This window comes from Bradyrhizobium lupini (assembly GCF_040939785.1).
Classification (GTDB): domain Bacteria; phylum Pseudomonadota; class Alphaproteobacteria; order Rhizobiales; family Xanthobacteraceae; genus Bradyrhizobium; species Bradyrhizobium canariense_D.
In genome coordinates this window covers 4,035,586-4,092,316 of sequence record NZ_CP162553.1, presented here as the reverse complement: position 1 = coordinate 4,092,316, position 56,731 = coordinate 4,035,586, and the positions used below count along the sequence as shown (strand labels likewise).

Sequence of the window (56,731 nt, the reverse complement as noted above, 5' to 3'; positions counted from 1 at the left end):
GGCCCGCGCCGGCCGGCCGGCCAGTTGCGCGGATCGGGCATGCGCGAGGCATCGCCGGACTGCGGTGTCGCCCGCTGCCCGCTCACCTCTTCCGGCCACGCCGCCTCCTGCCGCTCCGCATCTTGCGGCCACGACCGTCGCTTTCGGGTACCCGCCACTGTCGTCTGCCGCGCCATTTCTCTCGCCGAACCCACCAGCCTCGTACTCACAAAGGCTAATATATATCGTGATGCGATATGTTTTCACGAGATAATTTTCGGCGTTCGACCAAAGACGAAATTGACAGAAGGTGTTCACAAGCAATGCTTACGTCCAAGAGCTACACGCGGATGTGACGTGCCCGGCGCGGACAGGCCTTCGAGGCCGGCTGCCGTCGGACAGGTCGTGCTTTGCCTGCAAACAAGAACGACGTTCGGAGGAAACGATCATGACTGACAATCTCATCCGCCGCGGCCTTTCGCGCCGTGGCCTGCTTCAGACCACCGCGGGCCTCATCGGTGGCGCGGTTCTGCCGGGGATGCCGGCGTTTGCCGAGGACAAGCCGGCGATCGGCTCCTACCCCGCAGGGGTCTCGGGCTCCACCGCCTTCATCGGCATCTCGGTGCCGCGCACCGGCACCTATGCCGTGCAGGGTGAAGACGAGCTCAAGGGCTACCAGCTCGCGATCGAGCACATCAATGAAGGCCACGAGCTGATCAAGAAGATCTCGCCCAAGACCAGCAAGGGCGTGCTCGGCAAGGAGCTGAAGTTCGGCGTCGCCGATTCCGCGGCCAAGCCGAACGAGGCGGTGCAGGCGCAGCAGCGCTTCATCAGCGAGAACAAGGCGATCATGATCACCGGCGGCACGTCGAGCGCCGTTGCGGTGGCGCTGAACAAGCTCGCCCAGCGCGAACATGTGATTTTCGTGTGCGGCATTTCCGGCTCGAACGATACCACTGGCAAGGATTGCGTCCGCTACGGCTTTCGCCAGAACTTCTACGGCCAGACTGCGGCCGCAGCGATCGGCCCGGTGATGGTACGTGAGTTCGGCAAGGGCAAGAAGGCGGCGTATCTGACTCCCGACTACACCTACGGCCACACCGTTACCAAATCGATGCAGGACTTCCTGGCGACCGCCGGCTGGACCACCGTGACCAACCAGGTCGCCCCGCTCGGCGCCCCCGACTATTCCTCATACCTGCTGAACGTCGCCAACTCCGGCGCCGACGTGCTGATCAACGTCAATTGGGGCCACGACGCGGTACTGTCGACACAACAGGCCAAGCAGTTTGGCGTGCTCGACAAGATGAAGCTGGTCGTGCCGTACCAGGTGCCTTTCATCGCGCGCGAGACCGGGGGCCTGATGCAGGGCGTCTACGCCGCCACCGACTATTGGTGGACCATCGAGGACAAGTTCCCGCTGGCGAAAATGTTCAACGAAGCGTTCGAGAAGAAGTACGGCTACAAGCCCGAATGGGGCGCCGAGAACGCCTATGTCAGCTTCGCGCATTGGGCGCACATGTGCGAGCAGGCCGGCAGCTTCAGTCCGCCTGACGTGATCAAGACCTACGAGAAGGGCGAGACGATCCCCTCCCTGGTCGGCGACGTCCATTACCGCCCGGAGGATCACCAATGCGTCCGCCCGGTGATCATCGTCAAGGGCAAGCAGCAGAAGGACATGAAGAACAAGGAAGACTGGTACGACGTCGTCGAGATCGTCCCGGGTGAGGGCCTGATGCAGAAGCCCGACGCCTTCGGCTGCCATCTCGGCGACTACAGCTGAGACCTCGCCAACCCCTGTGACGCCGCGGACTGCACTCCGGTCCCGCGGCGTCGCCTTTTTCTGACGCGCAACAGCGCGCGCCACAACAGCGATTGTCCCATGATAAGTTGGCCCAACCTCGTTTCACAGCTTTTCAACGGGCTCGCGCTCGGCGCCCTGCTCGCGCTGATCAGCTCCGGCCTGACCATCATCTACGGCACGCTCGGCGTGCTCAACCTCGCACACGGCGCGATGTTCATGATCGGCGGCTATGCCGGCTTCGTCGCCTATCAGTACACGGAGTCGTTCATCCTTGCCGTGATCGCGGGCTCCCTATTCGTGATGCTGCTCGGCGTTCTCATGGAACGCGTCATCATCCGTCATTTCTATCATCGTCCGCACGAGGATCAGCTGCTCGTGACCTTCGGGCTCGGCATCTGTTTCGTCGAGCTCGTGCGCCTGATCTTCTCGAGCCAGTCGCAGCTGGTGCCGCCGCCGGCGCTATTCCAGGGCATCACCAATCTCGGCTTCATGTTCTATCCGACCTACCGCCTCGCCGTCGTCGGCATCGTCGCGATCGCCCTCGGCGCATTGTTCATCGTGCTCTACCGGACCCGGCTGGGCATGATTGTGCGCGCCGGCATCGAGGATTCGGTGATGGTGGATTCGCTTGGCATCAATGTCTATCGCGTCTTCATGGCGGTCTTCGGCATCGGCGCAATGGCCGCCGGCTTTGCCGGCATCGTCAACGCGCCGGTGGTGTCGCTGACACCGGGCATCGGTGACGACATCCTGGTCCAGACTTTCGTGGTGGTGGTGATCGGTGGCGTCGGTTCGTTCCCCGGCGCAATTCTCGGCGGCCTGATCGCCGGCGAGATCATCAGCGTCACCTCCATGTTCAACCCCGGCTATGCCTATGTGATGCTGTTTGCGGCGATGACGCTCGTACTCGTGGTACGACCGCATGGCCTGCTCGGCGTCCAGGGCCGCGAGTAAGCGATCACCTGATGCTCAAGCAACGCCCCTTCCTGATCGAAGCCCTGACTGCGATCGGCTTGATCGCAGCCCCCTTCGTGCTGCCTCATCTCGGCTTCGCGCCGAACACCGTGAACAGGATCCTGGTCTGGGGCCTGTTCGGGCTCGGCTTCGACATCCTGTTCGGCTTCACCGGCCTGCTCTCGTTCGGCCAGTCCGCCTTCTACGGCACCGGCGGCTTCGTCGCCGCCTACCTGCTGACCCGCGCGGGCTTCGGCAACGTGCTGGGCGCGCTGCTCATCGGCATGATCGCGGCCGCAGCGACCGGCTACCTGATCGGCCTGATCGCATTGCGCCGCACCGGCATCTATTTCGCGATGATCACCGTGGCAATCGCGGAAGTGTTCTTCTTCGTCGAATTCAATCCACTTTCCGATTTCACCGGCGGCGAAAACGGCCTGCCCGGCGTGCCGACGCCGAGCTTCAATCTCGGCTTCACCTCCATCCACTTCACCAATGGCTGGTCGCTCTATCAGTTCATCGCGCTGTGCTATTTCGTCGGCGTCGTCATCGCCCTCAGGGTCGTGCGCTCGCCGGTCGGCGCGGTTCTGAGTGCGATCCGCGACAATCCGCTGCGCGCCACGGCGGTCGGCCACAACATCCATGGCTACAAGCTGACCGCCTTCGTGATCGCAGCCGCTTACGCGGGCTTCGCCGGCGGACTGCTCGGCGTGCTCCAGGCCTTCATGCCGCCCGACGCCTTCACCTTCGACACCTCGGGCCAGCTCGTGATGCAGACGGCCATCGGCGGCAGGGGCACGCTGTTCGGACCGCTGGTCGGCGCAACCGTTTGGCTGTTCCTTCAGGACTTCCTGCAGTCCGCACTGGGCCTCGGCGCAGCCTGGAAGTTGGTGCTGGGTGTCGTGTTCGTGCTGCTGGTCTGCTTCCTGCGCGGCGGCATCATCGGCGGCCTTGCCGATCTCTACCGCCTCGTCTTGGGAAAGCGAAAGCAGGCGGATGCGGAGATGGAGCAGGACGCCGCTGACACCGAGGCCAGGCTGCAACCTCCGCCGGCGCCGATGCAGGCCAAGGAGGTCGAGCACCCCGCCTATTCCGGGCCGATCCTGAAAGCCACCGGCCTGACCAAGCGCTATGGCGGCCTCGTTGCCAACAGCGACATCGATTTCAGCGTCAATCGGGGCGAGCTGCGCGGGATCATCGGCCCCAACGGCGCCGGCAAATCAACCTTTTTCAAGATGCTGACCTGCGAGATCGCGCCGAGCTCCGGCCAGATCGTGTTCGAGAGCCGCGACATCACGGGATTGAAGGTCACCGAGGTTTGCCAGCTCGGACTGACCAAAAGCTACCAGGTCAACCAGCTCTTCACCGGGTTGACGGTGCGGGAGAACCTGACGATCGCAGCCCTTGCCGAACTGCGCGGAAAATTCCGGCTCGACCTGTTCCGCACGCTCGGCGGCGTCAAGGGCCTGACGGAGCAGGTGGCGCACACGCTCGCTTTGGTGAACCTGACCCGTCGTGCCGACACGCCCGTGTCCGAGCTCGCCTATGGCGAGAAGCGCAGGCTGGAAATCGGGCTTGCGCTCGCCACGTCGCCGCGCCTGTTGCTGCTTGACGAGCCGCTCGCCGGCATGAGCCCGCGAGAGCGTCTCGAGACCGTCAAGCTGCTCAAGTCGATCGCGCGCGGCCGTACCATGATCATCATCGACCACGACATGGATTCGCTGTTTGAGTTGGTCGAGCGCGTCACCGTGCTCCAGGAAGGCCGGGTGCTGGTCTCCGGCACGCCGGAGGAAATCAAGGCCAACGCCGCCGTCCAGGAAGCCTATCTCGGTGGCGTGCACGGAGAGATCGCGGCATGAGCCTGATCGAGGTCAACGGCCTGAACAGCTATTACGGGGACTCCCACATCCTGTTCGACGTCGCCATGCATGTCGAGCGTCACGAGGTGGTGGCGCTGCTCGGACGCAACGGCGCCGGCAAGAGCACCACGCTGAAGAGCCTTATGGGCGTCGTGACGCCGCGTAGCGGCAGCGTGAAATTCGACGGCATCGATATCGCCGGGCGCAAGAGCCACAGAATCGCGCAGGCCGGCATGCAGCTCGTGCACGAGGAACGCCGCATTTTCGGCAGCCTGTCGGTGGAGGAAAACATCGTCCTCGCCGGCATCACCGCGCCGAAACGCTGGCCGCTCGATCGCATCTACGAGATGTTTCCGCGGCTGAAGCAGCGGCGCAACAACCGCGGCACCGAGCTATCCGGGGGCGAACAGCAGATGCTCGCGATCGCACGGGCGCTCGTGCGTGATCCCAAGATCGTGCTGCTGGACGAGCCGTTCGAGGGACTCGCGCCCGTCATCGTCCACGATCTGGTCAAGGCCTGCCGCGAGCTCGCCGCCGCCGGCCAGACCATCGTGCTGGTCGAGCAGAACCTGGCGGCGACGCTGGCGCTGGCGACACGGATCTACATCATCAACAACGGACATATCGTGCACGAAGGGCCGGCGCGGGAGCTCAAGGCCCAGCCGGAGCTGCTCCAGCGCTATCTCGGCGTCTAGAGAGCGGCGATCATTCGCCTGGCGTGAGCGGCGAGCACCGCCGTGTCCTCCTTGCGCGTCTGCGCCGGCAGCAGCTCGATTCCGGCCCTGACCGGCATGACGTGCATGTGCAGGTGAAAGACCACCTGGCCGCTGGCCGGCTCGCTGAACTGCTGAAGGATGATGCCCTCGGTGTCGAACGCCTTCATCGCGGCAATCGCGATCCGCTTGGCGGTTCGGGCGACCGCGGCGAGGTCGTCATCCGCGATGTCGAGGATGCCGCGTGCCGGCGCCCGGGGAACGACCAGCGTGTGCCCGGGCGAACGCGGCATGATGTCGAGGAAGGCGAGGCTACGGTCGTCCCTGAAAACCTCGAAACAGGGGATCTCGCCACGCAGGATCTTTGCGAAGACGTTCTGATCGTCGTAGGGCGTCATGGACCCTCCTTGGTTGCGAGGCGCGATCTGACGCGCTCCTTTTCATTGACGCAAGCAAGCCAGCCGATCTATCCACGATGCTAGGCAGGATGGTTCCATTGGCGACAGATTTCGATCCCGGACACAGCATCGAGAGTGCGCGGCGCGTGCTTGCGGCACGGCTGCAATCGGCCGGCATCGAGCAGCCCGCCCTCGATGCGCGCCTGCTCGTCGGAGCTGCGCTGAGGCTTGATCTGACCGGGATGGTGACGCAGGCGGGCCGACAACTCGCGCCTGAAGAGGCTGCGCGGCTGGAAGCGTATGCGCAGCGCCGGCTCGCGCATGAGCCCGTCGCCCGCATTCTCGGCGCTCGGGAATTCTGGGGCCTGCCGTTCCAGCTATCCGAGGCGACGCTGGTCCCGCGGCCGGATACCGAGACCGTGGTCGAACTGGCGCTCGAGATCTTTCATGGGCTTACGAATTCGGGACGGCGCCCGTGCATCGCCGATATCGGCACCGGATCCGGCGCCATCCTGCTCGCGCTGCTGCACGAAATTCCCGGCGCCGTCGGCGTCGGCACCGATCTCAGTCTGACCGCGCTCAAGACCGCCAGAGACAACGCCGCGGCTCTTGGCCTCGCCGACCGCGCCAGCTTCGTCGGCTGCTCCTACGCAGCGGCGCTCCGCGGCCCGTTCGACCTCGTCGTGTCGAATCCGCCCTATATCCCGTCGGCCGAAATTCCGAAATTGAGCATCGAGGTGCGCGAGCACGATCCGCACCTGGCGCTCGACGGCGGCAATGACGGTTACGACGCCTATCGCGCCCTGATCCCGCAGGCGACTGAACGTCTCGCTCCCGGCGGAGCACTGATCGTCGAGGCCGGACAGGGCCAGGCCCGCAATATTGAAACCTTGATGACGGCTGCCGCGTTGGTCGTGGACAGGCCGCCCAAGGCCGATCTGGCGGGCATCCCACGGGCGGTTTCGGCCCGGAAAATGCCCCCATAAAAGCCGGATTGGGCTGCAAAAAACCTCTTGGAATATCCCTTGGGAACGACTACCTTCCTATCAACACATCGGTGCCGGCCCCGTAGACCTACGGGCGAAAGCCGGGCTCTCGGGCGAGAGCTTACTGATAATGGTTCCAAGCCGCAGGTCCTGTTGAGCGCGATGGCCATTTGAGCTGCGCTGCTTACCGACCGCAACGTGAACGAAAGCCTGATATTGCGCTTGAAGACTTACGCAACAAAGCAGGGCTTGTTTCGGCAGGCGATATGAATGGGTTCGCTGGCGATGGATGCTGGCGGTGGGGAACGCGTCTTTTGTTGAACGCGACGGTCGACGAACATCGGCAGGGATCAATCCGCTCTTGCGTGCGGTTGCGCGCAAGCGATGTGAACCGCTGTCATCAGGTCACTCTCGGCAATCAGTAATGCGTGCAACCTTTAGGGCTGGAATTAAAGGCAGGACATGAGAAACGGTCAGAACAAGCAGCGGATGCGCAACCGCAACAATAATAATAACAATAACAACAATAATAACCGGCGCGGCCAGAACCCGATGACCCGGGTCTACGAGTCCAACGGACCTGACATCAAGATCCGCGGCACGGCTTCGCATATTGCTGAAAAGTATCTCCAGCTCGCGCGCGACGCGCGCTCCTCCGGAGACCCCGTTGCGGCCGAGAACTACTACCAGCATGCCGAGCATTATTTTCGTCTGATCGCGACGGCTCAGGAACAGTTCCGGCAGAACCAGCAACCGCGCGGCGACGAGCCCATCAGCAACAACAGCGGTGACGACGGCGAGGACGACGGCGAGAATTTCTCGAATTTCGGCCAGGAACCGGGTTTTGTCCCACAGCCGCCACCGCCGCCCTTCACCCGCGACCGCGACGGCCCGCGCGATCATCAGCCGCGTGATCATCAGCCCCGCGACAACCATGCTTATCAGCGCGACAACCAGCAGCCGCGCGAGCATCGCGAACGCGACCATCGTCCGCAGCCGCAATATCAGCCCCAGCCGCAACCGCTACCGCTGAACCAGCCTCAGCCCGTCGTCGCCGACGCCGTCAGCGTCGATCGTTTGCCTTCCTTCATCACCGGCCCGCAGCCGCAGGTGAGCGGTGGCGCGCCCGGCCAGGCCGGCTTCGAAGGTGGTGGTGGCGAGCGCTTTCCGCGGCGGCGCCGCCGCCCGAATGGCCCGCGCCCCGAGCGCGAAGCCGCTCCGGCCGCCTCAAGCGACGAAGTGGCTCCCGGCGAGTAAGCCTTTCGCCGGACATCTTGCGCCAGATGTCCTGACCCGAATCGTCCCGGCATGTCCGGGACGATTTGTTTTTAGCCGCGCGTCGCCGTCGTCGAGGATGGTACCAGCACCGGCTTCGCCAGTGATGGAATGAGCCGCGCCCGCTCGCGCTTGGCGGGGATCGCGCGGTAGACCTGCTTGGTCGCCTCGACGATGTGCACGCCGGCGAAGGGCAGCGACAGCGCCGCGCCGGCCCGCTCCCACATCTGTGCGGATTTCAGCACCCAGCCCCCGGCATAGGGCGGCATGAACAGCGCCTCGCCCCAGGCGGTCGGGGTGAACCAGGTCTGGCGCAACAGGTCCGTGATCTGCGAACGCGAATAGGGCCGGCCGTGACCGAACGGCGTGCTGTCGGTGCGGGTCCACACCCCGCGCCGGTTCGGGATGACCGCAATCACGCGACCGGACGGCGACAGCACGCGCCATGCCTCGCGCAGCAGCGCGGCCGGATCGTCCGACATTTCCAGTGCGTGGACCAGCAGGATGCGATCGACCGCGGCGTCGGGAAGCGGCAGCGAGAACTCGTCCACCAGCGAGGCAAGCGCCGGCCGTCCGGTGGGCCATTTCAGGACGCCCTGGGCCGAGGGCATGAAGGCGATGCAGCGCTCCGCGTCCTCGCGGAACAACCCGAGATAGGGCGTGGGATAGCCGAAGCCGAGCACCCGCTGGCCATCGACGCGCGGCCAGCGCTCCCGAATGCCGCGATTGATCATTTGCCGCGCCACAATCCCGAGGCGACGGGAGTAGAACTCGCGGAGGTCGACGACATCAATGGTCATGATCGCAATGTAACATGCACGAGGCGGCCCCCGCGCGCGGAATATTGCATTGCCTGCGCAACGTTAACGCCATATTTGTCTGACGGAGCTGAGCGCGATCGGAGATGACATGGCCGCCGAAATTCGTACTTTCACCTGTTTAAACGACAATTTCGGTTACCTCATCCACGATGTGGAAACCAAGGCGACGGCGTCGATCGACGCGCCGGAGGCCGGCCCCATCGTGAGGGCGCTCGAGCGCGAGGGGTGGCAGCTCACCGACATTCTGATCACCCATCATCATAGCGATCATGTCGGCGGGGTCGCCGAACTCAAGCAGAAATACAATTGCCGCGTCGTCGCGCCGCATGACAAGACGACGGAGATCGCAGACGTCGACCTGCGCGTCGCCAATGCCGAAATCGTCAGGGTCGGCAGCTTGCTGGGGCGCGTACTGGAGACGCCCGGCCACACGCTCGACCACATCTCCTATGTGTTCGACACCGACAAAGCGCTGTTCGCCGCCGACACGCTGTTCTCGATCGGCTGCGGCCGCGTGTTCGAGGGCACCTATCCGATGATGTGGGATTCGCTTCTGAAGCTGCGTGCCCTGCCCGACGACTTCAAGCTCTATTGCGGCCATGAATACACGGCCTCCAACGTCAAGTTCGCGCTGACCGTCGACCCCGACAACGCGGCGCTGCAGGCGCGCGCGGCGGAGGTGGCGAGGCTGCGGGCCGAGAACAAGCCGACCATTCCCGCGCTGCTTGGTGACGAGAAGCGGACAAACGTGTTCCTGCGCGCCGACGAACCCTCGATCGCAGCCAGGCTGCACATGAAGGGCGCGGATGCCACCGCGGTGTTCGGCGAGCTGCGCGAGCGCAAGAACAAGTCTTGAAGAACAGATCCTGACGGGAATCGATGCCGACCGCAGCCGAGATCATCGCGCGCCTCGAACTCCGCCCGCATCCCGAAGGCGGGCATTACCGAGAGACGTTTCGCGACCAGACCACCGACGCCAACGGCCGCGCGCGCTCGACCCTGATCTATTTTCTGCTGGCGCGCGGCGAGCGTTCGCACTGGCATCGCATCGATGCTGTCGAGAGCTGGCACTATTACGCCGGCAGCCCGCTGACCCTGCGGATAGCGCACGAAGGCTGCTCCCAGCACGAGGTACGGCTCGGTACGGACCTGTTGAACGGCGAGCGGCCACAGGCGATCGTGCCGGCCGATGCGTGGCAGACGGCAGAGACCACCGGCGAGTGGACCCTGGTCGGCTGCACCGTGGCGCCCGCCTTCGAGTTCGCGAAGTTCGAGCTCGCGCCGAAGGGCTGGGAGCCCTAAGGCCCTGTCGCTTCGGCTTGCGCCGGCAATGATGCTACCGCTTCCGCAGCAACATGTCCTTCGCCGCAATCAGGCCGCCGCCGGCGATCAGGATCGCGGCGATGGTGATGTTGGCGCTGGCATTGGCAAAGCCAGCGGCGATGAGGAAGCCGGTCGAGAGCAGCGGCGTCGCATAGGAGGCGGCGCCGAGCACGCGGATGTCGCCACGCTTCATGCCGATGTCCCAGGCGTAGAACGCAGCACCGACGGGACCGATGCCGAGCGCGATGACAGAGAGCCATTGCAGCGTCGTGTCCGGCCATACCGTGGTTTCGAGCAGACCATGCATCAGCGCGGCGAGCGCCGCGGTGGCGAGGCAGAATCCCGCGACCGCATCGGTCGGCACCGCCTTCAATCGCCGCGACAACACCGAATAGATCGCCCACACGAACGCTGCGATGAAGGCCGCGGCCAATCCCGGCAATTGCCCCTGCGTGAAGCCGGAGGTGTTCCCGGCGAACAGCAGCACGGTGCCGACGAGGCCGAGCACGGCGCCGACGACGTGATGCACGGCAAGCCGCTCGCCCGGCAGAAACGACGAGAACAGCACGATCAGGAGCGGCCACAGATAATTCAGCAGGCCGGCTTCAGCCGGTGGCGCAAAGCGCAGCGCGAGGAAATACAGCGCGTGATAGCCGAACAGTCCGCCGACACCGACGATCCACACGACCAGCGGCTGACGCAGGCTTTTGGCCGCTGCGCCGCGGCCGATCCAGGTGAGCAGGCCGACGAGCCCGCCGATCGCGAACGTCATCGCGGCCAGCTGGAATGCCGGGATCTTTCCGGTCGCCACCGTCATCACTGACAGCAGCGACCACATCAGGATCGCGGTCAATCCGATCAGCGTTGCGGTGCGGGGAGTCATCGATCAGAGGCTCTGAGGACGTTTATGCCCGGCACAAGGCCGGGCATTTTCGTCTTCACTATCGCCTTGTCGCGACTGAAGCTACATATTTTGCCTCAGCGACGTTGCGCCAAGAGAATGGGCGCCATCAGGCCTGATATTGGCCGCCATTGATGGTCAGCGTCGAGCCGGTCATGAAGCCGGCCTCGTCCGCCGCCAGGAACACGACCGCACGTGCGATCTCTTCCGGTTCGCCGAGCCGGTTAACCGGGATCTGCGGGATCACGTTCTTTTCCAGGACGTCCTTTGGCACTGCCTGCACCATTTCGGTGTTGATGTAGCCGGGGCAGATCGCGTTGACGGTGATGCCGCCCTTGGCGTTCTCGAGCGCGAGTGCCTTGGTGAAGCCGATGTCACCGGCCTTCGCCGCGGAATAGTTGACCTGGCCAAACTGTCCCTTTTGACCGTTGATCGACGAGATCGAAATGATGCGGCCGAACTTGCGCGCACGCATGCCTTCAATGATGGGACGCGTCATGTTGAACAGCGAACCGAGATTGGTATTGATGACGGCGTTCCACTGATCGAGCGTCATCTTGTGGAAGGCGGTGTCGCGGGTGATGCCGGCATTGTTGACGAGCACGTCGATCGGGCCGACCTCGGCCTCGACCTTCTTCACACCCTCGGCGCAGGCATCGAAACTGCTGACGTCCCATTTGTAGACGGCGATGCCGGTCTCGGCCTTGAACTTCTCCGCCGCCGCGTCGTTGCCGGCATAACTCGCCGCAACCTTGTAGCCGGCCGCCTTCAGCGCTTTGCTGATCGCAGCTCCGATGCCCCGCGTACCACCCGTCACCAATGCAACACGTGCCATATCGTATTTCCTTCCCTTGGACTCTTCGGACGTTTCTGAGTGATCGTTTTTAAGTGCGGATTATGGGGGACGTTTGACGGACATCAAGAACAAAACGCCCGGCGTCGAGCCGGGCGTTTCTCTTTAGTCGAGGCTTGTACGGTTGCGAAGAATATTTGATTTGCAACCGCTGCCTTTTTAATCGCGTGCAACGCACTCAGTCACGTGTGCAGCGCACGCGCAAATGACGCGTCAACTATCTCAGTCGCGCGCCACACACATCGCGATACCCATGCCGCCACCGATGCACAGCGTGGCGAGGCCCTTCTTCGAATCGCGCTTCTGCATCTCGTGGAGCAGCGTCACCAGCACGCGGGCGCCGGAGGCACCGACCGGATGGCCGATCGCGATCGCGCCGCCGTTGACGTTGACCTTGGAAGTATCCCAGCCGAGATCCTTGTTGACGGCACAGGCCTGCGCCGCGAAGGCTTCGTTGGCCTCGATCAGGTCGAGATCGCCGACATTCCAGCCGGCCTTCTTCAGCGCGGCACGCGAGGCCGGGATCGGGCCCGAGCCCATGATCTTCGGATCGACGCCCGCCTGCGCCCAGGACACGATGCGCGCGAGCGGCTTCTTGCCTTCCTTGGCGGCCTGCTTGGCGGTCATCAGCACCACGGCAGCAGCGCCGTCGTTGATGCCGGACGCCGAGCCCGCGGTGACCGTGCCGTCCTTCTCGAAGGCGGGACGAAGCTTCGCCATCGCGTCGACCGTTGCGCCATGGCGCGGATATTCGTCGGCGCTGACGACGACATCGCCCTTGCGTCCCTTGATGGTGACGGGAACGATTTCGTCGTTGAATTTACCGGCCTTCTGCGCGGCCTCGGCCTTCTGCTGCGAGGCCACCGCAAACTCGTCCTGCTGGGCGCGGGTGATCTGCCACTGCCGCGCGACGTTCTCGGCGGTGTTGCCCATGTGATAACCGTTGAAGGCGTCCCACAGGCCGTCCTTGATCATGGTGTCGATGAATTCGACTGCCCCCATCTTGACGCCGCCGCGCAGATACTGGGCGTGCGGAGCCATGCTCATGGATTCCTGGCCGCCGGCGACTACGATCTCGGAATCGCCGTTGAGCAGCGCCTGATAGCCGAGCGCAACGGTGCGCAGGCCCGAGCCGCAGAGCTGGTTGACGCCCCAGGCCGGGCTCTCGACCGGAATGCCGGCATTGATCGAAGCCTGGCGGGCGGGGTTCTGGCCCTGGGCGGCGGTCAGGATCTGGCCCATGATGACTTCGGAGACCCGGCCGGGCTCGATGCCGCCGCGCTCCAGCGCGGCCTTGATGGCAATGGCGCCAAGATCATGGGCGGGAAGGGTTGCGAACGCTCCGTTGAAGCTTCCGACCGGGGTGCGGGCGGCGCTGACGATGACGACATCGTCTGACATGGGCATCTCCTGGGTTGAATGGGGGCAGACGGGGCTGGGGAAACGGCTCGCCAGTCTCGGACGGCATCCTGTTAACGTCGTTGAGGCATGTCAATCGGCCGGTGGCCGAATTCATCCCGCAGCGCATTCAAAATAGCGTTCTTGGCGCTTTCGCAAGCACGTTTTTGCTGCCCGATTAACCGTGGCGCACAAAACGGTAGCGTGACCCCTTTGAAAATGCTTATTTTGTTGCGTTGCGTACTCTTCCCGCCCTGCGGCATAGCCCGTCAGGTTCCCGTTCTCCGCGTCTTGCAAGTGAGAGCCCATGGCGAAATCAGACCAACCCACCACCATCAAGAAATACGCGAACCGCCGGCTCTATAACACCGGGACGAGCACTTACGTGACGCTGGAAGACCTCGCCGCCATGGTCAAGGACGGCGAAGATTTCCTAGTTTACGACGCCAAGACCGGCGACGACATCACCCGCTCCGTGCTTGCCCAGATCATCTTCGAGCAGGAGAACAAGGCCGGCCAGAACCTGCTCCCGACCACCTTCCTGCGCCAGCTCATCCGCTTCTACGGCGACAGCATGCAGATGGTGGTGCCGAAATATCTGGAGCAGGCCATCGCCTCGCTCACTCAGGAGCAGGAGAAGTTCCGCAAGCAGATCGCCACCTCGCTGTCGGGAACCCCGTTTGCGCCGCTGGAGGAACAGGTCCGCCGCAACATGGAGCTGTTCCAGCAGACCTTCTCGATGTTCAAGCCTTTCGCGCCCGGCGCAGCCCGCCCCGCGGGCTCCGCGGAGCCGGCGCCCGAGCCGGCCGCCGAAGCCCCAAAGGACAGCAATATCGACGATCTGCGCCAGCAGATGAAGGACATGCAGGAACGCCTCGAGCGGATGTCGAAGAAGGACGAGTAGGGGTTCCTGCCACGCGCTAACGCGCCTTGCTGCCACAACTCCGCCGTCGTACCGGCGAAGGTGGGGAAGCTACGCCGCCAGCTTCACTGCGTGGGCAAAGTCCCAATAGAGCTTGCGCGCGCGGTGTAGAGCGGGCCCGGCTGCAGCTCGCGATCGTCGATGCGGATCACCGGCGCGACTTTTGCGAAATTGCCGGTCGAAAAGATCTCGTCGGCGGCGAGGAAGTCGGCGTAACGCAGCGTCTTCTCGACCACGGTGACGCCGTCGGCGCGAAGCAGGCTGACGACGCGCTGGCGGGTGATGCCGTTGAGGAAGGTGCCGTTCGGCACCGGCGTGTAGACCACGCCGTCCTTGGCCATGAACACGTTGGAATTGCCGAACTCCGCGACGTTGCCGAGCATGTCGAGCATCAGCGCGTTCTGGAAGCCGCGCGAGGCGGCCTCGGCAAGCGCGCGCGAATTGTTCGGATAGAGACAGGCGGCCTTGGCCTCAACCGGGGCGCATTCGGCGGTGGGCCTGCGGAACGGCGACAGCGTGATCGCGTTGCCGACCGGCTTTGGCATCGGCGCCTCGTAGATGCACAGGCACCAATCGGTGGTCTCGGGGTCGAACAGCACGCCGCCGCCCGCGCCGTTCCGCGCCCAGTACATCGGACGAACGTAGAGCTCGGCATTCGGCGCGAAGCGTGCGATGCCCTCGTTTGCGAGTGTCATCCAGGTTCCGGAATCGACCACCGGCTTCAGGCCAAAGTTGATCGCGGATTGATTGGCGCGGGCGACGTGGCGGTCGAGATCAGGCGCGACGCCTTCGAACGCCCGCGCGCCGTCAAACACGACCGAGCCGAGCCAGGCCGCATGCGTGCGCGGGCCCATGATCGGCACATTGCCGTCGTGCCATTTGCCCTCGAAGAAGGTCCAGCTCGGCGAATATTCGATGGGCTTTTTGATCTCGGCCATGACCGGCCTCTCCCTTGGCGTGGTGCCGCATTATAGCGCCACTATTGGGCGCAATTTCTAAATGATTCCCTGCGGGAAAATGGTGAGTTACCCTCCCGCGAGGGGAAAGGAAGCACCATGCCGCTCGATCCGCTCGCAAAGCGCTTGTTGACCATGATGGCTGCGGCTGCGCCGCAGGCACGGAGCCGGCCGAGCGTGGAAGCACGGCGGCAATCATTGGCAAAGCTGATGCAGTTTGCGCGCGCCGATGCGCCTGACGTGACGACGTCCGACGGCGTGCTGCCTGGTCCCGGCGGCGCGCTGCCCTATCGTCTCTATTCACCCGCAGGCGCCGATGATCGCGCGCCCGGCTTCGTGTTCTTTCACGGCGGCGGGCTCGTTGCCGGCAGCATCGCCACGCATGACCGCATCGCGGCGGCGTTGGCACATGCGACCGGTTGCCGCCTCGTCTCGGTCGATTACCGGCTGGCGCCAGAGCACAAATTCCCCGCCGCCGTGGACGATGCGATTGCTGCCACCGAATGGGTGGCGCGCGAGGCCGCATCGCTCGGCATCGACGCCGGGCGTCTGGTGCTCGGCGGCGATTCCGCCGGTGCAACGCTCGCTGCGATCGTGTGTCAGGAGGCGGCGCAGACAGCTGGTCTTTCCATCGTCGCGCAATGCCTGATCTGCCCGGTGCTGGATTTCGAGGAGGCCTCGCCTTCGCGCGAGGCGTTCGCCGAGGGCCACCTGATCGACCGCGTCACGATCGAAGCCGATCTCGCCGACTATCTGCCCGAAGCCTTGGACGCTGCCGATCCCCGCATCTCGCCCTTGCGCGCGACACGGCTTGCGGGCTTGCCGACCGCCGTCATTCACACCGCGGAGTTCGACCCGATGCGCGACGAGGGCAATGCCTATGCCCGCAAGCTGCTCGCCGCGGGCGTCACGGTCGAGCACGTCTGCCACGAGGGCATGGTCCACAATTTCCACGCCATGGGCGCAATTCTGCCGCAGGCGCAGCTCGTGCTGTCGCAGATCGGTGAGCAGGTCAGGCGGGCGGTGGGGACGTGAAGCACCTGGTGTTGCCGCCTCCCGCAACGGGAGAGGAAAGAGAATGCCTCACGCTCTCGCCTCGATGACCGAACGCGCCGCCGCAACGTAGTTCGGCCAATGCGCATCCGCGTAACGCTCGGCCTGTCGCGCGCAGGTGATTTCGGGCGCATGCGCAGCCGCGATCATGCGCGCAAAGCGCTCTTCGGCGACCGTCACGTCATCGGCAGCGGCCGAGGGCGCGGCTCCCGCAGCGGTCGGCGCAACGGCGAGTCCCGCCAGTCCGGCGAGCAGGATGCGGCGTGACGTGTCCATGGCTGTCGTTCCCTCTTCATTGCACTTCGATCGTGACCGGCGAATGCATCGCCATGGCGGCGGCAGGGTACCGTGACGCTTCCGTCCAGTCCAGCAGCTGGGGCAGTGTGGTCAGTCCGGCACCGGCACGTCGAACGTGTTCAGCGTGACCGACACCATGCAGTAAACGCCGACGAGATAGGACAGTTCGGCCGCACCGTGCTCGCCGAATTCCTTGACCGCGGCCCGATAAGTCAGTTCCGGCAGCACGCCGCCGCTGACCAATGCGGACGCCACGTCGTAGGCGACGGCTTCCTGCTTGGTGAGATCGACCGGCCGCTGTCCGGCGACGATGGTCGCGAGCTTCTCGTCGGAGAGGCCGCGCTGCTCGGCGACCAGCACATGCGCATAGAGCTCGTAGCCGGAGCGGAAATGCGAACCGGTGACGAGGATCGCGACCTCACGCACCGGAGCCGGCAGCAGCGGGTTCGCCGCGATCGCCTTGACCAGCTCCCACACAGGCTTGCCGAAGCGCGGCTCGCGGATCCATGGATTCCAGGGCCCGAGCAGCGCGCCGTCGTCGCGCATGTTCACAAAGCCCTTGAAGTGGTCCTTGATGCCCGCTCGCATGTCGTCATAGAGCGGCTTCTGTTCGGCACTCAGGTCTTTCGGATCGAGAATGGGAAGGCGCACGGCAGGTCTCCTCGTTAAGAAGCCGCGAAGCTCGCCCGCACGCACGCGCAAGGCAAGTGAAGTTGCCGTGACGGCCGTGCAATCTTGCAAATGGCAGGGAAGCGCCAGCTATCAGGCCTCAGGATTTAGCAAGTTCTGCGGATTCGTTACGTCTTCGAACTCAAGTGCCAGTGGGTGCGCTGTATCGAGGAAGGACGACAAGGCCGCCTCGAACGGCGCTGGATCGAGTCCGCGCGCTTTCAGCCAGGCGGGCTCATAATAGGTCTGCCGGTAGCGCTCGCCGGAATCGCAGATCAGCGTCACCAGCGACCCCGTCTGATTCACCTTTCGCATGTCCGAGGCGAGCCGGCACAGCGCCAGGAAATTGGTGCCCGTAGAGCCCCCCACCGCGCGGCGCAGCCGGCGCGACAGCACGTTCATCGCCGCGATCGTCGCCGCATCCGGGATCTTCATCATGCGGTCGACCACGCCCGGCACGAAGGACGGCTCGCAGCGCGGCCGCCCGACACCTTCGATCAGCGAGGGGCGGTCGCAAACATGGGAGCGGTCCTGCGAGCTGAAGCAGTCGAAGAAAGCGGAATGCTCGACATCGGCGACGCACAGCCGCGTCGGATATTGGCGATAACGCAAGTAGCGTCCAATGGTAGCCGAGGTGCCGCCGGTGCCCGCGCCCATCACAATCCAGTCCGGCAGCGGGCGCGGCTCGCCCTGCAATTGCGTGAAGATGGATTCGGCTATGTTGTTGTTGCCGCGCCAGTCGGTGGCGCGCTCGGCGAAGGTGAACTGGTCCATGTAGTGGCCGCCCAGCCGTGCGGCCAGCGCGCCGGCCTCCGCATACAGCGCGCGGCCGTCGTCGATCAGATGGCAGTTACCGCCGTAATGCTCGATCGCGGCGATCTTCTCCGCCGAGGTCGTGCGCGGCATCACGGCATAGAAGGGCACACCGATCATCTGCGCGAAATAGGCTTCCGACACTGCGGTCGATCCCGACGAGGCCTCGACGACAGGCGTGCGTTCGCGGATGTGGCCGTTGCAGAGCGCGTAAAGGAAGAGCGAGCGCGCGAGCCGGTGCTTCAGGCTGCCGGTCGGATGCGTCGACTCATCTTTCAGATAGATGTCGATGCCAGCGAGCGCCGGCACGATCAGCCGGATCAGATGCGTGTCGGCCGTGCGGCACTGGTCGGCCTCGATCGCGGCCACGGCTTCGTCGACCCAGCCGCGCCGATAGGCCGGCCCCGCCGGATTGAGGTGGCGGAAGGGGAATGTCTGCATCATCTGAATCTCCCATGATGCGGAACGCGCATCAATAGCTTCCGCTCAAAACTCCAGCGGCGCGTTGTCGACGACTTCCTTCATCACGAAGAAGGTGCGGGTCTGGCGCACGCCGGGCAGCGCGATCAGTTGCTCGCCGTGGATACGGTTGAAGTCCTCCATGTCGCCGACGCGGATCTTGAGGAAATAGTCGAAGTCGCCGGCGACGAGGTGACAGTCGAGCACGAATTTCAGCCTGGTGATCGCCTGCTCGAAGATCGCAAAGCTCTCCGGCGTCGAACGGTCGAGCACGACCCCGACCATCACCAGCGTGCCCTTTGCGACCTTCTTCGGCGCAACCATGGCGCGCACGGCGGCGATGAAGCCGTGCTCGAACAGGCGTTGGGTGCGGCGATGACAGGTGGCGGGACTGATGGCGACGGTTTCGGCCAGCTCGGCGTTGCTGAGCCGGCCGTTATTTTGCAGCAATCGCAACATCTTAAGGTCGATACGGTCAAGACGAACGGACATGGAAGAAGCTTCCGAAATTAGGGTTTTCGGCGAAAGGAAGACTACGCTATATGGCACTTTCTGCAAGAACATGCGCAACAGAGCCGCAGTATTTGAAAGCACCTTTTTACGCAGCGATGCTAGCGTTTTATCAGACATTAACGCCAATCGGGATGACCTGACGATGCTCGAAAAATTCGCGCGCTATCCGCTGACCTTCGGTCCGACGCCCATCGAGAAGCTGGAGCGGCTGTCAAAGCATCTCGGCGGCAATGTCGAGGTCTATGCCAAGCGCGAGGACTGCAATTCCGGCCTCGCTTATGGCGGCAACAAGCTGCGCAAGCTCGAATACATCATCCCCGACGCGATCGCCTCGAACGCCGACACGCTGGTCTCGATCGGTGGCGTGCAGTCCAACCACACCCGCATGATCGCGGCCGTCGCGGCCAAGATCGGCATGAAGTGCCGCCTGGTGCAGGAGGCCTGGGTGCCGCACGAGGACGCCGTCTATGACCGCGTCGGCAACATCATGCTGTCGCGCATCATGGGCGCCGACGTGCGCCTGGTCGACGACGGCTTCGACATCGGCATCCGCAAGAGCTGGGAGGACGCGATCGAGGAGGTGAAGGCGGCGGGCGGCAAGCCCTATGCGATTCCCGCCGGCGCCTCCGTGCACAAATTCGGCGGCCTCGGCTATGTCGGCTTCGCCGAGGAAGTGCGCAAGCAGGAAGCCGAACTCGGCTTCAAGTTCGACTACATCGTGGTCTGCACCGTCACCGGCTCGACCCATGCCGGCATGCTGGTCGGCTTCGCCGCCGATGGCCGCGCGCGAAAGGTGATCGGCATCGACGCCTCCTTCACCCCGGCGCAGACCAAGGCGCAGGTGCTCTCGATCGCACAGAACACGGCCAAGCTCGTCGAGCTCGGCAAGGATCTCGTCGCCGACGACGTCGTGCTGATCGAGGATTATGCTTATCCCGCCTACGGCGTGCCGTCGGAAGAAACCAAGGAGGCAATCCGCCTCACCGCGCGTCTCGAAGCCATGATCACCGACCCCGTCTACGAGGGCAAGTCGATGCAGGGCCTGATCGATCTCACGCAGAAGGGCTATTTCGAGAAGGGCGCAAAGATCCTCTACGCCCATCTCGGCGGCGCGCCGGCGCTGAACGGCTATGGATATGCGTTCCGGAACGGCTAGCGCGTCGGTGATGTGAGGCGGCGCGCACCTCCCGACGAGTGTCGTCCTGGCGAAAGCCAGGACCGATTACCCCGACTGCCAATTGTTGAAACACGCTGAGGCAGTCAGCGTGCCTTTTCCTACGGCCCGTGGCTATGGATCCCGGATCGGCGCTCCGCTTCGCTGCGCTTGTCCGGGATGACGGCGGAGGTGTGCCCGCGCCCTACCGCGTCCTGACGATCTGCAGCAGCTCGTCGCCGTAATGCTCGAGCTTCTTGTCTCCGATGCCGGGCACATTGCGCAGTTCGTCCAGCGTGGTCGGCCATGCGCGAACGATGCCGTCGATGGTGGCGTCATGCAGCACGACGTAGGCCGGCACGCCACGTGCGCGGGCAATGTCCGAGCGCCACGCTCGTAGCCGCGCGCGCAATTCAGGATCGACATCGCCCTGCGGCGCGTCGGCTGCCGGGGCCAGATCACTGCGGCGGGACTTGGCGCGGCTCGAACGGATCCGGACGCCGGGCGCCTCTTCGCGCAGCCACACTTCCGTTTCGCCCCGCAGCACGCCGCGCGACGAATCCGTCAGCTTCAGCGCGCCGAACGATTCGCTCTCACTCAGCAAATGTCCCATCGCCACGAGCTGCCGCAGCACCGTACGCCACTGCTTCTCGTTGAGCTCGCGTCCGATGCCGAAAACGGTGAGCTTGTCGTGACCGAACTGCGTCACCTTCTCGGTCAGGCGTCCGATCAGCACGTCGATGAGGTGCATCGCGCCGAAACGCTGCCCGGTGCGATAGGCACAGGATAGCAGTTTTTGCGCCAGCACCCTGCCGTCGCGCATTTTCGGCGGCGTCAGGCAATTGTCGCAATTGCCGCAGCCCTCGCCCATCACGATCTCGCCGAAATAGGCGAGCAGCCGCCGGCGCCGGCAGTGCGGCGTTTCGGCGAGGCCAACGAGCGCATCGAGCTTGCCAATCGAGACCCGCTTGAATTCGTCGGAGCCGCTCGACTCGTCGATCATGCGGCGCTGCTGCACGATGTCCGAGAGACCGTAGGCCATCCAGGCCGCCGACGGCTTGCCGTCGCGGCCGGCGCGTCCTGTCTCCTGGTAATAGGCCTCGATGCTCTTGGGTAGATCGAGATGCGCGACGAAGCGCACGTCCGGCTTGTCGATGCCCATGCCGAAGGCAATGGTCGCGACGATGACGATGCCGTCCTCGTTGAGGAAGCGGTCCTGGTTGCGCGAGCGCACGCCGCTGTCGAGCCCGGCATGATAGGGCAACGCGGCAATGCCGGCGTCGTCGAGCGCCGCGGCGACCTCCTCGACCCGTTTGCGGGAGAGACAATAAACGACGCCCGCATCACCTGCGTGACGCTCCCGCATGAAATCCTTGAGCTGCGACACCGCGTTGCGCTTGTCGACGATCTCGTAACGGATGTTGGGACGGTCGAAGCTGGAGACGAAGTGCGGACTGTCTGCAAGCTGAAGCCGCTCGACGATCTCCTTGCGGGTCAATTCGTCGGCAGTCGCGGTCAGCGCGATGCGCGGCACGTCGGGAAAGCGCTCGGCGATGATCGACAGGCCGACATATTCGGGGCGGAAATCATGGCCCCATTGCGAGACGCAATGCGCTTCGTCGATCGCGAACAGCGCCACCTTCGCCCGCGCCAGCAGCGCCAGGCAGCGCGGCGTCAGCAGCCGTTCCGGCGCGACATAGAGCAGGTCGAGATCACCCACGATCAGGCGCCGCTCGATGTCGGAGGCTTCCTGCGGGGTCAGCGACGAGTTCAGCGCGGCCGCGTTGACCCCGGCTTCGAGCATGGCGGCGACCTGGTCGCGCATCAGCGCAATCAAGGGCGACACCACGACACCGCAGCCTTCGCGCAGCAGCGCCGGCAATTGATAGCACAGCGACTTGCCGCCGCCGGTCGGCATCAACACCAGGCAATTGCCGCCGCCGGTGACGTGCCGGATGATCTCGCCCTGCGCGCCGCGGAACCCGGGCAGGCCGAACACCGAACGCAGCACCGACAGCGCATCGCGGCCCTGGGCCGGCGCAGGCAGCGGAGCGGTGGAAGGAGAGGACATGGGCATGTCGGGGTGAGGCCGTGAGATTCGTCACAAGGCCAGTCGCATGACCGCGCAGGCGTGGCAAGGCTGTTTGCTCCGCAGGACGCCGCCTTCCACCCTTCGTGGGAAGAAAACTTTCTTACGCCCCGATCCTCCGCAGCGCTTCCGCGACCGTCACGATCGGCATGTCGCGCCTCGCGGCGGCCTGCAGCGCATGGCGCATCAGGTCCGGCGTGCAGCCATACGGGCTCGGCGCGTTGGCGACGTCATGACCGTAGAAGATCAGCCATCCGCCGCTCTCGACCGCCTCGTCGAAATAGCCATCGACACCCGTCGTATTGATCTCGCGATCGACCAGGGGCGAGGCCCGCAGGAACTGGAGATCGATGACGTCGCGATTGACGCCGGGAAGGATGCCGCGCGCCGAGCGGAAGGTCTTGGCGAGCTGCGGCTTGCGCCACACCGACGCGATGCCATAGGGGTAAGCAAAATTTTCGAGCGTGATCGAGGAATCGATGCCGCGAAAATGGCTGCGGTTTCGCTCGATCTCGCGGGCCATGGCGGTCTCGTCGAGATTGACCGCACTCTGGTGCGAGAAGGTGTGGCACGCAATCTCGTGCCCGGCCCGGTGAAGCCGCACGATCGCGTCGTTCGACAGGCCGTGCCAATGGTCCGAGGGACGATCGACCAGGCTGCCCGCGAGATAGAAGGTACCGCGGCCGCCATGCTGCTCCAGAAGCTCGGCGCCCTCGCCTGCGGCGCTATCGGGGGCATCGTCGAAGGTGAAGCTCACCATGGGCGCATGCGCGGGCAGACGGTGCGGCGCGGCACGAAAGTGCCGGGCCAGCCGATTGCTCACGCGTCCCTGGAGTGCCGACCACACGACTCGCATTTCCTGTCTGCCCCGCCGTCACTGAAGCATTCGTGCGCCGCTCGAGGCAAGCTACACACTTCGTTAGTCCTAACGTCGATGCCGTCGTCCCGACCTAACGTGCAAGCACCGACGCGTCGGTCCCCGCGCCGAGATATTGCAGCCAGTTCCGGAACAATGCCGCCGCGGCGCTGCCCGCGGCAATATCGGCACGCAAATTCAGCGCGGGCAGCTCGTTGCTGAGCGCGGGGTGGCGCTGGTGCCTTGCCTGTTTCTCGAAGCGGACCAGCTTCTCTTCGGTCGAAGCGTCAAAATAGCTCACGGGCAGATGCGGATAATTGTCGCGCTCACACGCGAGATAACGGCCGATGTCGCGCAGATATTCACGCTGAAGCGACAGTGCGTCATATTCCGGATGGCCCTGGAAGAACACGAATCGGCTCGCATATTGGCGGACGAAGGTATCGACGCCGGCCTTTGCCGAACGCGTCAGCACCTGGTAGCCGGCCTCAACGAGGTCGCTCTCGGCGATCTCGTTGAGACGCGAATGCGACACCTTGAGTGGAGCGGGCGCGGCCCGCGTCAGCGGATCCCTGGTCACGGCTTCGCAGTCGAAAATGCCGTGACATTTGGCCGGCAGCGGCCGCCGTTCGATGCGGTCGAGATGCAGCACCGCGGCATGCGCAGCGAGGCACGACCAGATCGTCGAGCGCGTGTTGACCTTGGCCCAGTCGATCAGCTCGGTGAGATCGCGCCAATACGGTTCCTGGTCGAGCTCAGGCGCGATCGGCTCGGCGCCGGTCACGATCAGGCCGTCGAACTTGTGGCGTCTGAGCTCGGTGAGTTCCGAGTATTCGCTCTCGACATGCCATCTCGCTTCCGGCGAGCGTTTCACCGAGGGCAGCGAGAAGCAGTGAAAGCGGATGCGGCGCGGACCTGCTGCGGCTTGCAGCAGCTTCATGAACTGCCGCTCGGTCGCCTTCAGCGCCGGATCCGGCATGTTGTTGATCAACCCGATCGTGAGCTCGGTGCCGCCGGGCTCGCGCGCCAGATCGCCCGCTCCCGGCACCAGCGCCGGGCTCGATATAGCTTGATCCCTGTCGATCAGGATCGTCATTGGCGCCGCCGCCTACTCCGCGGCCTGGAGGCGCGCGGACCGGCAGGCCTTTTCCAGTGCCTGATCGAGGTCCTCGATGATGTCCTGGCAATGCTCGATGCCGATCGACAAGCGGATCGTTTCCGGCAAAACGCCGGCGACCCGCTGCTGCTCCGCCGACATCTGCCGGTGCGTGGTCGAGGCCGGATGGCAGGCCAGCGACTTGGCATCGCCGATATTGACGAGGCGCGTGATCAGCTTCAGCGCATCGTAGAAGGACTTGCCGGCTTCCATGCCGCCCTTGATGCCGAAGGTGAACAGCGACGAGGCGTTGCCGTCGAGATATTTCTGCACCAGCGGATAATAGGGACTGTCCGGGAAGCCGGTGTAGTTGACCCAGGCCACGCGCGGATCCTTGCGCAGGAATTCGGCGACCTTGCGGGCGTTTTCGCAGTGGCGCTCCATGCGCAGCGCGACGGTTTCGATGCCCTGGAGCAGCAGGAAGGCGTTGAACGGCGACAGCACCGAACCCATGGTGCGCTGATAGATGCTGCGCGCGCGCTCGATATAGGCTGTGCGGCCGAAGCGCTCGGCATAGACGAGGCCGTGATAGGAGGCATCCGGCTTGTTGTAGCCGGGGAAGCGGTCGGCGTGCTTGGCCCAGGGGAAATTTCCGGAGTCGACGATGGCGCCGCCGAGCGTGGTGCCGTGACCGCCCAGAAACTTGGTCAGCGAATGCACGGCGATGTCGGCGCCGTATTCGAACGGCTTGAGCAGGATGGGCGTTGCAACGGTATTGTCGACGATCAGCGGCACGCCGTGTGCGTGGGCGACCTTCGCCAGTGCTTCGATGTCGCAGACATTGCCGGCGGGATTGCCGATGGTTTCGGCGAACACGGCGCGGGTGTTCTCGTCGATCAGCCTTTCGATTGCCTCGGGCTTGTCGCTCTCGGCGAAGCGGCCGGTGATGCCCTGCCGCGGCAGGATGTGCGAGAGCAGCGTATGCGTGGTGCCATAGAGCTGTGGCACGGAAACGATGTTGCCGCCGTGGTCGGCGACGTTGACGAAGGCGAAATGCAGCGCGGCCTGCCCGGTCGCGACCGCAAGCGCGCCGACGCCGCCCTCGAGCTCGGCGATACGTTTCTCCAGCACCGCGCTGGTCGGATTGGCGATGCGGCTGTAGCGATAGCCTTCGGTCTCGAGATTGAAGAGCGCCGCGCCGTGATCGGCGCTGTCGAAGGCGTAAGCCGCGGTCTGGTAGATCGGCACGGCAACCGCGTGCGTGGTGGCTTCGGGCTCGTAGCCGGCGTGAATAGCGATCGTCTCGTTGCGCATCGTGCCACCTCCGCGTGGAGCGGGCCGCACTTATTGGCCTGTATGAGGCATGTGCGTTGTCCGCCGTCCCTCTGTTAGAGGCGGGTGGTAAAGCGGACAATAATTCGTCTAGAGATCGAGGAAGTAACCCTAACGGTTGTTGGGGAATTGGCCAAAATTCAAGTCAAATTGGATTAATGAAGTTTTGCGGTTGGCGGCAGCGAACACGCTGCACTCCCTTCTCCCCTTGTGGGAGAAGGTGGCGCGAAGCGCCGGATGAGGGGTCTCTATCCATACGGCCAAGCTTGCGTTAGCGGAGAGAGACCCCTCACCCGTCTCGCCGCTGCGCGGCGAGCCACCCTCTCCCACAAGGGGAGAGGGAAACAACTTCGCTGCCCTATCAGTCCATCTGTTCCCACAGCCGATGGGCGAGCACGCCGGCGCGCTTCTCGATCGCGGCCGCTGCATCGAGCGCGAGATCCTCGCGATAGCGCCCGGCAATGAGCTGCACGCCGATCGGCTGGCCATCGTGCAGCGTCACCGGCACCACGGCGCCCGGCAGGCCCAGCACGTTGATCGCGGAGATGAAGCGGATCTCGCCCCAGAAAATCTCGCGCACGCGCTGGGGGCTGACAGTGTCCTCGCGCGGGCTAGGCGTCGGCTTCACCGTGGTCGGTGCCAGCACCACCGGATACTCCTCGAAGAACAATTGCCAGGCGCGAATGTGGCCGTTGCGCGCGGCGGTCGCCTGCATCCAGGCCTTGAGGTCGAGCACGTTGGCCTTGGCTTTCATGCCGCCCCACGCCTTGTGGAAGTCTTCCGACGTCACCTTCAGCATGCCGGCCTCCTGCATCACCATCGTCTCGTTGGTGATGATGTCGCACCAGGTCTGCCAGACGCCGTCGATGTCGGGCACATCGACCTCGCTGACGCGATAGCCGGAACGCTCCAGGTGATCGGCGGCCTGACGCAACGCCGCCGCGACGTGCGGATCGACGTCCATGTCTTCAGGAATCCTGGCGAGCGCGACCTTGATCGGCCCCTTCGGCTTCGGCCCGACCAGCGGCGCCGGTACCCACCAGGGATCGCGCGGATCGCGCTGGCTCATCACCTCCAGCGCGAGCCTGACGTCGGCGACGTGGCGGGCGAGCGGCCCCTGCGCCGACATCAGATGCGCCAGCATCGGCCGCTCGGCGGTTGCGCTTGCGTTGAAGGCCGGAATACGTCCCTGCGTCGGCTTGATGGTCGCAACGCCGTTGCAATGCGCCGGCCAGCGCAGCGAGCCGCCGATGTCGTTGCCGTGCGCGATGGTGCCTATGCCGGCGGCGACCGCCGAACCCGCACCGCCCGAGGAGCCGCCGCAGGTGATATTGGGATCCCAGGGATTGAGCGTCAGCCCGTGCAGGGGATTGTCGGTGAAGCCGCGGAAGGAGAATTCCGGCGTGTTGGTGAGGCCGATGATGATCGCGCCAGCCTTCTTCAGGTTGCGCACCACCGGCGAATCCGACGGCGCGATGAGGTCCTTGTTGGCGGGGACGCCATTGAAGTTCGGACGGCCCTCGTAGTCGACGTTCTCCTTGATCGTGATCGGTACGCCGTGCAGAAGGCCGAGCTCGCCGCCCTTCGCGCGCCGCTTGTCGGCCGCATGCGCCGCGGCCAGCGCCTCCTCAGAGAGATCGACGACAACCGCGTTCAGTCGCGGATTGACGGCCCGCATCCGCTCGAGATGCGCCTCGACGGTCTCGACCGCCGAGATGGCGCTGGAGCGGATGGCGGCTGCGGTCTCGACCGCCGACCATTGCCAGGCCGGGCCTTTTGGGCGGCGTGGTGCCGATGATTTGCGCGGAGCTGCCTGCTTGACCGGCTTGGTTGCAGCCTTCGCGACCTTGCCCTTGCGAACGGCGCTTGTCTTGCTGGAGGTCTTCGCTGCTTTCTTCGCAGCAGATTTCTTCCTGGTCGCCGTCTTCTTCGCCACGTCGCATCTCCTCACATTGCGCCGCGGAAGTTATGGAGGTCACGCCACCGTGTACAGGCGCGTTTCTGCATGGCGCGACTTCACGACGCGTTGTGGCGGCCGAAGGCGCGGGAGAGACGCTCATGAGCCTTTGGGGCTTTTCCCACGACGCATGTACTGGTTGAATGATGGAATAAACTGCGGCCAGGTTGCCGCATCGCGACCGGGTTTTGACGCCGCCATTTGGACAGCGGCAATTGGAGCGGACAACGTGAGCGGCCCGAGACATAGGTGACAAAACGTACCGGACACATGGATTACACTTTCCGCTTTTGTTCTGCGGGAGGTGTGGATGCCGTGGAAAGCGAGTTCGGTCATGGAAGAACGCCTTCGCTTTGTGGCCAGGCTTCTGGATGGGGAAGCCATGACGGATGTGTGCCGGGAGTTCGGCGTATCCCGCAAGACCGGCTATAAGATTTTCGATCGCTACAAAGAGCAGGGGCTGGCCGCCCTGAGCGATCGGTCCAGACGGCCGGTACGCTATGCCAATCAGCTCCCGGAGCAAATCGAGGGTCTGATTGTCCGCCTCAAAGCCGAGAAACCGCACTGGGGCGCGCGCAAGATCCGCGAACTGCTGGTCCGGCGGCTCGATGGCGATGTCAGGATTCCGGCCAAAAGCACCATCCATGCGGTGCTCGATCGCCATGGCCTGGTCAAGCGTGGCGGCGGGCCGCGCCACCGCGCGCGCGGCACGCCGCTGTCCACGGGTACCGGACCCAATGATTTGTGGTGCACCGACTTCAAGGGCGAGTTCAAGCTCGGCAATGGCCGCTACTGCTATCCGCTCACCGTTACCGATCATGCCTCGCGCTTCCTGTTGTTGTGCGAAGCGCTCGATTCAACGCGTGAAGACCCTGTAATTACTGCCTTCGAGCGTTTGTTCCTCGAGCGCGGCCTGCCGCTCGCCATTCGCTCCGACAACGGCGTGCCCTTCGCCAGTCCCAACGCCTTGTTCAACCTCTCCAAGCTCTCGGTGTGGTGGCTCCGACTTGGTATTGCAATCGAACGCATCAAGCCGGGCCACCCGCAACAGAACGGACGTCATGAGCGCATGCACCTCACCCTCAAAAAGGAAACCACCCGGCCGCCGGGCGGCAATAGCTTGCAGCAGCAGGAACGCTTCGATGCCTTCGTCCGCGAGTTCAACTCCGAACGCCCGCACGAGGCCCTCGACATGAAACGTCCTGCCGAGCTCTACGTCGCCTCAGCACGTTCCTATGCCGGCCTGCCGGAGCTGACCTATCCGTTCCACGATCGCGAGGTCCTTGTAACCGCGTGCGGCCGCCTTTGCCTGCACCGCAAGCGGATCAACATCTCAACCGTGCTGGCGGGCCAGAAGCTCGGCATCAAGGAGGTCGACGAGGGCATTTGGCTCGTCAGCTTCATGCACTATGATCTGGGATACTTCGACCTGGAGCAGAAAACCCTGCAACCTCTCGACAACCCGTTCGGCACGAGGCTGTCACCCATGTCTTAGGTACGTTCCGTTACCCATGTCTTCGGGCCGGACAACGGGGCTGATGGCGGAGAGAGTGGGATTCGAACCCACGGTACGGTTTCCCGCACACACGCTTTCCAAGCGTGCGCCTTAAGCCACTCGGCCATCTCTCCGGAGCGCACTCTCTTGAAGGGGCGCCGGTGATTTTGCAAGGGATCGCGGGGAAATCGGATGATTTTTCCGTAAGATATTGTACTTTATAGACAATATCAGGCGCCACGGCGACGCTTGGAACCGCCGCCCGCTGAACCGGCGGCGGGTTTGGCGCGACGATTCACTCAAGACCGTCAAACACGTCCGGGGGCACCATGACCATCCGCAACACCATTGCCGCGCTGAGCCTGATTTGGGCCCTTGCCGCTGCCTTCGCCGGACCGGCCGCCGCCCAGGTCTGCACCCGGCACGGGGTTGATGTCAGCTGTGACGACGGACGGCGCGGGATGCTTTCGGGCGATGCCATCCTCTGGCCGGACGGCACGCGCTCGAGCGCGACGCCGCATCAAAGCATCATCATCGGCCACAAGAGCTCAGTGCATGTCGGGCCCGGCGTGTTCGTCGGCCAGGGCAAGGGCATGGTGCCGCTCGACGATCCGAACGCGCCGAACAAGCGGCAGTGTGCGATTCTGGAGGGCGTGTCGTACTGCTATTGAGGCTGTCGTCTTCGCCCCTGCCCTCGCTGTAAAGAACGGGGGAGAAGAAGACTAGATCAACCGCACGCCTGAGATCGCCGACTTGAGCCAGCGCAGCGCTTGCGGCGGCTGGTTGGCGAGCGGCGCGACTGCAGCCTTCTCCGTCCGGCACTTCTCCAGTTCAGCGACGAAATCCGCCGACCATTGCTGGATGGTGTGGCCGCGAAGCTTCTTCATCATCGCATCCCAGCGCATCTTGCGCTCGGTGAGCGGCATCGCCGCCGCGACGGCGATCGCGCGCGCCATGCCGTCGATGTCATGCGGATTGACCAGCAGCGCGGCGTCGAGCTCGTTGGCCGCGCCGGCGAATTTCGACAGCACCAGCACGCCGGGATCAGCCGGATTTTGCGCAGCGACGTATTCCTTGGCGACAAGGTTCATGCCGTCGTGCAGCGGGGTCACCACGCCGATCTGCGCGGTGCGATAGAGGCCCGCGAGCACGGCCTGGCTAAAGCCCTTGTTGAGATAGCGGATCGGTGTCCAGTCGGCCTCGCCGTGGCGGCCGTTGACGTCGGACACGAGCCGCGCGACCTCGTTCTGCAAATTGCCATAGGCTTCGATGGCACCGCGCGAGGGATTTGCGATCTGCAACAGCGAGATGCTGCGCGCAAAGTGCGGATGCTCGGTCCAGAGCCGATCGAACGCGCTGATGCGGTTGACGAGGCCCTTGGAATAGTCGAGCCGGTCGACGCCGATCGCGAGCCGTTCACCGTTGAGACTGCGGCGCAGCCGCGACACGTCCGGATGCGACGCCGATTTCGCCGCGTATTGCGCGAACTTCTCGGCGTCGATGCCGATCGGAAACACCTCGCAGCGCGTTCGGCCATGCTGCGAGATCGCAACGCCGTCTTCGACGGCGAGGCCGAGTTCGCCCGCGACATAGCCGAGAAAATTCTGGCAATCGTCATTGGTCTGGAAGCCGATCAGATCGTAGGCCAGCATCGCCGTGATCAGCTCACGATGATTGGGCACGCCCTGCATCACCGCGGCGACAGGCCATGGCGTATGGAGGAAGAAGCCGATCGGATCGTCGACGCCGAGATCCCGCAGCTCCGCGCCGAGCGCGAGGAAATGGTAATCCTGCACCCAGAACGCGGTTTGCGCTTTCCGGAAGCGCATCAAGGCGCGCGCCATGAAGGCGTTGACCTCGCGATAGCTGACATAGTCGTCGCGCGAGACGCGGATCAGATCGCTGCGCGAGTGCAGCGCCGGCCACAGCGCCGAATTGGCAAAGCCCTCGTAATAGCCGCCATAGTGCGCCGCCGGCAGATCCAGCGTCGCAATCGCGCCCGAACCCAGTGCTTCGATCTCGGCGAACGGCTCCTTCTGATGACCGTCACGCACACGGCCCGAGGATCCCACCCAGATCGCGCCCGAATGTTCCACAACGGGTAGCAAGGCCGCCGCGAGACCACCCGTCATGGGCTCATTGGGCTTGCCGCGCGCGACGCGATTCGAAACGACGACTAAGTTCACAGGTCGTCCCCTCCTGTTTCATTCCACCCCATTTAACTGCCGTTCATCAATATGGTTCCTGATCATCCTTTGCACCAATTGAAACCAAAATCGGGCGTGCGCGTTGGAACCGGTTTACCTCCAGGCAACCTGACGATTTCGCTACACAAAGCCGGATTTGGAACCGTGGCGCGCGCAGCATGAAGCGACGCGCTGGAGGAATTACGCACGCGATATGTGGCTCCGAGATGTCGGTGCCTTATTCCAACCTTGAGTCGTCGAGCAGCCGCGCAAGGAACGTGCGCACATCGTTCGGGGCGTCGAAGTGCCCGTTGACCCCCATGGCGCGGCGACCAACCGAAAAAGAGAGCCCGTTCATGTCGGGCATGATCGCGAACACGGTCTCATCGGTAACATCGTCGCCGATGAAGATCGGGCGGCGTCCCCTAAAAGGCTCGTGCTTCATCAACTCGCGCACGCCGGTCGCCTTGGTAAAACCGGAATGCTTGATCTCGCAAACGAACTTTCCGGGCAGCACCTCGATCGGCGCATTGGGCAGGTCGGCGCGGATCAGCGAAACGGCTTCGTAGATCGCTTTCTCCGCATGCGGCGCAAGGCGGTAGTGCAGCGCCAGCGAATAGCCCTTGTCTTCGAGCAGAATGCCGGGACTGAGCTTGGCCACCGCCGCGAGCCGCCGCTTCAGCTCCTTATCCAGCGGCGGCGCGCTGACGGCATCGGCTTCGTTGTCAATGGAAAGCCGCATCTCGGCGCCGTGGCCGGCGACGGCGCGAAAGACATCGGGCGCGAAGATCAGGTCGATGTCGTTGAGCGAACGCCCGCTGACCATCGCCAGCGCGCCCGACGTGCGCTCCGTCAGCCGGTTCAGCGTTTCCGACAGGCCTGGCGGCACCCACACCTCACGCGGCGTCGGCATCAGGTCGAGCAGTGTCCCGTCGATGTCGAGCAGGATCGCTGTTTCATTGAGATGCGGCACGAGTGCGTGGGGCACCGGCACCGCATCGGGCGCTTCATCGTCGACCATGGTGCGCTTTAGATCCAATTCAGCCAGTTCCGATTTCATAGTCTACTCCATGGACGCAAGCGGCCGCGCGATTTCTTCGAGCGATCTGCGTTCCGCCGAGATGGCATAGCGCCACGCCACGATCGCGGCCGCGATCATCAGGAACGCCCCCAGCAAATAGCCTGCGAATACGCTCGTGCGTGATCCCGTGTCGATCAGCGCCCCGAACAATGCGGGGCCGATCACGCCGCCGATGCCGGTGCCGACCGCATAAAACACCGCGATCGCGAGCGCGCGGACTTCCAAGGAAAAGTCTCGCTGACGGTGAGATAGGCGGCGCTCGCGGCGGGCGAGGCAAAGAAGAAGATCACCATCCAGGCGATGGTCTGCCCCTGCGCGCTCAAGGCGCCGATCGAGAACAGATAACCCGACAGCGCCAGCAACACGCCCGACGCGCCGTAGGTGAACATGATCATGGTCCGGCGGCCGAGCGTATCGAACAGGCGGCCGAGCAGCAGCGGACCAAGGAAATTGCCGGCGGCGAAGGGAAGCAGATACCAGCCGACATGATCGGCGCTGATCCCGTAAAAGTCGGTCAACACCAGCGCAAAAGTGAAGAAGATGGCGTTGTAGAAGAAGGCCTGCGCGATCATCAGCACGAGACCGACCATCGCGCGCTGGCGATAGACCGAGAACAGCGTGTGCACCACCTCGCGGATCGGCGTGTGAGTCCGCATTTTCAGGCGGATCCTGGCGAAACGCGCGTCGCTCGTATCCTGGCCGTGTCCGAGCACCGAGCGCTCGACCTCGTCGACGATCGCGTGGGCCTGGTCGGGACGGCCGTGGATCATCAGCCAGCGCGGACTCTCCGGAATCCACATCCGCATCAAGAGCACGACGAGGCCGATGGCCGCGCCGATGAGATAAGCGAGGCGCCAGCCGAGATCGGGGCCGATCACCGCGGGATCGAGCAGCACGATGGCCGCCACGGCGCCCATGGCGGCACCGATCCAGAAGCTGCCGTTGATGACGAGATCGGTCCAGCCGCGATAGCGCGCCGGCACCAGTTCCTGGATGGTCGAATTGATCGCAGTATATTCGCCGCCGATGCCGGCGCCGGTGAGGAAGCGAAACAGCGCGTAGCTCGCGACATTCCATGACAGAGCGGTCGCGGCCGTCGCCGAGAGATAGAGCGCGAGCGTGATGAAGAACAGCTTCTTGCGGCCGATGCGATCGGTCAGCCAGCCGAAGCCGAGCGCGCCGAGCACCGCGCCCGCGAGATAGGCTGAATTGGCTATGCCGAGATCGAGATTGGAGAAATGCAGGGCGGGACTTTGCTTCAGCGCGCCGGAGAGGGCGCCGGCCAAGGTCACCTCGAGGCCATCCAGAATCCAGGTGATGCCGAGCGCAAGCACGACGCGGGTGTGAAACCCGCTCCACGGCAGCGCGTCAAGCCGTGCAGGAATGCTGGTTTCGATGATGCGATCGGCCGCGGCCACCGTGGAGACCACAGGTCCATCGTTCGGCGCTGGGCTTCGCTGCAATTCCATCGCGTTGTTGCATCTGACCAATGGACATGGCCCCGGTTCACATGGCGTGGATGGGGGCGATCCGATCAAGGGGTGCGGCATTCCGCCTGCCACCTGCGACAACGTCTGCGGCAGGGGCGGGTTCCAGCAGGAACGACCGCTGGCGGCGCTGGTTTTCGGTGGAGCCGCAAGGAGTTGCCGCATGGCTCATGCCAGAAAGACGACACATTCTCGCAAAACATCGGCGCGCAAGAGCACCAGACGCGCCGCACCGAAGCGCTGGTCACAGCGGTGACGAAAGAGAGCGACGCGCTCGACCTCAAACAAGGCGTGTTCAAGCTGACCAGTGCGAAGAAGATCGCGGCTCCGTTGAAGCGCTCGGCCGAGCACAGCGCGCGTCGCAAGACCGGCGCCTACCGCTCGGCGCTGTCGATGCTGACGTTCTACATCAACCGCGCCGGCAAGACGCTGCCGCAGACGCAGCGCACGCGGCTGGAGCGGGCAAAGGTGGAGCTGAAGCGGGCGTTCGGGAGGGAGTGAGCGCCAGGTCGTCCTGGACAAGCGCAGCGCCGATCCAGGACCTATTACCCCAGGGAGCGGTTTGGCGATGACTCGGAGTTGGCAGTTCGCCCGGCAACTCCGCCTTGGGGTAATGGGTCCTGGATCGGCACTGCGCTTGTCCAGGACGACGGCGGAGGCGTGGCGCGAAGGTCGAGCGCTACGCCGCCCGGATATTCCCCATGAAGCGGTCGAGCTCGGCGCGCAGGCGGGTGCTTTCGGACGACAGCGTCTTGGCCGAATGCAGCACCTCTTCCGAGGCCGAGCCGGTTTCGGCGGCGCCGCGGTTGACCTGGCCGATATCGGTGGCGGCGGTCTGAGTACCCTGTGCGACGGTCTGGACGCTGCGCGCGATTTCCTGCGTCGCCGCACCTTGCTGCTCCACCGCGCTCGCAATCGAGGTCGAGATCGACGAGATCTGGCCGATGGTGGCGCCGATCTCCTTGATCGCCGCAACCGACTCGGCCGTGGCGCCTTGCATGCCCGTGATGTGCGAGGAGATCTCGTCGGTGGCCTTCGCGGTCTGGCTCGCGAGCGACTTCACTTCGCTGGCGACCACTGCAAAGCCGCGGCCGGCTTCGCCGGCGCGTGCCGCCTCGATCGTCGCGTTCAGCGCCAGAAGATTGGTCTGCTCGGCGATCGCCGTGATGAGCTTGACGACTTCGCCGATCTGCTGGGCGGCATGCGAGAGCTTGCCGATGCGATTATCGGTCTCCTTTGCCTGCACCACGGCAGCTTCGGCAATGCGACTGGAATCACGGACCTGGCGGCCGATCTCCTCGACCGAGGCCGAGAGCTCTTCGGTCGCGGTCGCGACCGACTGCATGTTGCTGGAGGCCTGCTCGGAGACGTCGGCGACCTGGCTCGACAGGCTCTGGGTGGTCTCGGCGGTGCGGGTCAGCGTCGAGGCCGCCGATTCCAGCTGCACGGCGGAAGCCGAGACGTTGGAGACGATGGCACCGACCGCGCTCTCGAAATCGTCGGCGAAACAGATCAGCTCGGAACGACGGCTTGCGGCCTGCTCCCTGTTCTGAAGTTCGTTGGCGGCGGCGTCGCGCTCGGCCTTGGCCACGGCCTGCACCTTGAATTCTTCGACCGCGCCGGCCATCTCGCCGATCTCGTCCCTGCGGCCGAGGCCCGGCAGCACGACGTCGAAATTGCCCGCGGCAAGCTCGCGCATCGCCTTGCACATCGCGATCATCGGACGCGAAATGCCATTGCCCAGCATCAGGGCGAGCGCAGCGCCGACGGCAAGGCCGCCCAGCGCCATCATCAGCATCAGCCGCTCGGTCTCGCCGATGGTGGCATTGGCGTTGACCTCGATGCGCTGCTGATCCGCCGTCAGCTCCGATCGCAGCTCACCCGAGAGCTTGAGAATGGACGCGGCTGTCTTGGTCATCTCGCCGTTCAGCTTGACGATGACCTTCACGTTCTCGGTGAGCTTTGAAAAAGAGGCGCGGTACTGTTTGAGGAGATTGCTGATCTCGGTGACGCGGTCGGTGATCTTCTGGTCGTTGGCATAGATCGAGACCAGCAGGGTCTCCAGGAATTTGATGCGGGCGGTCACGCCGTCGGCGGTCTTCGGCTCCGGCTTGGCGACGAAGGCGCTGACCGAGGTGGAGACCGCCAGATATTGCGATGTGATATCCTTGGCCGTACCCTGAACCGAGTTCAGGCCCGCCAATGCCGCGGTATCGGCAAGATCGTCGAACTTGAACCGGATCTTGTTGCCGACGCTGTTGAGCTCCTCGGTCGCGATCTTGCCGTTCTCGCGCGTCAACGTGATGATCTCGCCGAACACCTTGGTGAAGCTCTTGAAGTCGGCCTCGAGCCTGCCGACCTGCTCGCGGCGCGCTGCGCCCGTGGTGGCCGCCGCCGACTTGGCGATCGCCGCCCTCAGATTCTCTTCGGCTGCTTTGGCCGCGGTCTCATCATCCGCCGCGCCAGTCAGCGTGTAGGCCCGCGCCAAGCCCTGGTAAGCGATCAGCTCGCGATCGACCGTCCGCGCAAGGTCCGCTTCGGCGACGCTGGAGCGGTAGGAGGCCACGGCGGCCTGAATCCGCTCGAAGCCGAAATACGCGAAAGCCATGCTGACGGCGAGGATGGCGAGCACCGCCACGAAGCCGAGGATGATTTTTGCGCGAAAACGCAAGGTGAGCAGCTTCGATGTGGTCGGCTTCGACTTGACGGGCATTCCCCACCCCATTCCATTCGCGGAAAACCAGGCGCAGCCCGGAAGCAGCCCGCTTCCTGACGCGTGAGCACGGTAAATGGCAAAGGATAAGCTGCGGTAAATTTGTGGCGCCGCAACCGGCGGTTACGTGACGCAGGGTCTCGTCGTCCTGGACAAGCGGAGCGGAGTGCTGATCCCGGACCGATTACCCCGGAGAGCGGTTTGGCGAAGATTCGGGTTTACCGGCCCGCGCCGCAACTTCTCGCTGGGGTAATGGGTCCTGGCTTTCGCCAGGACGACATTGAGCGGAATGCCCCTACGCCGCCCGGATATTCCCCATGAAGCGGTCGAGCTCGGCGCGCAGGCGGGTGCTCTCGGACGACAGCGTCTTGGCCGAGTGCAGCACCTCTTCGGAGGCCGAGCCGGTTTCGGCCGCGCCGCGATTGACCTGGCCGATGTCAGTGGCGGCGGTCTGAGTGCCCTGCGCGACGGTCTGGACGCTGCGCGCGATTTCCTGCGTCGCCGCGCCCTGCTGCTCCACCGCGCTCGCAATCGAGGTCGAGATCGACGAGATCTGGCCGATGGTGGCGCCGATCTCCTTGATCGCCGCAACCGACTCGGCCGTGGCGCCTTGCATGCCCGTGATGTGCGAGGAGATCTCGTCGGTGGCCTTCGCGGTCTGGCTCGCCAGCGACTTCACTTCGCTGGCGACCACTGCAAAGCCGCGGCCGGCTTCGCCGGCGCGTGCCGCCTCGATGGTCGCGTTCAGAGCCAGAAGATTGGTCTGCTCGGCGATCGCCGTGATGAGCTTGACGACTTCGCCGATCTGCTGGGCGGCATGCGAGAGCTTGCCGATGCGATTATCGGTCTCCTTTGCCTGCACCACGGCAGCTTCGGCAATGCGGCTGGAATCGCGGACCTGGCGGCCGATCTCCTCGACCGAGGCCGAGAGCTCTTCGGTCGCGGTCGCCACCGACTGCATGTTGCTGGAGGCCTGCTCGGAGACGTCGGCGACCTGGCTCGACAGGCTCTGGGTGGTCTCGGCGGTGCGGGTCAGCGTCGAGGCCGCCGATTCCAGCTGCACGGCGGAAGCCGAGACGTTGGAGACGATGGCACCAACCGCGCTCTCGAAATCATCGGCGAAACAAATCAGCTCGGAACGGCGGCTTGCGGCCTGCTCCCTGTTCTGAAGTTCGTTGGCGGCGGCATCGCGCTCGGCCTTGGCCACGGCCTGCACCTTGAATTCTTCGACCGCGCCGGCCATCTCGCCGATCTCGTCCTTGCGGCCGAGGCCCGGCAGCACGACGTCGAAATTGCCCGAGGCGAGCTCGCGCATCGCCTTGCACATCGCAATCATCGGACGCGAAATGCCGGTGCCGAGCAGGAAAGCGAGGACCGCGCCGAGCAGCGTACCGCCGACGGCCAGCATCAGCACCAGTTGCTCGGTCTTCCCGATGGTCGCTTCCGATTCGGACTCCAACCGCTGCTGCTCGGCAACGAGGTCCGCCTTCATGGCGGTGGCACCCTGAAGGATCGCGCCGGCCGAGCCGCTCATCTCGGTGACGAGCTCGTCGATCATCTTGGCGTTGGCGATCAGTTTCTCCAGCGATTCCCGATAGGCACCGAGCAATCCCTTGGCGTCCTTCAGGCCGGCGACGATCTTGTCGTCCATGGAATAGACCGCGTTGAGCGAGTTCTCGACGAATTTCAACCGCGCCAGCGCGCTGGTCGCGATCGCCTGGTCGGACGTCAGCACGAAATTGGTCGCCGCCCCGCTCGCGGTCTGGAATTGGGCATTGACCTGCTTGGTCCCGAACTCGATCGCCTGCGCCTCGGAATCGGAGGCATTGTTGCCGATGTCGTCGAGCTTGTATTTCAGGAGGTTGGCGTTGCGCATGAGCTGGTTCTGCACCAGCAGCGCGCTGTCACGCTTGGCCTGGAGGACTTTCGCGAAGGTCGCGGAGAAGTTGGAAAACTCCTTGGCGAGCTTGTCCAGACTTTCCTGCCGCGCCGGCTTCTTGGCGCTCTTGACCGCCTGGTCGATGGCGCTCTTCAGGCCGGTCTCCGCGTCCAGCGCCGTCTTGGCGTCGTCCTCCTTGCCGGTGACGACGAAATATCTGACGGCCGAGCGATAGGCGAGCAGCTCCCGGTCGATGTTACGGGCGAGATCGGCCTCGGTGACACTGGTGCGGTAGGACCCGACCCCGGACGAGACCCGCTCGAAGCCAAAATAGGAGAAGGCCATACTGCCGGCGGAGATCACCAGCACCGCGGCAAAGCCCAGAATGATCTTGGCGCGGAACCTGAGGGTCGGCATTATTGTGCGCTTCGACGACGACGCGATACGCCCGGACATTCCCACCCCCATTTTCATTCAGCCGAGATCCGGTGGCGCCCCGCCCCTGACCTGGCTGCGCAAAACTAAGGCAGAATCGATAAGGGGCGGTAAATTCGGTGCGTCCGCAGAGCTTCCGGCTCTATCGGCCAAGGCGGACTGCAAAGGCGAGCCGGATAGGGATATAGAGGCTGGCATCCCAGCTGGCGCCCCGGAGCCGCAACCCGATCCGGCCGACTCGCCCCCCAAACCAATGTTGGGCATTCTGGATCAATGACTTTTCCATGACGCGGGCGGCCAAAATCGTAGTTGCAAAGTTCCGGGTCGCTGTCTCTAATTAGAAACAATCAAAATCGATCCCGGGAGGACTTCAACCGTGTCTACAGTCAAACTGACGGTGAACGGCAAGGCCGTTGCTGTCGACGTCGAGGACCGCACGCTGCTGGTTCAGCTGCTGCGCGACCACCTCAACCTCACCGGAACCCATGTCGGCTGCGACACCAGCCAGTGCGGCGCCTGCGTCGTCCATATGGACGGCAAGGCGATCAAATCCTGCACCATGCTGGCAGGACAGGCCGACGGCGCCAGAATCACCACGATCGAAGGCATCGCCAAGGGCGACGAGCTGCACCCGATGCAGGCGGCCTTCCGCGACAATCACGGCCTGCAGTGCGGCTATTGCACGCCGGGCATGATCATGTCGGCGATCGACATCGTGCACCGCTATGGTGGCCAGCTCGACGAGGCCACCGTCCGCCACGAGCTCGAAGGCAATATCTGCCGCTGCACTGGGTACCACAACATCGTCAAAGCCGTGCTGGATGCGGCAGGCCGCATGAAGGTCTCGCAGGCGGCCGAGTAAGCGGCCCGCCTCGAAATAAGAACGATCGCCGCCGCTTTCGAGGGAAAGCGCGGTCAAGACAAATTCCGGTCGGGAGGACCAGACATGGGCGTTGAAGGCATTGGCGCGAGCGTCGTGCGCAAGGAAGACAAGCGTTTCATTACCGGCAAGGGCCGCTACGTCGACGACATCAAATTGCAGGGCATGACCCATGCCCATTTCATCCGCAGCCCGCACGCGCATGCCAAGGTGAAGGGGATCGATCCCGCCGAGGCGCTGAAGATGCCGGGCGTGGTCGCTGTGCTGACCGGTCAGCAAATCGTCGACGACAAGGTCGGTAACCTGATCTGCGGCTGGGCCATCACCTCCAAGGACGGCAGCCCGATGAAGATGGGCGCATGGCCGGCAATGGCGCCGGAGACCGTGCGCTTCGTCGGTCAGGCCGTCGCAGTCGTGATCGCCGAGACCAAGAATCTCGCACGCGACGCGGCCGAAGCCGTGGTCGTGAACTATGAAGAGCTGCCCGCGGTCGCCGACGTCCACGCCGCGATCAAGTCCGGCGCGCCGCAGCTGCATCCCGAAGCTCCCGGCAACCAGGTTTATGACTGGGTGATCGGCGACGAGGGCGCCACCGATGCCGCCTTCGCCAAGGCCGCCAACGTGGTGAAGCTCGACGTCACCAACAACCGTCTCGCGCCGAACGCGATGGAGCCGCGCGCGGCAATTGCCGATTACGATTCGGCGGAAGAGCATTTCACGCTCTACACCACGTCGCAGAATCCGCACGTCGCCCGCCTCGTGCTGTCGGCGTTCTACAACATCGCACCCGAGCACAAGCTGCGCGTGATCGCACCCGACGTCGGCGGCGGCTTCGGCTCCAAGATCTTCATCTATCCCGAAGAGATGGTGGCGCTGTGGGCCTCGAAGAAGGTCGGCCGTCCCGTGAAATGGACCGGCGACCGCACCGAAGCCTTCCTCACCGATGCGCATGGCCGCGACCACGTCACCCACGCCGAGATGGCGTTCGACGCCAACAACAAGATCACCGGATTGAAGGTGAAGACCTACGCCAATTTCGGCGCCTACATGTCGCTGTTCTCGTCGTCGGTGCCGACCTATCTCTACGCGACGCTGCTGTCGGGCCAGTACAACATCCCGGCGATCCATGCCGAGGTGGTCGGGGTCTACACCAACACCACGCCGGTCGACGCCTATCGCGGCGCCGGCCGCCCCGAGGCGAGCTATCTGATCGAACGTCTGATGGAGACGGCGGCGCGGCAGTTGAAGGTCGATCCGGCCGCGCTGCGCCGGACCAACTTCATCACCCATTTCCCGCACCAGACGCCGGTGATCATGGCCTATGACACCGGCGATTTTAACGCCTCGCTCGACGCCGCGATGAAAGCGATCGACTATGCCGGCTTTGCCGGGCGCAAGGCCAAGGCGAAGGCCGACGGCAAGCTGCGCGGCATCGGCGTGTCCTGCTACATCGAGGCCTGCGGCATCGCGCCGTCGAAGGCCGTCGGCAGCCTGGGCGCCGGCGTCGGTCTTTGGGAGTCCGCCGAAGTCCGCGTCAACCCGGTCGGCACCATCGAGGTCCTGACGGGATCACACAGCCACGGCCAGGGTCACGAGACCACGTTCTGCCAGCTCGTAGCCGAACGCCTCGGCGTTCCCATCAGTCAGGTCTCGATCGTCCATGGCGACACCGACAAGGTGCAGTTCGGCATGGGCACCTATGGCTCGCGCTCGGCCGCCGTCGGCCTCACCGCGATCCTGAAGGCCATGGAGAAGATGGAATCCAAGGCCAAGAAGATCGCCGCGCATGCGCTGGAAGCCTCGGAAGGCGACATCGTCATCGAGAACGGCGAGTTCAAGGTCGCCGGCACCGACAAGGCGATCGCCTTCCCGATGGTCGCACTCGCGGCCTATACCGCGCACAATCTGCCCGACGGGATGGAGCCGGGCCTGAAGGAGAGCGCCTTCTACGACCCGACCAACTTCACCTTTCCGGCCGGCACATACATCTGCGAGCTCGAGGTCGATCCCGGTACGGGCAAGACCTCCTTCGTCAACTTCGTTGCGGCCGACGATTTCGGCCGTTTGATCAACCCGATGATCGTCGAGGGCCAGGTCCATGGCGGTCTTGTGCAAGGCATCGGACAAGCGTTGCTCGAGCACGCGATCTACGACGCCAACGGGCAGCCGGTCACGGCCTCGTTCATGGACTACGCCATGCCGCGCGCCGACGACGTTCCCTCGTTCAACCTCTCCCACACCACGACGCTGTGCCCGGGCAATCCGCTCGGCATCAAGGGTTGCGGTGAGGCCGGTGCGATCGGGGCGTCAGCGGCCGTGATCAATGCGATCACGGATGCGATCGGCAAGAACAATCTGGAAATGCCCGCAACCCCGGACAGGGTGTGGCGCACGATCCACGCGGCTTAAGGGAGGAACGAAGATGTACCAGACCGTTTATCATCGCGCGTCCTCGGTTGACGAAGCCGTCAGCCTGTTCTCCAAGAGCAGCGAAGCCAAGTTCCTCGCCGGCGGCCAGACGCTGCTGCCGGTGATGAAGCAACGCCTCGCCAGTCCGTCCGACGTCATCGACCTCGGCAAGATCAAGGAGCTGCAGGGCGTCGAGCTCTCGGGCGACGTGCTGACCATCAAGGCCGGCACGACCTATTTCGACATCATGCAGAATGCCGACGTGAAGAAGGCGATTCCCGCAATTGCCTATCTCACTTCGGTGCTCGGCGACCCCGCCGTGCGCTATCGCGGCACGATCGGCGGCTCGATCGCCAACAACGATCCCGCCGCGGATTTTCCCGCCGCACTGCTCGCGCTCGGCGCCACCGTGAAGACCAACAGGCGGTCGATTACGGCGGATGACTTTTTCCAGGGCATGTTCACGACCGCGCTGGAGGACGGCGAGCTCATCACCGCCGTGTCGTTCCCGGTTCCGGCGAAGGCTGGCTACGAAAAGATGCGCCATCCTGCGTCTCGCTTTGCGCTGACCGGCGTGTTCGTCGCGCAGACGAAGTCGGGCGAGGTTCGGGTGGCCGCCACCGGCGCCTCGCAAAGCGGCGTGATGCGGGTCCCGGCCATCGAAACGGCGCTGAAGGCGAACTGGTCACCGTCGGCGATCGACGGCGTGAGCATTTCGGCGAGCAATCTGCTGGCCGACATCCACGGCACGGCGGAGTACCGCGCCAACCTGATCAAGGTGATGGCGCAGCGCGCGGTGGCTGCCGCTCGCTGACCATCGGGCCTTAGCGCCTCGACGCAATTTTCCACGGCGCGCACTTCGGTGCGCGCCGTTTTATTTTAGCCACGCGACATGAAAACCGCTTGCCTCACTGGCGTGAAGGCGAGAAAAGTTAATCGGCCAATTAACTCGCCCCGCAGAGGAACGCCTTGGCGCTTGCCGACCATCGGCAATATGCGCCTTGGATCCGAGGAAACAAACACGTGCTCGATCAATCAGCCCAAAACTCCTCCGTCCGCACCTCCGGCCCGCTGTCGGGCTTCCGCATCGTTGAATTCGCCGGCATTGGACCGGGCCCGTTTGCCTGCATGATGCTGGCCGACATGGGCGCCGAAATCGTCACGCTCGATCGGGTCGGCGCCAGGAAGAACATGAAGTCGGTCGCAGGCCGCGGCCGCAAGGTGGTCGAGCTCGACCTCAAGGACCAGGCGGCGATCGCGGAGGTACTCGATCTGCTTGCGAATGCCGACGCGCTGGTCGAGGGTTTCCGTCCCGGCGTGATGGAGCGGCTCGGTCTCGGGCCTGACGTGGTGCTCGCGCGCAATCCAAAGCTGGTCTACGGCCGCATGACCGGCTGGGGCCAGCAAGGCCCGCTCGCCAATGCCGCCGGCCACGACATCAACTACATCTCCATCACCGGCGCGCTCGCCGCGATCGGCACGAAGGAAGCGCCGGTGCCGCCGCTCAACCTCGTCGGCGATTTCGGCGGCGGCGCGCTCTATCTCGTGGTCGGCGTGCTCGCGGCGCTGCTGGAGGCCTCGCGGTCAGGCAAGGGCCAGGTCGTCGATGCCGCGATGTGCGACGGCGCGGCATCGCTGATGTCGTTCTTCTTCGACATGACCACGCTCGGCCGCTGGACCGAAGGCCGCAACGAGAACTTTCTCGACGGCGGCGCACATTTCTACGGCGTCTACGAATGCGCCTGCGGCCATTTCGTCTCGATCGGCTCGATCGAGCCGCAATTCTACGCGCTGCTGCGCGAGCACGCCGGCCTGACCGACCCCGATTTCGATGCGCAGATGGACCGCAAGGCTTGGCCCGCGCTGAAGGAAAAACTGAAGACGGTGTTCAAGAGCAAGACGCGCGAGGACTGGTGCAAGATTATGGAAGGCACCGACATCTGCTTCGCGCCGGTGCTGACCATGTCGGAAGCGACCGAGCATCCGCACATGGTCGCCCGCAACGTCTTCGTCGAGCGCCACGGCGTGAAGCAGCCGGCGCCGGCGCCGCGCTTTTCGCGGACTCCATCGGCGGTGCGCGAGCCGGAAGTGGCGGAGATCGGCGCGGTGACCAAAGCCTGGAAGGCGGAGCGTTAAGTCCTCCGCTGTCGCATCACACTCCGGGTCGTCCTGGCCTAGTGCGCAATTGCGCACGGGGGCCAAGACCCATAGCCACCAACGCGGTTTGACGAAGACTCGGAGTTACCAGTTCGCCCAATGACCGCTCCCTGGGGTAATTGGTCCTGGCTTTCGCCAGGACGACGGCGGCACTTAATGCCACCGCGTTCCAGACAACGGCCGCCTACGCCGCATCCACCTTCAGCACCCCGCGCCGGATCTGGTCCTCCTCGATCGATTCGAACAGCGCCTTGAAATTGCCTTCGCCGAAACCGTCGTCGCCCTTGCGCTGGATGAACTCGAAGAAGATCGGGCCGATCGCGTTGGCCGAGAAGATCTGCAGCAGCACCTTGGTCTGGCCGCCGTCGACCACGCCTTCGCCGTCGATCAGGATGCCGTTCTTCTGCAGCCGCGCGATGTCCTCGCCATGCTTCGGCAACCGCGCGTCGATCCGCTCGAAATAGGTCGCGGGCGGCGCTGGCATGAAGGGCAGACCGGCCTCGCGCAAGTCCTCGATGGTGCGGTAGATGTCGCGGCAGCCGCAGGCGATGTGCTGGATGCCCTCGCCGCGATAGATATTGAGATATTCCTCGATCTGCCCGGAATCGCCGGCGTCCTCGTTGATCGGAATCCGGATCTTGCCGTCGGGGCTGGTCAGCGCGCGCGAGAACAGGCCCGAGGCGCGGCCCTCGATGTCGAAGAAGCGGATCTGGCGGAAATTGAAGAGCTTCTCGTAGAAGCCCGTCCACACGTCCATGCGGCCGCGGTGGACGTTGTGGGTGAGGTGATCGAGATAGAACAGGCCGGCGCCGGCAGGACGCGGATCGCGCGCACCCAGCCATTCGAACTCGCTGTCATAGGCCGATCCCTTGGCGCCATAGCGATCAGCGAAATAGAGCAGGCTGCCGCCGATGCCCTTGATCGCGGGGACGTCGAGCGTCTTCTGCGCGGAGGACGCATCGGCAGGTTCGGCACCGAGCGAAATCGCGCGGTCATAGGCCTTCTTCGCATCGACGACGCGAAACGCCATCGACGGCGCACAGGGGCCGTGCGCGGCGACGAAATCGTGACCCTGGGTGCCGGGCTCCTCGTTGACGAGGTAATTGATGTCGCCCTGGCGATAAACCGTGATCTTCTTCGTTCTGTGCCGCGCGACGGGCACATAGCCCATCAGCTTGAACAAGGCGTGCAGCTCTTGCGGATTGGGATGCGCATATTCGACGAACTCGAACCCGTCGGTGCCCATCGGATTCTCGGCGCTGATCGTGGCCGGCGGTGCATCGTGCGGAAACGGACCCATGGTGTTCTCCCAAATTGCTGCTGAGAGGAACTATCCTTCATGGGACGCGCAAGGGGCGTGCAAATGAGACGGCTTTTGATTAACATATGCACAGTTTGTGCATGAAGTGGGTGAAACGCGCATGACTTTGGTGGATGCCTTCGACCTCAAGATCCTGGGCGCGCTCCAGGACGACGGCCGTCTCACCAACCAGGAGCTCGCCGACCTCGCCGGGCTCTCGGCCTCGCAATGCTCGCGGCGACGGATGCGGCTGGAAGAGGAGAAGGTCATTGCGGGCTATCATGCCGATCTCTCCAGCGAGGCGCTCGGCTTCGGCGTGGTCGCCTTCATCCAGGTGACGCTGGCGACCCACTCGCCGGACAATTCCAAGCGGTTTCGGACTCTGGTCAACCGCATCGACGAGATCCAGGAGGCCTACTCGCTGACAGGCGACGCCGACTACGTGCTCAAGGCCGTGCTGCACGACCTCAAGGGCCTCTCCAACCTCGTCAACGACGTGCTGATGCCGCACCAGAGCGTCGCGCATGTGCGCTCCTCGATCGTGCTCGACAGGCTGAAGGAAAGCACGCGTCTGCCGCTGAAGGAAATCAAGCCCGGCTGAAATCGAGGGAAATCCGGCATTCGCGCTGCGCGCGCGATCTGCGATGATCCCGGCCAATCTGCGGAGATTGAGCCATGGCCCTCCAGCTTCGACCGAACTGCGAATATTGCGACCGCGATCTGCCCCCGAACGCAACCGATGCGCGGATCTGTTCCTATGAATGCACGTTCTGTGCGGACTGCGTGGAGACGGAACTCTCCAACGTCTGCCCGAACTGCGGCGGCGGTTTTGCGCCGCGCCCGATCAGGCCCACGCAGGAATGGCGACCGGGCGTGTGCACGACCAACCAGGCGCCGTCGGACAAGCGGGTGCATCTGAAGTACAGTCTGGAGGACGTCGCGACGCATTGCGCGCGGTTACGTGAGGTGCCGCCGGAGAAGCGGTAGACTCTCACCATGTCATTGCGAGGAGCCCTTGCGACGAAGCAATCCAGACTGCCACTGCGGAAAGACTCTGGATTGCTTCGCTACGCTCGCAATGACGGAGAATGTGGATAGAGGTCGCATCGCTTCCCAGCAATCACTCCGCCGGCAAAATCGTCCCCTCGACCTCGCCAAAACCAACGCGATAGCCTTCGCCCTGGCACCAGCCGCGCATGACGAGGCTGTCGCCGTCTTCCAGGAACGACCGCTTGGCGCCGCCGGGCAATTCGATCGGCTCGGTGCCGTTCCAGCTGATCTCCAGCAGGCTGCCGCGCTGGTTCTTCTCCGGACCGGAAATGGTGCCGCTGCCGAGGAGATCGCCGACATTCATGGCGCAGCCGGAGGAGGCGTGGTGCATCAGCTGCTGCACCGACGACCAGTACATGTATTTGAAATTGGTGCGGCTGATGCCGGCGGGCGCGTTGGCGCCGGCGGCGCGCAAGGAGACGTCGAGTTCGAGATCGTAGTTCTGCGGCTTGCCCTGCTTGAGGTAGTCGAGCGGCACCGGCTCCTGCTGCGGCCCGTTGAGGCGGAATGGCTCCAGCGCCTCGCGCGTCACCACCCACGGACTGATCGAGGTCGCGAACGCCTTGGCGAGGAACGGCCCGAGCGGCACATATTCCCATTGCTGGATATCGCGCGCGCTCCAGTCGTTGAGCAGCACGAAGCCGAAGATCATCTCCTCGGCTTGCGGCTCCGTGAGCATGCCGCCCATTGGCGACGGCTGGCCGACCACCACGCCCATCTCCAGCTCGAAATCGAGCCGCTTGCACGGTCCGAAGCTCGGCGCCTCCACATTCGGCGGCTTGAGCTGCCCGCGCGGGCGCTTCACCTTCGTGCCGGAGACCACGACAGTCGAGGCACGGCCGTTGTAAGCGATCGGCATATGCAGCCAATTCGGCTGCAGTGCATTGTCCTTGCCACGGAACATGACGCCGACATTGGTGGCGTGTTCTTTCGACGAATAGAAATCGGTGTAGCCGGAGACCGCAAACGGCAGATGCAATCTTGCGTCGCGTATCGGCACCAAGGCCTGCTTGCGCAACTCCTCGTTGTCGCGCAGCTCGGGATGATCGGCGCGCAGGAGTTCGCTGATCCGCGCCCGCGTCTTCGTCCAGACCTTTGGCCCCAAGGCCATGAAAGCATTGAGCGACGGCGTCGAGAACACGCCGAGCGGCCCCACGTCGAGCCGCGAGTCCTGCTCAAGCTCCCAGAGATCGAGCACATAGTCGCCGATCGCCACGCCGACGCGCGGCGTCGGATTGGCCGCGGTCGAGAACACACCATAAGGCAGGTTCTGGATCGGAAAATCGGAGGCGGGATCGACGCCGATGAAGGAGCGGAGGCTGGGGTCGTTGGGATGGGGCATCACTTGGCTCGGTCTTTCCCTTCTCCCCTTGTGGGAGAAGGTGGCGCGAAGCGCCGGATGAGGGGTATCTGTCCGCGAGTCCGAAGGAGAGGTTCACGCGCGGATAGAACCCCTCACCCGTCTCGCCGCTATGCGGCGAGCCACCCTCTCCCACAAGGGGAGAGGGTAAGAAGCTTACGGCTTGCTCGGATCGAACCGCTTCGCGAGGCCCTTCCAGCAATCCGCGTAGTCATGCTGCAACGTCGCGGAATTCGCGGCGTGCGCGGTGACGCGCTGCGCGTAGCGGGTCTCGAACATGAAGGCCATGGTGCCGGTCAGCTTGACCGGCTTCAGCTCGCCGTTGCTGGCGTGCTCGAAGGCATCGCGATCGGGGCCGTGCGGCAGCATGCAATTGTGCAAACTCATGCCGCCCGGCACAAAACCTTGCGGCTTGGCGTCGTAGACGCCGTAGATCAGGCCCATGAACTCGCTCATGATGTTCATGTGATACCACGGCGGGCGGAAGGTGTTGTCGGCGACCATCCAGCGCTCGGGGAAGATCACGAAGTCGATATTCGCCGTGCCCGCGGTCTCCGACGGCGAGGTCAGCACGGTGAAGATCGAGGGATCGGGATGATCGAAGCCGATCGCGCCGACCGGCGAGAAGGTGCGCAGATCATATTTATACGGCGCATAATTGCCGTGCCAGGCGACGACGTCGATCGGCGAGTGGGGCAACTGCGTCCTGAACAACGATCCGCCCCATTTCACGTAAAGCTCGGTCGGTGTGTCCTTGTCCTCGTAGTGCGCGACCGGCGTCAGGAAGTCGCGGGCATTGGCGAGGCAGTTGGCGCCGATCGGTCCGCGCTCCGGCAGCGTGAAGGCGCCGCCGTAGTTTTCGCAGAGATAGCCACGCGCCGGTCCGCTCGGAATCTCCACCCGGAACTTGACGCCGCGCGGGATCACCACGATCTCGCCGGGCTCGGCGTCGATGCGGCCGAACTCCGTGACGATGCGAAGATTGCCCTGCTGCAGCACGAACATCAGCTCGCCGTCGGCATTGTAGAAGTGCTGGTCCACCATCGATTTGGTGATGAGATAGACGTGGGCGGCCATGCCGGCCTGGGTGTTGACGTCACCGGCGGTGGTCATGGTCTGCACGCCCTGAAGGAAGGTCATGTCCTCCTTCGGGATCGGCGCCGGATCCCAGCGCAATTGCGCGATCGGCAGGTCGTTTTCGTGGCACGGTGCCGAACGCCACAGGCCGCCGTCGACCTTCTCGAAACGACCCGAGTGTTTCACCGACGGGCGAATGCGATAGAGCCATGAGCGCTCGTTGCTGCCGCGCGGCGCCGTGAAGGGCGAGCCGGAGAGCTGCTCGGCATAGAGGCCGTAGGCACAGCGCTGCGGCGAGTTGCGTCCGATCGGCAGCGCGCCCGGCAGCGCTTCGGTCTCGAAACTGTTGCCGAAGCCGGACATGTAGCCCGGCGTGACCTGGGCCGTGCTGCGAATGATCTGATCGGGCGAGGTGTTGATGTTCATGATGATCCTCCTCCTTGCAGGGCGGCCCACATCTCCTGGTCGCGCTTGTCGGTCCAGATCACGGGGTCGTCGATCCCCGACGCCTCGTCATAGGCGCGAGATACGTTGAACGGCAGACAGTGCTCGTAGATGGCGAAGCTCGAAAATTTCGGATCCATGACCTCGCGCGTCGCGGCCATCGATTCCTTCAGCGTGCGGCCCTTGGCGACCGAGATTTCGGCGGCGCCGTAGAGCGAGGTGACGAAGTCGCGCGTCATCGCGATGGCTTCGCGCACCGTGGCGACACCCTTCAACGCATCGCCGCGGCCCGGCGCGATCGCCTTGGGATTGAAGTTGCGGATCTCGTTCAGCGTCAGCGGCCATTCGCGCAGGTGTGCGTCGCCACAATAGCAGGCCGAGTGGTATTCGATCAGGTCACCGGAGAACATCACCTCGGCATCCGGCACCCAGGCGACGAGGTCGCCCGAGGTATGGCCGGCGCCAAGCTGCATCAGGCGTACCTCGCGCTTGCCGAGATAGATCGACATCTCGCCTTCGAAGGTCAGCGTCGGCCAGGTCAGGCCGGGTATGCTCGATGCGTCCTGAAACAGGCGCGGGAAGCGGCCGTACTCGGAATCCCAATCCTGCTGGCCACGCTCCTCGATGAGGCGATAGGTCTCCTGCGAGGCGACGATGCCCTGCGCCTTGTAGGCGGAGGCGCCGAGCACGCGCACGGCGTGATAATGCGACAGCACGACATATTTGATCGGTTTGTCGGTGACGGCACGGACGCGCTCGATCACCTTGTTGGCCATCGCCGGCGTCGATTGCGCGTCGAACACCAGGCAGCCGTCGTCGCCGACGATGATCGCGGTGTTCGGATCGCCCTCCGCGGTGAAGGCGTAGAGATCGGTGCCAATCTCGGAGAAGGTGATCTTCTTCTCGGAGAGGTCGCCGGTGGATGCGAAGTTCTTCGCCATCAATTCATCCTTCAAGTCTTTGGGGCTATTGTTGTTGCTGTTGCTGCTGCTGGCCGTCGATCATGCGCCGCTTGGCGAGGAGAATCGCCTCCCGCAGCACGACGATATCGCCGATATGGTTGGCGAGGATCAGCACCAGCGCCGCGTCGAAGTCCGCGCTCTGCTCGTCGGTGAAGCCACGATGCGCCTCCACAATGGCGCGAAAGGCGTCGTCGGGTCGCGCGAAGTTGGAGCTGGTGGAGAGCGGCATGCGAATCCTCAATTCAAGCAAATTCTTGATTCAAGCCCTGCGCCCGTGACAGCGCTGCCGCGACGCCAGCGCGCGTGGGGTGGCGGAAGCGCGCCGCAACGTAACCGTCCGGCCTTAATAGGTAGGCTGAGCCTGGTTCCGCATCATAGCGCTTTGCAGTGAGCCCTGCCGGATCTGCGAGCCCGTCCTCACCGCCGATGCAGATGTCCTTCACACCAACAGGCGCATCGATCGCCGCGCCGTTGCCGAACGACAGCAAGGTGAAGTCTGTTCCACCCTTGCGGAATGCATCCGTCAAATAGGCTTGCTCGCCCGCGCGCGTCGTAACGGGAGCATCGAGCATCGAACAACCCGGGAGCGGGCCACCGCGCCACGCATCCGCATCCGGCGATGACAGCGGCGAGTCATAGCTGCACGGCACCGAGAGCCGCCCGCCATTGACCATGCGCTTGCCGAATTCCGTTTCCTTGGCCAGCGACAGCACCGCCTTGCGCAGCCGCGCTTCCTGATGCGAGTTCGGCGCCATGAAATCGGTCGAGCGGGTGGATTCGCGGATGTTCTCGTCGGCCGCCAGACTGCGCTCGACGTGATAGCTCTCGAGCAGGCTCGCGGGTGAGGCGCCGCGCAGCACGCGGTCGAGCTTCCAGGAGAGATTCTCGGCGTCCTCGAGTCCCGAATTGGCGCCGCGCGCGCCGAAGGGCGAGACCTGGTGCGCGGAATCGCCTGCAAAGATCACGCGGCCATGGACGAAGCGATCCATCCGCCGGCACTGGAATTTGTAAAGCGAGATCCACTCGAACTCGAACTTGTCGTGGCCGAGCATGCGCGCAATCCGCGGCCGCACGTTCTCGGGCTTCTTCTCGACGACGGGGTCGGCATAACGATTGAGCTGAAGGTCGATGCGCCAGACATCGTCGGGCTGTCGGTGCAGCAGCGCCGAACGTCCCGCATGAAACGGCGGATCGAACCAGAACCAGCGCTCGGTCGGGAATTCCGCGGTCATCTTGACGTCGGCGATCAGGAACTGGTCCTCGAACACCTGTCCGGCGAAGTCCGCGCCCACCATCTGCCGCAGCGACGAGCGCGCGCCGTCGCAGGCGACGACATATTGCGCGTGCAGGCGATAGGCGCCCTCCGGCGTCTCGATCGTCAGCGCGACGGAATCGTTGCGGCTCTCCAGCGCCGTCACCTTGTTGCGCCAGCGCAAATTGATCTCGGGCAGCTCGCTGATGCGGTCGACCAGATAGGCTTCGGCGTAATATTGCTGGAGATTGATGAAGGCCGGCCGCTTGTGACCGTCCTCCGGCAGTAGATTGAACTGGTAGAGCTGCTGCTCGCCGTGGAAGATGCGGCCGACGCTCCAGACCACGCCCTTGTCGACCATGCGGTCGCCGACGCCGAGCCGGTCCCAATATTCCAGCGAGCGTTTCGAGAAGCAGATCGCGCGGGAGCCCTCTCCGATGCGGTCGGCGTCATCCAGAAGAACGACGCGCTGGCCGCGTTGGGCAAGGTCGATCGCAAGCGACAGCCCGACCGGGCCAGCGCCCACGATCACCACGGGATGCTCGGCCGCGCTCTGGCCGGGACGATCCTGATCGGGGTGGCGGCGATAGCCGAACTGGGTTTTGGCCTGATGCGTATTGGCCTTCGCCATGCGCTAACCTCGGCTCTGGTCAGGAGAGGCCTGATCTGCTAATAGTCTCACGTGCAACTATTTTGGACCGGAGCCGGCCGGCCGTCAACTGGAATTCGGAGCGCTCTCCTTGGCGAGGACATCCAGCGACATCGCGCTGAAGACACGCGAGGCCGATGAGGCTTCACCGCGGCCAAAAACACGGCTCGACCTGTTCAGGTTCGTGCCGTTCCGCCTCAACCGGCTCGCCGCGGAGGTGAGTTCCGCACTCGCCGTCGAATATCAGGAGCGTCACGGCCTCGACATCCCCGCCTGGCGCGTGATCGCGACGCTCGGCTTCCGCAACGATGCCTGCAGCGCGCAGTACGTCGCGCAATGCACCCGCACGCACAAATCCACGATCAGCCGCGCGGTGACCATGTTGCTGCATCAGGGTTTGATCGAGCGCGTCGAGAACGAAGCCGACCGCCGCGAATTCCGTCTGCGACTGACCAGGAAAGGCCGCACGCTCTACGAGGAGCTGTTTCCGCAATTGCTGCGGCGGGAAGACGAGATCCTCGCCTGCCTCACCGCGCAGGAGCGCAAACAGCTATCGACGCTGCTCGGCAAGATCGAACAGAGCCTCGATTTGATCCAGACCAGCGAAGAGGCCGACGCCAAGCAGGCGTATTGATCACTTCGCAAATGATCGCGACGGCGGCAAATGCAGCGCCCAGACATCGACCTTGTCGCTGGCGCGCGGATAGATCTCCGTCACGATCGGATCATGGCCGGGAATGAACCGGTCAGGATGGCCGGCGAGGCGCTCGATGGTCTCCCAGCCAACCGCCATGTCGCCGACATTGTAGACGATCGGGAATGGGCTTCTGCGCTGGAGATTGGCGTAATAATGCGCGGCATCGGACGCCAGCACCACCGGTCCGCGCGCGGTCTCGACTCTGACCACCTGCAAGCCGTCCGAATGGCCGCCGACGCGGTGCAAGGTGACGCCGGGCGCGACCTCGCCGTCGCCGGAATAGAAATTGACGCGCTCGCCATAGACATGGCGGACCATCTGGGTGACGTGCTCGACTGAGAACGGATGTCGCAGCAGTCCGTTGCACATGCAGCGCCCCGTCGCGTAGGCCATCTCGCGCTCCTGGAGATGGAAGCGGGCGTTCGGGAAGCGGTCGAGATTGCCGGCATGGTCGTAATGCAGATGCGTCACGATGATGTCGCGAATGCTCGCTGCCGCGACACCAAAGCGCTCCAGCGCGTCGACCGGATTGAGCGTCAGCTTGCGCGCCCGCGCGGACGCTTCCTCGGCATTGAAGCCGGTATCGACCAGGATGTCGCGGCCGTTGCCGCGGATCAGCCAGACGAAATAGTCGAGATCCTGCGCCGCGCTGTCATGCGGGTCGGGCGCGAGGAAGTTCATGTGGGGCGTGCGCGGCGACATCGTCGCATAGCGCAGTGCGTAGATTTCGTAGGCGTTTCCCATGGTTTTGATCTTGCTCTTTTTGTGGATGCACCTTCAGCGGCGATCGACCGCACCAAGCCATCGTCCACCGCAAAGGTCAAACACCGCAGGTTGAAGGAGGCCCGTCCGCAATGTGAGACCAATCACATTGTTGTCGCCATGGCTGCCCTAATTTGCAGCCGCAATGACAACCAGCATGACAACCAGAATGCATCGCGTGCGATCATGACCGCCCGTTTATTCCCCCGCAACATGCCCATGCGTCGCGGTCAATTGTCGCGATAGCGCCGAATCCGCAAGCGGTTGACGCCCCCCTCCCCCGGTTTGATAATGCACATTGCGTAAGTTAAGGTCGCCGCGGCGCAAGCTGGAAACGGCGCCTTTTTGGCTGGATCGCGCTAATTATGAAAATTCGCCTGCTTTTCGTTCTATCCTTGCTCGTGTCGCTCATCCCGACCGCTCCGTCACTTGCGGCCGGCGATCGCTTTGCGCTGGTCATCGGCAATGCCAAATATCCGGACGCCGACGCTCCCCTGAAGGAACCGCTCAACGACGCGCGCGACGTCGCCGACGAGCTCAAGCGCGACGGCTTTTCCGTCGAGATCGGTGAGAACCTGACCGGCGACGGCATGCGCCGCGCCTTCGACAAGCTCTACGGCAAGATCAAGCCGGGGTCGGTGGCACTGGTGTTCTTCAGCGGCTTCGGCATCCAGTCCGCGCGGCAGAGCTATTTGCTGCCGATCGATGCGCAGATCTGGACCGAATCCGACGTGCGGCGCGACGGCATCAGCCTCGAAACCGTGCTCGGCGAGCTCAACACCCGCGGCGCCGGCGTCAAGATCGCGCTGGTCGATGCCTCCAGGCGCAACCCGTTCGAGCGCCGGTTCCGCAGCTTCTCGGCCGGCCTCACGCCCGTCATCGCGCCGAACGGCACGCTGGTGATGTATTCGGCGGCACTGGCCTCGGTGGTCTCGACGCCGGCGGCGAGCACAGCCTGTTCGTCCAGGAACTCCTCAAGGAAATCCGCGTCCCCGACCTGATGGCCGAGGAGACGCTGAACCGCACCAAGATGGGCGTCACCCGCGCCTCCCGGGGCGAGCAGGTGCCGTGGATATCCTCGTCGCTGGCCGAGGATTTCTCCTTCATTCCAGGGGCCGGCGGGTCGCGCCCGACCACCACGCCGCCACCTGCGCCTCCCCCGCCGCCGGTCGTCGCCAACAACCCGCCGCCGACTCCACCCGCACCTTCACCGCCTCCGCCGCCGAAACCGGCCGAGACGGTGGCTGCGCCCGCTCCGTCACCGAAGCCGCAGGTCGAGGCTGCCTTGCCGCCGGCACCGCCGCCGCCTCCGCCTGTGATTCCGGCCGATCCCGCCACCGCTCCGACCATGGAGAGCGGGCCGAGTGCGGCCGCCCTGGCCGAGGACCCCACCATCAAGGGGCTGACCGCCAAGATCGCGGCCAATCCGGATGACGTGAACGCGCTTTACCGGCGCGGTCAGGTCTATGCCAGCAAGGGCGCCTACAGCCTGGCCATCAAGGATTTTGACGAGACGCTCCGGATCAACCCGAAGGACGTCGAGGCGCTGAACAATCGCTGCTGGACCCGCACCGTGGTCGGCGACCTCCAGGGCGCGCTGAAGGATTGCAACGAGGCCCTGCGGCTGCGACCGAACTTCGTCGACGCGCTGGACAGCCGGGGGCTCGTCAATCTGAAATCGGGGGCGGTCAAGAACGCCATCGCCGATTTCGAGGCCGCCCTGAGGATCAATCCGCGCTTGACCTCCTCGCTGTTCGGACGCGGGATCGCCAAGCAGCGCAACGGCTCGGCCCAAGAGGGCGCGCTCGACATCGCCAATGCCAAGGCGATGGACCCGAACATTGTTCAGGAATTCGCAAGCTACGGAGTGCGTTGATATTTTTTTGAATCGGGGCCGATGTGCCTCGAACCCGCGACGGCCCGGCGAAGACTAATCGAACGGATGCCGCAGGCCGTCCTTTCGGGGGGCTTATTGCAGGATTTTCGAACCGCACCAGCTGGCTGCGCAGGAGGGACTGGCTATGAGATTGGCTGCAAAGGGACTTACCGCAATCCTGTCCATCATCACCGTCGGCGCCGCGCTGTCGCTGACGATCCCGCTGGCATTCGCAGCCGACGACGGCAACAGCAAGAACGTCACCGAGGACGAGATCGTCCGCGCGCTGGCGCCGCCGCCGAAGAAGCCGCTGACCCGCGGCCTCTCGATCGCTCCGCAGGCCGATCCCGCACCGAGTGCCACGGAGACCAAGCTGATCCAGTCCGTGCGCGGCCGCTCGACACGGTCGCTGTCGTCGACCGAGCGTGAAGAAATCGCGTCGGCGGCCAAGGACAAGCCGAACATCGATCTGGAAATCACGTTCGACTACAACTCGGCCAATATCAGCGCCAAATCGCTTGCCTCGGTCCAGGCGCTCGGCCGCGCGCTGACCAGCCCCGACCTGAAAGGCTCGACCTTCGTGGTCGCCGGCCATACTGACGCCGCCGGAAGCGAGAGCTATAATCAGGATCTGTCGGAGCGCCGCGCGGATTCGATCAAGCGCTATTTGGTCGACAAATACAGCATCTCCGCGACCGACCTCGTCACGGTCGGCTACGGCAAGAGCAAGCTGAAGGACCCGGCCCAGCCGATGGCGGAAGTCAATCGTCGCGTGCAGGTCGTCAACATGGAAAACAAGACTACCGCATCGAAGTGACCACGACGTAATCCTTTGAAGTGACAAGTCGTGATGTGGTGTAAAGTCTCGCTTCCAGTGCGCGTCCCGCAGCCTTGCGGGACGCTGCTTTATTTCAGGGAAACGCTCTCCATGGGCCGCGCGCGGATGGCCGTGAGCCAGGCCAGGACGATCCGGCAATGAACCTCTCCCAATATCTCAAGCCAGCCGGAACGGTGATCTTCGTCGTCGCGCTCGGCGTCGGCTATTATCTGTTCGAGCACCGGCACCGCGCCGAGCCCAAGGAAACGCCGAGCGAGGCGCTGGTCATCGTGACCAAGTCGACCAATGCCTGCTTCTCCGACCTGGTCCGGGT

General features: G+C 64.1%; 48 protein-coding genes, 1 tRNA gene and 4 pseudogenes (2 of these 53 running past the window's edge). 24 read left to right on the top strand and 29 right to left on the bottom strand.

Annotated elements, in window-relative coordinates; genetic code table 11:
• Positions 1-158 carry the 5' end (the start) of a hypothetical protein gene (locus AB3L03_RS19270; RefSeq protein WP_368506886.1) on the bottom strand. 439 nt of this gene lie to the left of the window's left edge, so only the first 158 of its 597 coding nucleotides appear in the window; its start codon is at positions 156-158; the stop codon falls past the left edge of the window.
• Positions 159-427: 269 nt separating this feature from the next.
• Between AB3L03_RS19270 and AB3L03_RS19265 the strand changes: the two genes are divergently transcribed.
• The 4 genes from AB3L03_RS19265 (at position 428) to AB3L03_RS19250 (ending at position 5,291) form a co-directional block, all read left to right on the top strand.
• Positions 428-1,762 carry a substrate-binding protein gene (locus tag AB3L03_RS19265; RefSeq protein WP_018452891.1) on the top strand — a complete coding sequence of 445 codons (1,335 nt, stop codon included), beginning with the start codon at positions 428-430 and terminating at the stop codon, positions 1,760-1,762.
• Positions 1,763-1,861: 99 nt separating this feature from the next.
• Positions 1,862-2,737 carry a branched-chain amino acid ABC transporter permease gene (locus AB3L03_RS19260; RefSeq protein ID WP_247820904.1) on the top strand — a complete coding sequence of 292 codons (876 nt, stop codon included), beginning with the start codon at positions 1,862-1,864 and terminating at the stop codon, positions 2,735-2,737.
• Between the two features lie 11 nt (positions 2,738-2,748).
• Positions 2,749-4,596: an ATP-binding cassette domain-containing protein gene (locus tag AB3L03_RS19255; RefSeq protein ID WP_368506885.1), complete on the top strand. Its 1,848-nt coding sequence runs from the start codon at positions 2,749-2,751 to the stop codon at positions 4,594-4,596.
• The gene (locus tag AB3L03_RS19250; protein WP_018452888.1) at positions 4,593-5,291 is read left to right on the top strand and encodes an ABC transporter ATP-binding protein; all 699 of its coding nucleotides are present in this window, start codon (positions 4,593-4,595) and stop codon (positions 5,289-5,291) included. Before AB3L03_RS19255 ends, AB3L03_RS19250 begins: the two co-directional genes overlap by 4 nt.
• Here AB3L03_RS19250 and AB3L03_RS19245 read toward each other — a convergent pair.
• Positions 5,288-5,707 carry an HIT family protein gene (locus AB3L03_RS19245; protein WP_247407319.1) on the bottom strand — a complete coding sequence of 140 codons (420 nt, stop codon included), beginning with the start codon at positions 5,705-5,707 and terminating at the stop codon, positions 5,288-5,290. The two genes, AB3L03_RS19250 and AB3L03_RS19245, sit on opposite strands and share 4 nt — an antisense overlap.
• Before the next feature lie 89 nt (positions 5,708-5,796).
• On the opposite strand from AB3L03_RS19245, the gene prmC reads away from it, so the two are divergent.
• Both prmC and AB3L03_RS19235 read left to right on the top strand, forming a co-directional pair.
• Complete coding sequence (prmC, locus tag AB3L03_RS19240; protein WP_085348402.1) at positions 5,797-6,693, top strand: peptide chain release factor N(5)-glutamine methyltransferase; 897 nt, start codon at positions 5,797-5,799, stop codon at positions 6,691-6,693.
• Positions 6,694-7,155: 462 nt separating this feature from the next.
• Positions 7,156-7,950 (top strand): DUF4167 domain-containing protein, encoded by a 795-nt coding sequence (locus tag AB3L03_RS19235; RefSeq protein ID WP_018452885.1) that lies wholly within the window; start codon positions 7,156-7,158, stop codon positions 7,948-7,950.
• Between the two features lie 71 nt (positions 7,951-8,021).
• Here the strand turns inward: AB3L03_RS19235 and AB3L03_RS19230 are convergent, their stop codons facing one another.
• Positions 8,022-8,768: a class I SAM-dependent methyltransferase gene (locus tag AB3L03_RS19230; RefSeq protein ID WP_007599158.1), complete on the bottom strand. Its 747-nt coding sequence runs from the start codon at positions 8,766-8,768 to the stop codon at positions 8,022-8,024.
• Between the two features lie 109 nt (positions 8,769-8,877).
• Here AB3L03_RS19230 and gloB point away from each other — a divergent pair, with 109 nt between their 5' ends.
• Together gloB and AB3L03_RS19220 are read left to right on the top strand one after the other, a co-directional pair.
• Positions 8,878-9,645 carry a hydroxyacylglutathione hydrolase gene (gene gloB / locus AB3L03_RS19225; protein WP_368506884.1) on the top strand — a complete coding sequence of 256 codons (768 nt, stop codon included), beginning with the start codon at positions 8,878-8,880 and terminating at the stop codon, positions 9,643-9,645.
• A gap of 23 nt (positions 9,646-9,668) precedes the next feature.
• Positions 9,669-10,091, top strand: coding sequence for a cupin domain-containing protein (locus AB3L03_RS19220; RefSeq protein ID WP_018452883.1), 423 nt, complete (start codon positions 9,669-9,671; stop codon positions 10,089-10,091).
• 34 nt (positions 10,092-10,125) lie between these two features.
• Here the strand turns inward: AB3L03_RS19220 and AB3L03_RS19215 are convergent, their stop codons facing one another.
• From AB3L03_RS19215 to AB3L03_RS19205, 3 genes are all read right to left on the bottom strand, one after another.
• Positions 10,126-10,995, bottom strand: a complete 870-nt coding sequence (locus AB3L03_RS19215; protein WP_368506883.1) for a DMT family transporter — start codon at positions 10,993-10,995, stop codon at positions 10,126-10,128.
• Between the two features lie 127 nt (positions 10,996-11,122).
• Positions 11,123-11,848, bottom strand: coding sequence for an acetoacetyl-CoA reductase (phbB, locus tag AB3L03_RS19210; RefSeq protein WP_085348404.1), 726 nt, complete (start codon positions 11,846-11,848; stop codon positions 11,123-11,125).
• A 240-nt stretch (positions 11,849-12,088) separates the two neighbouring features.
• On the bottom strand, positions 12,089-13,267 hold the full coding sequence (locus AB3L03_RS19205) for an acetyl-CoA C-acetyltransferase (protein WP_018452880.1): 1,179 nt from the start codon (positions 13,265-13,267) through the stop codon (positions 12,089-12,091).
• Positions 13,268-13,571: 304 nt separating this feature from the next.
• On the opposite strand from AB3L03_RS19205, the gene phaR reads away from it, so the two are divergent.
• Entirely contained in the window at positions 13,572-14,168 is a 597-nt protein-coding gene (gene phaR, locus AB3L03_RS19200; RefSeq protein ID WP_018452879.1) for a polyhydroxyalkanoate synthesis repressor PhaR, read from the top strand.
• A 69-nt stretch (positions 14,169-14,237) separates the two neighbouring features.
• On the opposite strand, the pseudogene AB3L03_RS19195 reads toward phaR, so the two are convergent.
• Positions 14,238-15,124, bottom strand: a pseudogene (locus AB3L03_RS19195) (branched-chain amino acid aminotransferase).
• Between the two features lie 117 nt (positions 15,125-15,241).
• Between AB3L03_RS19195 and AB3L03_RS19190 the strand changes: the two are divergent.
• Positions 15,242-16,177: an alpha/beta hydrolase gene (locus AB3L03_RS19190; RefSeq protein ID WP_368506882.1), complete on the top strand. Its 936-nt coding sequence runs from the start codon at positions 15,242-15,244 to the stop codon at positions 16,175-16,177.
• 48 nt (positions 16,178-16,225) lie between these two features.
• Here AB3L03_RS19190 and AB3L03_RS19185 read toward each other — a convergent pair whose 3' ends face one another.
• The 4 genes from AB3L03_RS19185 to AB3L03_RS19170 all read right to left on the bottom strand — a co-directional run bounded on the left by AB3L03_RS19185 (position 16,226) and on the right by AB3L03_RS19170 (position 18,925).
• Positions 16,226-16,471 (bottom strand): hypothetical protein, encoded by a 246-nt coding sequence (locus AB3L03_RS19185; protein ID WP_247473698.1) that lies wholly within the window; start codon positions 16,469-16,471, stop codon positions 16,226-16,228.
• A gap of 111 nt (positions 16,472-16,582) precedes the next feature.
• Entirely contained in the window at positions 16,583-17,143 is a 561-nt protein-coding gene (locus AB3L03_RS19180) for a carboxymuconolactone decarboxylase family protein (RefSeq protein ID WP_027568030.1), read from the bottom strand.
• Between the two features lie 111 nt (positions 17,144-17,254).
• Positions 17,255-18,415 carry a PLP-dependent cysteine synthase family protein gene (locus tag AB3L03_RS19175; RefSeq protein WP_368509059.1) on the bottom strand — a complete coding sequence of 387 codons (1,161 nt, stop codon included), beginning with the start codon at positions 18,413-18,415 and terminating at the stop codon, positions 17,255-17,257.
• A gap of 45 nt (positions 18,416-18,460) precedes the next feature.
• Positions 18,461-18,925 carry an Lrp/AsnC family transcriptional regulator gene (locus AB3L03_RS19170; RefSeq protein ID WP_085348407.1) on the bottom strand — a complete coding sequence of 155 codons (465 nt, stop codon included), beginning with the start codon at positions 18,923-18,925 and terminating at the stop codon, positions 18,461-18,463.
• A gap of 163 nt (positions 18,926-19,088) precedes the next feature.
• Between AB3L03_RS19170 and AB3L03_RS19165 the strand changes: the two genes are divergently transcribed.
• Complete coding sequence (locus AB3L03_RS19165) at positions 19,089-20,102, top strand: 1-aminocyclopropane-1-carboxylate deaminase (protein ID WP_085348408.1); 1,014 nt, start codon at positions 19,089-19,091, stop codon at positions 20,100-20,102.
• A 202-nt stretch (positions 20,103-20,304) separates the two neighbouring features.
• Here the strand turns inward: AB3L03_RS19165 and recQ are convergent, their stop codons facing one another.
• The 5 genes from recQ to AB3L03_RS19140 form a co-directional block, all read right to left on the bottom strand.
• On the bottom strand, positions 20,305-22,170 hold the full coding sequence (recQ, locus tag AB3L03_RS19160; RefSeq protein ID WP_368506881.1) for a DNA helicase RecQ: 1,866 nt from the start codon (positions 22,168-22,170) through the stop codon (positions 20,305-20,307).
• A gap of 121 nt (positions 22,171-22,291) precedes the next feature.
• On the bottom strand, positions 22,292-23,035 hold the full coding sequence (locus AB3L03_RS19155) for a polysaccharide deacetylase family protein (protein ID WP_026232410.1): 744 nt from the start codon (positions 23,033-23,035) through the stop codon (positions 22,292-22,294).
• 103 nt (positions 23,036-23,138) lie between these two features.
• Entirely contained in the window at positions 23,139-24,140 is a 1,002-nt protein-coding gene (locus tag AB3L03_RS19150; RefSeq protein WP_368506880.1) for a homoserine O-succinyltransferase, read from the bottom strand.
• 12 nt (positions 24,141-24,152) lie between these two features.
• Positions 24,153-25,454: an O-acetylhomoserine aminocarboxypropyltransferase/cysteine synthase family protein gene (locus tag AB3L03_RS19145; RefSeq protein ID WP_368506879.1), complete on the bottom strand. Its 1,302-nt coding sequence runs from the start codon at positions 25,452-25,454 to the stop codon at positions 24,153-24,155.
• Between the two features lie 379 nt (positions 25,455-25,833).
• Complete coding sequence (locus tag AB3L03_RS19140) at positions 25,834-27,408, bottom strand: amidase family protein (protein ID WP_018452862.1); 1,575 nt, start codon at positions 27,406-27,408, stop codon at positions 25,834-25,836.
• A 331-nt stretch (positions 27,409-27,739) separates the two neighbouring features.
• Here AB3L03_RS19140 and AB3L03_RS19135 point away from each other — a divergent pair, with 331 nt between their 5' ends.
• Positions 27,740-28,924: a helix-turn-helix domain-containing protein gene (locus AB3L03_RS19135; RefSeq protein ID WP_368506878.1), complete on the top strand. Its 1,185-nt coding sequence runs from the start codon at positions 27,740-27,742 to the stop codon at positions 28,922-28,924.
• Between the two features lie 44 nt (positions 28,925-28,968).
• Here AB3L03_RS19135 and AB3L03_RS19130 read toward each other — a convergent pair.
• A tRNA-Ser gene (locus tag AB3L03_RS19130) sits at positions 28,969-29,058 on the bottom strand.
• A 195-nt stretch (positions 29,059-29,253) separates the two neighbouring features.
• Between AB3L03_RS19130 and AB3L03_RS19125 the strand changes: the two genes are divergently transcribed.
• Positions 29,254-29,595 carry a hypothetical protein gene (locus tag AB3L03_RS19125; RefSeq protein WP_085348222.1) on the top strand — a complete coding sequence of 114 codons (342 nt, stop codon included), beginning with the start codon at positions 29,254-29,256 and terminating at the stop codon, positions 29,593-29,595.
• A gap of 51 nt (positions 29,596-29,646) precedes the next feature.
• On the opposite strand, the gene AB3L03_RS19120 is transcribed toward AB3L03_RS19125, so the two are convergent.
• From AB3L03_RS19120 to AB3L03_RS19110, 3 genes and pseudogenes are all read right to left on the bottom strand, one after another.
• Entirely contained in the window at positions 29,647-31,110 is a 1,464-nt protein-coding gene (locus AB3L03_RS19120) for a trehalose-6-phosphate synthase (RefSeq protein ID WP_085348221.1), read from the bottom strand.
• A gap of 238 nt (positions 31,111-31,348) precedes the next feature.
• Complete coding sequence (otsB, locus tag AB3L03_RS19115) at positions 31,349-32,170, bottom strand: trehalose-phosphatase (protein ID WP_368506877.1); 822 nt, start codon at positions 32,168-32,170, stop codon at positions 31,349-31,351.
• A 3-nt stretch (positions 32,171-32,173) separates the two neighbouring features.
• A pseudogene (locus tag AB3L03_RS19110) lies at positions 32,174-33,660 on the bottom strand (MFS transporter).
• A 181-nt stretch (positions 33,661-33,841) separates the two neighbouring features.
• Between AB3L03_RS19110 and AB3L03_RS19105 the strand changes: the two are divergent.
• A pseudogene (locus AB3L03_RS19105) lies at positions 33,842-34,179 on the top strand (DUF3175 domain-containing protein).
• Between the two features lie 178 nt (positions 34,180-34,357).
• Here AB3L03_RS19105 and AB3L03_RS19100 read toward each other — a convergent pair.
• Together AB3L03_RS19100 and AB3L03_RS19095 are read right to left on the bottom strand one after the other, a co-directional pair.
• The gene (locus AB3L03_RS19100) at positions 34,358-36,391 is read right to left on the bottom strand and encodes a methyl-accepting chemotaxis protein (RefSeq protein WP_368506876.1); all 2,034 of its coding nucleotides are present in this window, start codon (positions 36,389-36,391) and stop codon (positions 34,358-34,360) included.
• Between the two features lie 295 nt (positions 36,392-36,686).
• A complete protein-coding gene (locus AB3L03_RS19095; RefSeq protein WP_368506875.1) occupies positions 36,687-38,726 on the bottom strand; it encodes a methyl-accepting chemotaxis protein in 2,040 nt (679 codons plus the stop codon).
• 355 nt (positions 38,727-39,081) lie between these two features.
• Between AB3L03_RS19095 and AB3L03_RS19090 the strand changes: the two genes are divergently transcribed.
• From AB3L03_RS19090 to AB3L03_RS19075, 4 genes are all read left to right on the top strand, one after another.
• Complete coding sequence (locus AB3L03_RS19090; protein WP_085348891.1) at positions 39,082-39,567, top strand: (2Fe-2S)-binding protein; 486 nt, start codon at positions 39,082-39,084, stop codon at positions 39,565-39,567.
• Positions 39,568-39,651: 84 nt separating this feature from the next.
• A complete protein-coding gene (locus AB3L03_RS19085; protein ID WP_204512816.1) occupies positions 39,652-41,994 on the top strand; it encodes a xanthine dehydrogenase family protein molybdopterin-binding subunit in 2,343 nt (780 codons plus the stop codon).
• Between the two features lie 13 nt (positions 41,995-42,007).
• Entirely contained in the window at positions 42,008-42,808 is an 801-nt protein-coding gene (locus AB3L03_RS19080) for a xanthine dehydrogenase family protein subunit M (protein ID WP_204512817.1), read from the top strand.
• A 209-nt stretch (positions 42,809-43,017) separates the two neighbouring features.
• Positions 43,018-44,130 (top strand): CaiB/BaiF CoA-transferase family protein, encoded by a 1,113-nt coding sequence (locus AB3L03_RS19075; protein WP_026233200.1) that lies wholly within the window; start codon positions 43,018-43,020, stop codon positions 44,128-44,130.
• Between the two features lie 205 nt (positions 44,131-44,335).
• Here the strand turns inward: AB3L03_RS19075 and hppD are convergent, their stop codons facing one another.
• On the bottom strand, positions 44,336-45,451 hold the full coding sequence (gene hppD, locus AB3L03_RS19070) for a 4-hydroxyphenylpyruvate dioxygenase (RefSeq protein WP_018456583.1): 1,116 nt from the start codon (positions 45,449-45,451) through the stop codon (positions 44,336-44,338).
• A 121-nt stretch (positions 45,452-45,572) separates the two neighbouring features.
• On the opposite strand from hppD, the gene AB3L03_RS19065 reads away from it, so the two are divergent.
• Together AB3L03_RS19065 and AB3L03_RS19060 are read left to right on the top strand one after the other, a co-directional pair.
• Positions 45,573-46,052 carry an Lrp/AsnC family transcriptional regulator gene (locus AB3L03_RS19065; RefSeq protein WP_018456584.1) on the top strand — a complete coding sequence of 160 codons (480 nt, stop codon included), beginning with the start codon at positions 45,573-45,575 and terminating at the stop codon, positions 46,050-46,052.
• A 74-nt stretch (positions 46,053-46,126) separates the two neighbouring features.
• Positions 46,127-46,438 carry a DUF1272 domain-containing protein gene (locus AB3L03_RS19060; RefSeq protein ID WP_204512818.1) on the top strand — a complete coding sequence of 104 codons (312 nt, stop codon included), beginning with the start codon at positions 46,127-46,129 and terminating at the stop codon, positions 46,436-46,438.
• A gap of 133 nt (positions 46,439-46,571) precedes the next feature.
• On the opposite strand, the gene fahA is transcribed toward AB3L03_RS19060, so the two are convergent.
• The 5 genes from fahA to AB3L03_RS19035 all read right to left on the bottom strand — a co-directional run bounded on the left by fahA (position 46,572) and on the right by AB3L03_RS19035 (position 52,227).
• Complete coding sequence (gene fahA / locus AB3L03_RS19055; protein WP_026233201.1) at positions 46,572-47,843, bottom strand: fumarylacetoacetase; 1,272 nt, start codon at positions 47,841-47,843, stop codon at positions 46,572-46,574.
• A gap of 174 nt (positions 47,844-48,017) precedes the next feature.
• The gene (gene hmgA, locus AB3L03_RS19050; RefSeq protein ID WP_018456587.1) at positions 48,018-49,364 is read right to left on the bottom strand and encodes a homogentisate 1,2-dioxygenase; all 1,347 of its coding nucleotides are present in this window, start codon (positions 49,362-49,364) and stop codon (positions 48,018-48,020) included.
• Positions 49,361-50,323, bottom strand: coding sequence for an MBL fold metallo-hydrolase (locus tag AB3L03_RS19045; protein ID WP_368506874.1), 963 nt, complete (start codon positions 50,321-50,323; stop codon positions 49,361-49,363). The genes hmgA and AB3L03_RS19045 overlap by 4 nt, the downstream gene beginning before the upstream one ends.
• Before the next feature lie 25 nt (positions 50,324-50,348).
• On the bottom strand, positions 50,349-50,573 hold the full coding sequence (locus AB3L03_RS19040) for a DUF2783 domain-containing protein (RefSeq protein ID WP_018456589.1): 225 nt from the start codon (positions 50,571-50,573) through the stop codon (positions 50,349-50,351).
• Between the two features lie 13 nt (positions 50,574-50,586).
• On the bottom strand, positions 50,587-52,227 hold the full coding sequence (locus AB3L03_RS19035) for an FAD-dependent oxidoreductase (protein ID WP_368506873.1): 1,641 nt from the start codon (positions 52,225-52,227) through the stop codon (positions 50,587-50,589).
• A gap of 109 nt (positions 52,228-52,336) precedes the next feature.
• On the opposite strand from AB3L03_RS19035, the gene AB3L03_RS19030 reads away from it, so the two are divergent.
• The gene (locus tag AB3L03_RS19030) at positions 52,337-52,879 is read left to right on the top strand and encodes a MarR family winged helix-turn-helix transcriptional regulator (RefSeq protein WP_018456591.1); all 543 of its coding nucleotides are present in this window, start codon (positions 52,337-52,339) and stop codon (positions 52,877-52,879) included.
• On the opposite strand, the gene AB3L03_RS19025 is transcribed toward AB3L03_RS19030, so the two are convergent.
• A complete protein-coding gene (locus tag AB3L03_RS19025; protein ID WP_085348882.1) occupies positions 52,880-53,686 on the bottom strand; it encodes an N-acyl homoserine lactonase family protein in 807 nt (268 codons plus the stop codon). It lies immediately after the preceding gene.
• A 383-nt stretch (positions 53,687-54,069) separates the two neighbouring features.
• Between AB3L03_RS19025 and AB3L03_RS19020 the strand changes: the two are divergent.
• The 3 genes and pseudogenes from AB3L03_RS19020 to AB3L03_RS19010 form a co-directional block, all read left to right on the top strand.
• A pseudogene (locus tag AB3L03_RS19020) lies at positions 54,070-55,580 on the top strand (caspase family protein).
• Positions 55,581-55,725: 145 nt separating this feature from the next.
• Positions 55,726-56,397 (top strand): OmpA family protein, encoded by a 672-nt coding sequence (locus tag AB3L03_RS19015; RefSeq protein WP_026233202.1) that lies wholly within the window; start codon positions 55,726-55,728, stop codon positions 56,395-56,397.
• A 158-nt stretch (positions 56,398-56,555) separates the two neighbouring features.
• Positions 56,556-56,731, top strand: partial view of an efflux RND transporter periplasmic adaptor subunit gene (locus AB3L03_RS19010; protein WP_018456595.1) — the 5' portion only. Its footprint extends 754 nt past the window's final position; 176 of the gene's 930 nt are visible here — the first part of the coding sequence; the start codon lies at positions 56,556-56,558; its stop codon lies beyond the right edge, outside the window.

Excerpts from the sequence above, each read along its gene's own strand:
- AB3L03_RS19220 (WP_018452883.1), top strand. The coding sequence starts at position 9,669 with ATGCCGACCGCAGCCGAGATCATCGCGCGCCTCGAACTCCGCCCGCAT.
- phbB (WP_085348404.1), bottom strand. The coding sequence starts at position 11,848 with ATGGCACGTGTTGCATTGGTGACGGGTGGTACGCGGGGCATCGGAGCT.
- AB3L03_RS19100 (WP_368506876.1), bottom strand. The coding sequence starts at position 36,391 with ATGCCCGTCAAGTCGAAGCCGACCACATCGAAGCTGCTCACCTTGCGT.
- AB3L03_RS19230 (WP_007599158.1), bottom strand. The coding sequence starts at position 8,768 with ATGACCATTGATGTCGTCGACCTCCGCGAGTTCTACTCCCGTCGCCTC.
- phaR (WP_018452879.1), top strand. The coding sequence starts at position 13,572 with ATGGCGAAATCAGACCAACCCACCACCATCAAGAAATACGCGAACCGC.
- AB3L03_RS19255 (WP_368506885.1), top strand. The coding sequence starts at position 2,749 with ATGCTCAAGCAACGCCCCTTCCTGATCGAAGCCCTGACTGCGATCGGC.
- AB3L03_RS19215 (WP_368506883.1), bottom strand. The coding sequence starts at position 10,995 with ATGACTCCCCGCACCGCAACGCTGATCGGATTGACCGCGATCCTGATG.
- AB3L03_RS19065 (WP_018456584.1), top strand. The coding sequence starts at position 45,573 with ATGACTTTGGTGGATGCCTTCGACCTCAAGATCCTGGGCGCGCTCCAG.
- AB3L03_RS19190 (WP_368506882.1), top strand. The coding sequence starts at position 15,242 with ATGCCGCTCGATCCGCTCGCAAAGCGCTTGTTGACCATGATGGCTGCG.
- AB3L03_RS19015 (WP_026233202.1), top strand. The coding sequence starts at position 55,726 with ATGAGATTGGCTGCAAAGGGACTTACCGCAATCCTGTCCATCATCACC.
- AB3L03_RS19025 (WP_085348882.1), bottom strand. The coding sequence starts at position 53,686 with ATGGGAAACGCCTACGAAATCTACGCACTGCGCTATGCGACGATGTCG.
- AB3L03_RS19260 (WP_247820904.1), top strand. The coding sequence starts at position 1,862 with ATGATAAGTTGGCCCAACCTCGTTTCACAGCTTTTCAACGGGCTCGCG.
- prmC (WP_085348402.1), top strand. The coding sequence starts at position 5,797 with ATGGTTCCATTGGCGACAGATTTCGATCCCGGACACAGCATCGAGAGT.
- AB3L03_RS19080 (WP_204512817.1), top strand. The coding sequence starts at position 42,008 with ATGTACCAGACCGTTTATCATCGCGCGTCCTCGGTTGACGAAGCCGTC.
- fahA (WP_026233201.1), bottom strand. The coding sequence starts at position 47,843 with ATGCCCCATCCCAACGACCCCAGCCTCCGCTCCTTCATCGGCGTCGAT.
- gloB (WP_368506884.1), top strand. The coding sequence starts at position 8,878 with ATGGCCGCCGAAATTCGTACTTTCACCTGTTTAAACGACAATTTCGGT.
- AB3L03_RS19205 (WP_018452880.1), bottom strand. The coding sequence starts at position 13,267 with ATGTCAGACGATGTCGTCATCGTCAGCGCCGCCCGCACCCCGGTCGGA.
- AB3L03_RS19170 (WP_085348407.1), bottom strand. The coding sequence starts at position 18,925 with ATGTCCGTTCGTCTTGACCGTATCGACCTTAAGATGTTGCGATTGCTG.
- hmgA (WP_018456587.1), bottom strand. The coding sequence starts at position 49,364 with ATGAACATCAACACCTCGCCCGATCAGATCATTCGCAGCACGGCCCAG.
- AB3L03_RS19085 (WP_204512816.1), top strand. The coding sequence starts at position 39,652 with ATGGGCGTTGAAGGCATTGGCGCGAGCGTCGTGCGCAAGGAAGACAAG.
- AB3L03_RS19235 (WP_018452885.1), top strand. The coding sequence starts at position 7,156 with ATGAGAAACGGTCAGAACAAGCAGCGGATGCGCAACCGCAACAATAAT.
- hppD (WP_018456583.1), bottom strand. The coding sequence starts at position 45,451 with ATGGGTCCGTTTCCGCACGATGCACCGCCGGCCACGATCAGCGCCGAG.
- AB3L03_RS19245 (WP_247407319.1), bottom strand. The coding sequence starts at position 5,707 with ATGACGCCCTACGACGATCAGAACGTCTTCGCAAAGATCCTGCGTGGC.
- AB3L03_RS19135 (WP_368506878.1), top strand. The coding sequence starts at position 27,740 with ATGCCGTGGAAAGCGAGTTCGGTCATGGAAGAACGCCTTCGCTTTGTG.
- AB3L03_RS19175 (WP_368509059.1), bottom strand. The coding sequence starts at position 18,415 with ATGCAGACATTCCCCTTCCGCCACCTCAATCCGGCGGGGCCGGCCTAT.
- AB3L03_RS19185 (WP_247473698.1), bottom strand. The coding sequence starts at position 16,471 with ATGGACACGTCACGCCGCATCCTGCTCGCCGGACTGGCGGGACTCGCC.
- otsB (WP_368506877.1), bottom strand. The coding sequence starts at position 32,170 with ATGAAATCGGAACTGGCTGAATTGGATCTAAAGCGCACCATGGTCGAC.
- AB3L03_RS19125 (WP_085348222.1), top strand. The coding sequence starts at position 29,254 with ATGACCATCCGCAACACCATTGCCGCGCTGAGCCTGATTTGGGCCCTT.
- AB3L03_RS19045 (WP_368506874.1), bottom strand. The coding sequence starts at position 50,323 with ATGGCGAAGAACTTCGCATCCACCGGCGACCTCTCCGAGAAGAAGATC.
- AB3L03_RS19040 (WP_018456589.1), bottom strand. The coding sequence starts at position 50,573 with ATGCCGCTCTCCACCAGCTCCAACTTCGCGCGACCCGACGACGCCTTT.
- AB3L03_RS19165 (WP_085348408.1), top strand. The coding sequence starts at position 19,089 with ATGCTCGAAAAATTCGCGCGCTATCCGCTGACCTTCGGTCCGACGCCC.
- AB3L03_RS19060 (WP_204512818.1), top strand. The coding sequence starts at position 46,127 with ATGGCCCTCCAGCTTCGACCGAACTGCGAATATTGCGACCGCGATCTG.
- AB3L03_RS19250 (WP_018452888.1), top strand. The coding sequence starts at position 4,593 with ATGAGCCTGATCGAGGTCAACGGCCTGAACAGCTATTACGGGGACTCC.
- recQ (WP_368506881.1), bottom strand. The coding sequence starts at position 22,170 with ATGTCCTCTCCTTCCACCGCTCCGCTGCCTGCGCCGGCCCAGGGCCGC.
- AB3L03_RS19145 (WP_368506879.1), bottom strand. The coding sequence starts at position 25,454 with ATGCGCAACGAGACGATCGCTATTCACGCCGGCTACGAGCCCGAAGCC.
- AB3L03_RS19035 (WP_368506873.1), bottom strand. The coding sequence starts at position 52,227 with ATGGCGAAGGCCAATACGCATCAGGCCAAAACCCAGTTCGGCTATCGC.
- AB3L03_RS19095 (WP_368506875.1), bottom strand. The coding sequence starts at position 38,726 with ATGTCCGGGCGTATCGCGTCGTCGTCGAAGCGCACAATAATGCCGACC.
- AB3L03_RS19265 (WP_018452891.1), top strand. The coding sequence starts at position 428 with ATGACTGACAATCTCATCCGCCGCGGCCTTTCGCGCCGTGGCCTGCTT.
- AB3L03_RS19150 (WP_368506880.1), bottom strand. The coding sequence starts at position 24,140 with ATGACGATCCTGATCGACAGGGATCAAGCTATATCGAGCCCGGCGCTG.